The organism is Bifidobacterium cebidarum, assembly GCF_009193305.1.
Lineage (GTDB): Bacteria > Actinomycetota > Actinomycetes > Actinomycetales > Bifidobacteriaceae > Bifidobacterium > Bifidobacterium cebidarum.
Genome location: NZ_WBVS01000007.1, coordinates 1 through 57,671, shown reverse-complemented (window position 1 = coordinate 57,671; position 57,671 = coordinate 1). Strand labels below are relative to the sequence as shown.

At 58.4% G+C, this 57,671-nt stretch carries 50 protein-coding genes, 1 tRNA gene and 1 pseudogene (1 of these 52 running past the window's edge); 35 read left to right on the top strand and 17 right to left on the bottom strand.

Annotation, left to right across the window (positions count from 1 at the left end; translation table 11 throughout):
- The 3 genes from F7D08_RS07445 to purT all read right to left on the bottom strand — a co-directional run.
- Positions 1 to 1,561, bottom strand: the 5' portion of a protein-coding gene (locus F7D08_RS07445) for a phosphoribosylformylglycinamidine synthase (RefSeq protein WP_152210019.1). It extends 2,192 nt beyond the left edge of the window; the window shows 1,561 of its 3,753 coding nt (coding positions 1-1,561); it begins with the start codon at positions 1,559 to 1,561; its stop codon lies beyond the left edge, outside the window.
- Positions 1,562 to 1,633: 72 nt separating this feature from the next.
- On the bottom strand, positions 1,634 to 2,383 hold the full coding sequence (gene purC / locus F7D08_RS07440) for a phosphoribosylaminoimidazolesuccinocarboxamide synthase (RefSeq protein WP_152210018.1): 750 nt from the start codon (positions 2,381 to 2,383) through the stop codon (positions 1,634 to 1,636).
- 77 nt (positions 2,384 to 2,460) lie between these two features.
- Positions 2,461 to 3,756, bottom strand: coding sequence for a formate-dependent phosphoribosylglycinamide formyltransferase (gene purT, locus F7D08_RS07435; protein ID WP_152210017.1), 1,296 nt, complete (start codon positions 3,754 to 3,756; stop codon positions 2,461 to 2,463).
- A gap of 217 nt (positions 3,757 to 3,973) precedes the next feature.
- Here purT and F7D08_RS07430 point away from each other — a divergent pair, with 217 nt between their 5' ends.
- Together F7D08_RS07430 and F7D08_RS07425 are read left to right on the top strand one after the other, a co-directional pair.
- Complete coding sequence (locus tag F7D08_RS07430) at positions 3,974 to 5,149, top strand: pyridoxal phosphate-dependent aminotransferase (protein ID WP_404979664.1); 1,176 nt, start codon at positions 3,974 to 3,976, stop codon at positions 5,147 to 5,149.
- A gap of 100 nt (positions 5,150 to 5,249) precedes the next feature.
- A complete protein-coding gene (locus F7D08_RS07425; RefSeq protein ID WP_152210015.1) occupies positions 5,250 to 6,410 on the top strand; it encodes a glycosyltransferase in 1,161 nt (386 codons plus the stop codon).
- A gap of 147 nt (positions 6,411 to 6,557) precedes the next feature.
- On the opposite strand, the gene F7D08_RS07420 is transcribed toward F7D08_RS07425, so the two are convergent.
- Both F7D08_RS07420 and F7D08_RS07415 read right to left on the bottom strand, forming a co-directional pair.
- Complete coding sequence (locus tag F7D08_RS07420; RefSeq protein ID WP_152210014.1) at positions 6,558 to 7,583, bottom strand: threonine aldolase family protein; 1,026 nt, start codon at positions 7,581 to 7,583, stop codon at positions 6,558 to 6,560.
- Between the two features lie 224 nt (positions 7,584 to 7,807).
- A tRNA-His gene (locus tag F7D08_RS07415) sits at positions 7,808 to 7,883 on the bottom strand.
- A 60-nt stretch (positions 7,884 to 7,943) separates the two neighbouring features.
- On the opposite strand from F7D08_RS07415, the gene F7D08_RS09740 reads away from it, so the two are divergent.
- The 19 genes and pseudogenes from F7D08_RS09740 to F7D08_RS07320 all read left to right on the top strand — a co-directional run bounded on the left by F7D08_RS09740 (position 7,944) and on the right by F7D08_RS07320 (position 32,520).
- Positions 7,944 to 8,117, top strand: a complete 174-nt coding sequence (locus tag F7D08_RS09740; RefSeq protein ID WP_193316240.1) for a hypothetical protein — start codon at positions 7,944 to 7,946, stop codon at positions 8,115 to 8,117.
- A 119-nt stretch (positions 8,118 to 8,236) separates the two neighbouring features.
- A complete protein-coding gene (locus F7D08_RS07410; RefSeq protein ID WP_152210013.1) occupies positions 8,237 to 9,298 on the top strand; it encodes a bile acid:sodium symporter family protein in 1,062 nt (353 codons plus the stop codon).
- Between the two features lie 598 nt (positions 9,299 to 9,896).
- A complete protein-coding gene (gene rpsL, locus F7D08_RS07400; RefSeq protein ID WP_003813881.1) occupies positions 9,897 to 10,268 on the top strand; it encodes a 30S ribosomal protein S12 in 372 nt (123 codons plus the stop codon).
- 5 nt (positions 10,269 to 10,273) lie between these two features.
- Positions 10,274 to 10,744, top strand: coding sequence for a 30S ribosomal protein S7 (gene rpsG / locus F7D08_RS07395; RefSeq protein ID WP_003828652.1), 471 nt, complete (start codon positions 10,274 to 10,276; stop codon positions 10,742 to 10,744).
- A gap of 27 nt (positions 10,745 to 10,771) precedes the next feature.
- Positions 10,772 to 12,895 carry an elongation factor G gene (gene fusA / locus F7D08_RS07390; RefSeq protein ID WP_100494427.1) on the top strand — a complete coding sequence of 708 codons (2,124 nt, stop codon included), beginning with the start codon at positions 10,772 to 10,774 and terminating at the stop codon, positions 12,893 to 12,895.
- A 174-nt stretch (positions 12,896 to 13,069) separates the two neighbouring features.
- The gene (gene tuf / locus F7D08_RS07385) at positions 13,070 to 14,269 is read left to right on the top strand and encodes an elongation factor Tu (protein WP_100494426.1); all 1,200 of its coding nucleotides are present in this window, start codon (positions 13,070 to 13,072) and stop codon (positions 14,267 to 14,269) included.
- Between the two features lie 186 nt (positions 14,270 to 14,455).
- Positions 14,456 to 15,139, top strand: coding sequence for a haloacid dehalogenase-like hydrolase (locus F7D08_RS07380; protein ID WP_152210012.1), 684 nt, complete (start codon positions 14,456 to 14,458; stop codon positions 15,137 to 15,139).
- A gap of 114 nt (positions 15,140 to 15,253) precedes the next feature.
- Positions 15,254 to 16,297 carry a zinc-dependent alcohol dehydrogenase family protein gene (locus F7D08_RS07375; RefSeq protein WP_152210011.1) on the top strand — a complete coding sequence of 348 codons (1,044 nt, stop codon included), beginning with the start codon at positions 15,254 to 15,256 and terminating at the stop codon, positions 16,295 to 16,297.
- Between the two features lie 268 nt (positions 16,298 to 16,565).
- Positions 16,566 to 17,549 (top strand): hypothetical protein, encoded by a 984-nt coding sequence (locus F7D08_RS07370; RefSeq protein ID WP_152210010.1) that lies wholly within the window; start codon positions 16,566 to 16,568, stop codon positions 17,547 to 17,549.
- Positions 17,546 to 17,920 (top strand): GntR family transcriptional regulator, encoded by a 375-nt coding sequence (locus F7D08_RS07365; protein ID WP_152210009.1) that lies wholly within the window; start codon positions 17,546 to 17,548, stop codon positions 17,918 to 17,920. Before F7D08_RS07370 ends, F7D08_RS07365 begins: the two co-directional genes overlap by 4 nt.
- A 332-nt stretch (positions 17,921 to 18,252) precedes the next feature.
- A complete protein-coding gene (locus F7D08_RS07360; protein WP_226803429.1) occupies positions 18,253 to 20,844 on the top strand; it encodes an excinuclease ABC subunit UvrA in 2,592 nt (863 codons plus the stop codon).
- Between the two features lie 177 nt (positions 20,845 to 21,021).
- The gene (locus tag F7D08_RS07355) at positions 21,022 to 22,341 is read left to right on the top strand and encodes an MATE family efflux transporter (RefSeq protein WP_404979663.1); all 1,320 of its coding nucleotides are present in this window, start codon (positions 21,022 to 21,024) and stop codon (positions 22,339 to 22,341) included.
- Positions 22,342 to 22,497: 156 nt separating this feature from the next.
- On the top strand, positions 22,498 to 23,511 hold the full coding sequence (locus F7D08_RS07350) for an AEC family transporter (protein ID WP_152210007.1): 1,014 nt from the start codon (positions 22,498 to 22,500) through the stop codon (positions 23,509 to 23,511).
- Between the two features lie 142 nt (positions 23,512 to 23,653).
- Positions 23,654 to 24,664 carry a LacI family DNA-binding transcriptional regulator gene (locus F7D08_RS07345; protein WP_152210006.1) on the top strand — a complete coding sequence of 337 codons (1,011 nt, stop codon included), beginning with the start codon at positions 23,654 to 23,656 and terminating at the stop codon, positions 24,662 to 24,664.
- Between the two features lie 486 nt (positions 24,665 to 25,150).
- Positions 25,151 to 26,457, top strand: a pseudogene (locus F7D08_RS07340) (ABC transporter substrate-binding protein).
- Between the two features lie 184 nt (positions 26,458 to 26,641).
- Positions 26,642 to 27,610: a carbohydrate ABC transporter permease gene (locus tag F7D08_RS07335; RefSeq protein WP_152210005.1), complete on the top strand. Its 969-nt coding sequence runs from the start codon at positions 26,642 to 26,644 to the stop codon at positions 27,608 to 27,610.
- Positions 27,611 to 27,613: 3 nt separating this feature from the next.
- On the top strand, positions 27,614 to 28,483 hold the full coding sequence (locus F7D08_RS07330; protein WP_152210004.1) for a carbohydrate ABC transporter permease: 870 nt from the start codon (positions 27,614 to 27,616) through the stop codon (positions 28,481 to 28,483).
- Positions 28,484 to 28,638: 155 nt separating this feature from the next.
- Positions 28,639 to 31,050: an alpha-xylosidase gene (gene yicI / locus F7D08_RS07325; RefSeq protein WP_152210003.1), complete on the top strand. Its 2,412-nt coding sequence runs from the start codon at positions 28,639 to 28,641 to the stop codon at positions 31,048 to 31,050.
- A 72-nt stretch (positions 31,051 to 31,122) separates the two neighbouring features.
- On the top strand, positions 31,123 to 32,520 hold the full coding sequence (locus F7D08_RS07320) for a GH1 family beta-glucosidase (protein WP_152210002.1): 1,398 nt from the start codon (positions 31,123 to 31,125) through the stop codon (positions 32,518 to 32,520).
- Positions 32,521 to 32,766: 246 nt separating this feature from the next.
- Here F7D08_RS07320 and F7D08_RS07315 read toward each other — a convergent pair whose 3' ends face one another.
- Entirely contained in the window at positions 32,767 to 33,387 is a 621-nt protein-coding gene (locus tag F7D08_RS07315) for an NADPH-dependent F420 reductase (protein ID WP_152210001.1), read from the bottom strand.
- A gap of 241 nt (positions 33,388 to 33,628) precedes the next feature.
- Between F7D08_RS07315 and F7D08_RS07310 the strand changes: the two genes are divergently transcribed.
- The 4 genes from F7D08_RS07310 to F7D08_RS07295 all read left to right on the top strand — a co-directional run bounded on the left by F7D08_RS07310 (position 33,629) and on the right by F7D08_RS07295 (position 38,422).
- Positions 33,629 to 34,156, top strand: a complete 528-nt coding sequence (locus F7D08_RS07310; protein WP_226803428.1) for a PadR family transcriptional regulator — start codon at positions 33,629 to 33,631, stop codon at positions 34,154 to 34,156.
- Positions 34,157 to 34,267: 111 nt separating this feature from the next.
- Positions 34,268 to 34,972, top strand: coding sequence for an ABC transporter ATP-binding protein (locus F7D08_RS07305; RefSeq protein ID WP_152210000.1), 705 nt, complete (start codon positions 34,268 to 34,270; stop codon positions 34,970 to 34,972).
- 6 nt (positions 34,973 to 34,978) lie between these two features.
- Positions 34,979 to 37,726: an ABC transporter permease gene (locus tag F7D08_RS07300; RefSeq protein ID WP_152209999.1), complete on the top strand. Its 2,748-nt coding sequence runs from the start codon at positions 34,979 to 34,981 to the stop codon at positions 37,724 to 37,726.
- 84 nt (positions 37,727 to 37,810) lie between these two features.
- Entirely contained in the window at positions 37,811 to 38,422 is a 612-nt protein-coding gene (locus tag F7D08_RS07295; RefSeq protein WP_152210066.1) for an endonuclease III domain-containing protein, read from the top strand.
- On the opposite strand, the gene F7D08_RS07290 is transcribed toward F7D08_RS07295, so the two are convergent.
- Positions 38,396 to 39,061, bottom strand: a complete 666-nt coding sequence (locus F7D08_RS07290) for a DedA family protein (protein WP_152209998.1) — start codon at positions 39,059 to 39,061, stop codon at positions 38,396 to 38,398. The two genes, F7D08_RS07295 and F7D08_RS07290, sit on opposite strands and share 27 nt — an antisense overlap.
- A gap of 169 nt (positions 39,062 to 39,230) precedes the next feature.
- On the opposite strand from F7D08_RS07290, the gene F7D08_RS07285 reads away from it, so the two are divergent.
- Both F7D08_RS07285 and F7D08_RS07280 read left to right on the top strand, forming a co-directional pair.
- Positions 39,231 to 39,710: a flavodoxin gene (locus tag F7D08_RS07285; protein ID WP_152209997.1), complete on the top strand. Its 480-nt coding sequence runs from the start codon at positions 39,231 to 39,233 to the stop codon at positions 39,708 to 39,710.
- A 30-nt stretch (positions 39,711 to 39,740) separates the two neighbouring features.
- On the top strand, positions 39,741 to 40,139 hold the full coding sequence (locus F7D08_RS07280; RefSeq protein ID WP_100496688.1) for a cupin domain-containing protein: 399 nt from the start codon (positions 39,741 to 39,743) through the stop codon (positions 40,137 to 40,139).
- Between the two features lie 12 nt (positions 40,140 to 40,151).
- On the opposite strand, the gene F7D08_RS07275 is transcribed toward F7D08_RS07280, so the two are convergent.
- A complete protein-coding gene (locus F7D08_RS07275; RefSeq protein WP_152209996.1) occupies positions 40,152 to 40,943 on the bottom strand; it encodes an ABC transporter permease in 792 nt (263 codons plus the stop codon).
- On the bottom strand, positions 40,940 to 41,800 hold the full coding sequence (locus F7D08_RS07270) for an ABC transporter ATP-binding protein (protein WP_152209995.1): 861 nt from the start codon (positions 41,798 to 41,800) through the stop codon (positions 40,940 to 40,942). The genes F7D08_RS07275 and F7D08_RS07270 overlap by 4 nt, the downstream gene beginning before the upstream one ends.
- A gap of 116 nt (positions 41,801 to 41,916) precedes the next feature.
- On the opposite strand from F7D08_RS07270, the gene F7D08_RS07265 reads away from it, so the two are divergent.
- Together F7D08_RS07265 and F7D08_RS07260 are read left to right on the top strand one after the other, a co-directional pair.
- Entirely contained in the window at positions 41,917 to 42,624 is a 708-nt protein-coding gene (locus tag F7D08_RS07265) for a response regulator transcription factor (protein WP_152209994.1), read from the top strand.
- Positions 42,625 to 42,666: 42 nt separating this feature from the next.
- The gene (locus F7D08_RS07260; RefSeq protein ID WP_152209993.1) at positions 42,667 to 43,677 is read left to right on the top strand and encodes a sensor histidine kinase; all 1,011 of its coding nucleotides are present in this window, start codon (positions 42,667 to 42,669) and stop codon (positions 43,675 to 43,677) included.
- On the opposite strand, the gene F7D08_RS07255 is transcribed toward F7D08_RS07260, so the two are convergent.
- Entirely contained in the window at positions 43,655 to 44,590 is a 936-nt protein-coding gene (locus tag F7D08_RS07255) for a LysR family transcriptional regulator (protein ID WP_152209992.1), read from the bottom strand. The two genes, F7D08_RS07260 and F7D08_RS07255, sit on opposite strands and share 23 nt — an antisense overlap.
- A 130-nt stretch (positions 44,591 to 44,720) precedes the next feature.
- Here F7D08_RS07255 and F7D08_RS07250 point away from each other — a divergent pair, with 130 nt between their 5' ends.
- Together F7D08_RS07250 and F7D08_RS07245 are read left to right on the top strand one after the other, a co-directional pair.
- Entirely contained in the window at positions 44,721 to 46,103 is a 1,383-nt protein-coding gene (locus F7D08_RS07250; protein WP_152209991.1) for an MFS transporter, read from the top strand.
- 48 nt (positions 46,104 to 46,151) lie between these two features.
- The gene (locus tag F7D08_RS07245; protein ID WP_152209990.1) at positions 46,152 to 47,147 is read left to right on the top strand and encodes a 3-hydroxyacyl-CoA dehydrogenase family protein; all 996 of its coding nucleotides are present in this window, start codon (positions 46,152 to 46,154) and stop codon (positions 47,145 to 47,147) included.
- Between the two features lies 1 nt (position 47,148).
- Here F7D08_RS07245 and F7D08_RS07240 read toward each other — a convergent pair whose 3' ends face one another.
- The 4 genes from F7D08_RS07240 to F7D08_RS07225 form a co-directional block, all read right to left on the bottom strand.
- Complete coding sequence (locus tag F7D08_RS07240; protein WP_152209989.1) at positions 47,149 to 48,822, bottom strand: GH39 family glycosyl hydrolase; 1,674 nt, start codon at positions 48,820 to 48,822, stop codon at positions 47,149 to 47,151.
- Positions 48,813 to 49,421, bottom strand: coding sequence for a sugar O-acetyltransferase (locus F7D08_RS07235; protein WP_152209988.1), 609 nt, complete (start codon positions 49,419 to 49,421; stop codon positions 48,813 to 48,815). Before F7D08_RS07235 ends, F7D08_RS07240 begins: the two co-directional genes overlap by 10 nt.
- Positions 49,422 to 49,644: 223 nt before the next feature.
- Positions 49,645 to 50,757, bottom strand: coding sequence for a CTP synthase (locus F7D08_RS07230; protein WP_152209987.1), 1,113 nt, complete (start codon positions 50,755 to 50,757; stop codon positions 49,645 to 49,647).
- A 398-nt stretch (positions 50,758 to 51,155) separates the two neighbouring features.
- Entirely contained in the window at positions 51,156 to 51,677 is a 522-nt protein-coding gene (locus F7D08_RS07225; protein ID WP_152209986.1) for an NAD(P)H-dependent oxidoreductase, read from the bottom strand.
- Positions 51,678 to 51,915: 238 nt separating this feature from the next.
- Here F7D08_RS07225 and F7D08_RS07220 point away from each other — a divergent pair, with 238 nt between their 5' ends.
- Together F7D08_RS07220 and F7D08_RS07215 are read left to right on the top strand one after the other, a co-directional pair.
- The gene (locus tag F7D08_RS07220; protein WP_152209985.1) at positions 51,916 to 52,701 is read left to right on the top strand and encodes a methyltransferase domain-containing protein; all 786 of its coding nucleotides are present in this window, start codon (positions 51,916 to 51,918) and stop codon (positions 52,699 to 52,701) included.
- 56 nt (positions 52,702 to 52,757) lie between these two features.
- Positions 52,758 to 53,729, top strand: coding sequence for an L-lactate dehydrogenase (locus tag F7D08_RS07215; RefSeq protein ID WP_152209984.1), 972 nt, complete (start codon positions 52,758 to 52,760; stop codon positions 53,727 to 53,729).
- 60 nt (positions 53,730 to 53,789) lie between these two features.
- On the opposite strand, the gene F7D08_RS07210 is transcribed toward F7D08_RS07215, so the two are convergent.
- The 3 genes from F7D08_RS07210 to F7D08_RS07200 all read right to left on the bottom strand — a co-directional run bounded on the left by F7D08_RS07210 (position 53,790) and on the right by F7D08_RS07200 (position 56,837).
- On the bottom strand, positions 53,790 to 54,311 hold the full coding sequence (locus tag F7D08_RS07210; RefSeq protein WP_152209983.1) for an NAD(P)H-dependent oxidoreductase: 522 nt from the start codon (positions 54,309 to 54,311) through the stop codon (positions 53,790 to 53,792).
- 208 nt (positions 54,312 to 54,519) lie between these two features.
- Positions 54,520 to 55,176 carry a sugar O-acetyltransferase gene (locus F7D08_RS07205; RefSeq protein ID WP_193316239.1) on the bottom strand — a complete coding sequence of 219 codons (657 nt, stop codon included), beginning with the start codon at positions 55,174 to 55,176 and terminating at the stop codon, positions 54,520 to 54,522.
- A gap of 380 nt (positions 55,177 to 55,556) precedes the next feature.
- A complete protein-coding gene (locus tag F7D08_RS07200) occupies positions 55,557 to 56,837 on the bottom strand; it encodes an MFS transporter (RefSeq protein WP_152209982.1) in 1,281 nt (426 codons plus the stop codon).
- A 384-nt stretch (positions 56,838 to 57,221) separates the two neighbouring features.
- On the opposite strand from F7D08_RS07200, the gene F7D08_RS07195 reads away from it, so the two are divergent.
- Together F7D08_RS07195 and F7D08_RS07190 are read left to right on the top strand one after the other, a co-directional pair.
- Positions 57,222 to 57,482: an HPr family phosphocarrier protein gene (locus F7D08_RS07195; protein WP_152209981.1), complete on the top strand. Its 261-nt coding sequence runs from the start codon at positions 57,222 to 57,224 to the stop codon at positions 57,480 to 57,482.
- On the top strand, positions 57,482 to 57,671 hold a 190-nt coding region (locus F7D08_RS07190), incomplete at its 3' end, for a phosphoenolpyruvate-utilizing N-terminal domain-containing protein (RefSeq protein WP_319624258.1). The genes F7D08_RS07195 and F7D08_RS07190, both read left to right, overlap by 1 nt.

Sequence of the window (57,671 nt, the reverse complement as noted above, 5' to 3'; positions counted from 1 at the left end):
GATCCACGTACAGGCCGTCAGCCAGCTCGCCGACCGCCACGGAAACACCGCCAGCGCCGAAATCGTTGCAGCGCTTGATCAGACGGCAGGCATCGCCGCGGCGGAACAGTCGCTGCAGCTTGCGCTCCACAGGAGCGTTGCCCTTCTGCACCTCAGCGCCGTCGAGTTCCAGCGACTCCACATTGTGGGCCTTGGATGCGCCGGTGGCACCGCCGATGCCGTCACGACCGGTGCGGCCACCCAAAAGGATGATCTTGTCGCCCGGAGCAGGAGTCTCACGGCGCACATGATCGGCCGGAGTGGCGGCGACCACAGCGCCAACCTCCATACGCTTGGCCACGTAACCCGGGTGGTAGATCTCATCGACCTGGCCGGTGGCCAGACCGATCTGGTTGCCGTAGGAGCTGTAGCCGGCGGCAGCGGTGGTCACGAGCTTGCGCTGCGGAAGCTTGCCTTCCAGAGTCTGGGAGACCGGCACGGTCGGGTCGGCGGCACCGGTCACACGCATGGCCTGGTACACGTAGGAGCGGCCGGACAGAGGATCGCGGATGCAGCCGCCGATGCAGGTGGCGGCGCCACCGAATGGTTCGATTTCGGTGGGGTGGTTGTGGGTCTCGTTCTTGAACAGGAACAGCCAGTCCTCGTCGTGGCCGTTCACATCAACCTTGACCTTGACGGTGCAGGCGTTGATTTCCTCGGACTCGTCCAGACCGGTCAGAATGCCGTTCTTCTTCAGCCACTTGGCGCCGATGGTGCCCATGTCCATCAGGCACACCGGCTTGGCGTCGCGTCCGAGCTCGTGGCGCATCTCGAGATAACGGTCGAATGCGGCCTTGACCACGGCGTCATCGATGTTCACTTCGTCCAGCTCGGTGCCGAACGTGGTGTGGCGGCAGTGGTCGGACCAGTAGGTGTCGATTACCTTGATTTCGGTGATGGTAGGCTCGCGGCCTTCCTCGGCGAAGTACTTCTGGCAGAACTCCAGATCGGCGAGATCCATGGCGAGACCGCGCTCGTCGATGAACTTCTGGCCGGCCTCGGCGTCCATCTCATCAAAGCCCTTGATGACCTCCACCTTGCCGGGCACCGGCACCTGGGTCTTCAGGGTTTCCTTAGTTTCCAGGCTGGCTTCACGAGCCTCGACCGGGTTGATGACGTAGTGCTTGATGGTCTCAACGTCCGCGTCGGTCAGATTGCCCTCGAGGGCGTATACCTTGGCGGAACGCACGGTCGGACGCTCGCCCTGGGAGATGAGCTGGATGCATTCGGCGGCGGAATCAGCGCGTTGATCGAACTGGCCGGGCAGGAACTCGGTGGCGAATACCTTGGCATCGCCAAAGTCGGGCAGGTCGTAGGAGACATTGTCCACCTGAGGTTCGCTGAACACGGTGGGCACGGTCTGGTTGAACAGGTCTTCGGAAATGCCCTCGGCATCGTAACGATTCACGATGCGCAGGCCCGTCAGGCCGGTGACGCCCAGAATGGTGCACAGTTCGCCGGCGAGCTGCTGCGCTTCGACATCAAAGCCGGGCTTCTTTTCCACATAAACGCGGAAAACCATGGAAATCCTTTCCTAACAATCGTAAAAAGACAAATTGGCTCCCTTCATCAGAGGGGAGCCAAAAGAAATGAATCAGGCGACTTCGATGCCTTCGGACTTGGCCAGTTCGGCCAGACGGCCTTCGATCTCCTCGTAGGCCGGGATGATGGAGCCCAGACCGCGGCGGAACAGATCCTTGTCCAGGTGCTCGACCTTGCCGGAGTGATCGCGCTGATCCCACAGGCGGCAGGAATCCGGGGTGATCTCGTCGGCCAGCAGCAGCGTACCATCGGAGGCACGGCCCATTTCGATCTTGAAGTCCACGAGCTTGACGTCGATTTTGGCGAAGATGTCAATCAGCGCCTCGTTGATCTTGCGGGCCAGCGGAGCGATTTCGGCCAGGTCCTGGCGGGTGCACACGCCCAGAGCCACCAGATCATCGTCGTTGACGAACGGATCATGCAAATCATCGTTCTTCAGGAAGTACTCGAGCACCGGCTCCTTGAGCGGCAGGCCTTCCTCAACGCCCAGACGGGAGCAGAAGTGGCCGGCGGCGGTGTTGCGCAGCACGATCTCCAGCGGGAACATGTCCATCTTGCGCACCAGCTGAGCGGTGTCGTTCACGCGCTTGACGAGGTGGCTGTCGATGCCGCGAGCCTTGAGCAGGTCGAAGATGATGGTGGTGATGAGGTTGTTCAGACGGCCCTTGCCGGTGAAGTCCTCTTTCTTCTCACCGTCGCCGGCGGTGGCGGTGTTCTTGTATTCGACCCACAGGATGTCGGGATCGTCGGTTGCGTACAGTTGCTTGGCCTTGCCCTCGTAGAGCTTTTCCAGCTTCTCCATAACTCGCCTTTCAGGAGTGGAATTCTGGGTGAACTAACGGTAAAAGGGTATCAACGATAGCTGACACCCCGCGGGGTTTATCGAACGTCGATTTTCAGCGCGTCGGCTACACGCTCTGCCTTGGCTCGCGCGTCGGCCTCGTCGCCGCCGATGGCCAGTGCCACGGCCATACGGCGATGGCCATGCACTTCCGGCTTGGCGAAGATGCGCAGGTCAGTGCCGGGCTCGGCCAAAGCCTCAGCCACATTGGTGAATTCGGCTTCGCCGTCGCCTTCCACCACAATCGCATGGCTGGCGGCAACGGCACCATTCGGCAGGCTCAATGCCACGTGCGCAGGCGTGATCGGCAGGCCCAGGATTGCGCGCGCATGCAGAGCGAACTCGCTCAAACGCTGCGATGCCATGGTCACCATACCCGTGTCGTGCGGGCGGGGGGATACCTCATTGAACAAAATCGAGCCATCGGTCAACACGAAGAGCTCCACGCCGAACACGCCCCAGCCGGTTTCGCCGGCCTTCTGAGCACGGGCCACCAAACCCTCGACCGCAGCGCGTGCGATCTCCTGGGCACGCTCGGCTTCACCATTCGGCTCGGTTGCCGGCTGCCAGGATTCGCGATAATCGCCGGACTCTTGGCGCTGGCCGATCGGAGCGCAAGTCACAATACCGGCCGAAGAGCTCACCGTCAGCACCGTCAACTCGCGCTCCAACGGAGCCAAAGCCTCCACAATCACGCGGGATACATCGCCTTCATCCGCAGCTCGGCGGCCTTCCTGGGCTTCAATCCAAGCGGCATCAATCGCATCGGCCGTACGCACCACAGACTGACCGTGACCGGACGAACTCATCACCGGCTTGACCACGCACGGATAGCCCACCTCGGCGGCGCCGGCGCGCAGCTCCTCCAGAGAACCAGCAAAACGGTACGGCGTGGTCGGCAGGCCCAATTCCTCATGAGCCAGTACACGCAGTCGCTCGCGATCCATGCAAATCGCGGCAATCTCGGCACTCGGCACCACCTGAGCTCCGGCGGCTGCAGCCCCGGCCAACACATCGGTGGCGATAGCCTCAACCTCCGGCACGATGATGTCCGGCTCCACTTCGTCGAACAGTGCCTGCAGCTGGGCGGCGTTCGCCATATCCAGCACTCGATACTCGTGCGCCACCTGCTGTGCCGGGGCCCCTGCGTAAGAGTCGGCGGCGCATACCCAAGCGCCCAGACGCATCAGCTCGATCGTTACTTCCTTGCCCAGCTCGCCGGATCCCAGGAACAACACGCGGGTGGGATGCTTGCCCATCGGCGTGCCGAGCGGACGATTATTGGCAGCAGAGGCAGGAGAATTGGCAACAGTGTTCACATGAGTCTCAGTCATACCCCACATTCTGCCATGCCGCACGAATTTTGCTGTTTGTAACCTGCCATAAATACTGCATATAGACACGCCGTTGCACTGGAGACAAAGCTCCCGTACCTTAGCAATCACCGGCCGATTTGTTCAGCGCGGTCGGGCCAACGTTTGAGGGGAACTGCGGGAGGCTCATCGACAACGCTTCCCGCGTGACGATGGGCGAGGGAGATGCATCATGCCAGTGCACACCGCGGCACTGATTTCCAAGCGAGCGGCCAACCTTCCCGGCAATCCCTTTGCCGAAGCAGATGCACGAGCGGCGGCCGCCATTGCCAATGGTCAAGACATCATCGATTTGAGCAAAGGCAATCCCGACGGGCAACCGCCAGCGTTTGTGCAGGATGCGCTCGCCGCCGCTGCACACGATCCATCCGAATTCCGCTATCCGCCATTTGACGGTTTGCCACAATATCTTGACGCCATTGCCGGTTGGTATGCGCGCCAGCACGGGGTCGAGGTGAGCCCTGCCACCGAGTTGCTCGCTACATCCGGCTCGTCGGTTGGCATCGCGACGGTGATTCAGGCGCTCATCGACCCTGGCGATACCGTCGTGGCCGTGGACCCGTACTATCCGCAGTATGAAGGTTCCACAGCCGTTGCTGGAGGCAAATTCGAAACGATCCCCGCCAGTGAGTCCCATGGTTTCCTACCTGATTTAGGTTCAGTCGATCCGGCATTATGGACTCGCGCAAAGCTGCTCATACTCAATTACCCGAACAATCCCACCGGCGTGGCCGCAAGTGAGGAACTCTATGCGACCGCCGTGCGCCTGGCCAAGCAATACCGCTTCGTAGTGCTCAATGATTTCGCCTACGCAGGGCTGGAGTTTGACGGAACGCGCTCGCTGAGTCTGTTGGAGACGCCGGGCGCACTCGATGTGGCGGTGGAGCTGGGATCGTTTTCCAAGATGTATATGGTGGCCGGATGGCGCGGCGGGTTCATTGCCGGCAACGCCGATGTGTTGGCCGCGGTCAAGGCGGTGCATCGTCAGACCGCAGTACTCGCCTCCAGTGTGATTCAACAGGCTGGTGCTGTGGCGTTGAACTCCGATCAGTCCACGGTAGGGGAGCTGGCCTCGCAGTATCAGCATCGTTACGAAGTGGTGCGCGACGGGCTCAAGGGCAGTGGGTTGGCAGTAGCTGAATCGCATGGCGGATTGTTTGCATGGGCTCGCGTGCCGGAAGGGCATGGCGGTTCAGCTGATTTTGTCGACTGGCTGCTCAATAATGCCGGCGTCGCGCTGATGCCCGGCTCATGTTTCGGCAAGGTTGGGGAAGGCTGGGTGCGCATCAGTTTGCTGAAGCATACCGCCGAGCTGTATCAGGCTGTAGCGCGTATTCGACGAGTATTGGATTAATTAGTCAATTCGTGATGCGCCACACCATTGCCGGCCTCGGGTTGCATGGAAATCCAGTGATTCCGCTGGAATAACGACGACTGATGCATAGAATGAGGCAATGCGCGAAAACGGGAGTGAAGAGAGCGTCGATCGGCCGCTGACCATTGCCTTGGTGGTGGATACGGTGGGCAATCAGGGCAACGGTACTTCGAATTCCGCTCTGCAATGGGCCGCTGAACTGGAGCGCCAAGGGCATCATGTGCGCCTGGTCGGTGTGGGCGCTCCGGAATATCCGGCGCGCATCAATAAGGTGCCTTTGGTTTCTTGGGTGGCTTCCAAACAGCTGATGCAGTTTGCTCAGCCAAGTGATACGCTGTTCCACACCGCATTCCAAGGCGTGGACGTTGTGCATATCTATATGCCGTTCAAATTTGGCCGTCATGCTGCCAAGGTCGCGCGGCAGATGGGTATTCCGGTGACTGCTGGCTTCCACTTGCAGCCTGAGAACGTGCTGTATTCGGCGGGTCCGTTGCGCCATATCCCTGGGGTTTCCGCGTTTCTGTATTGGCTGTTCAAGCACTGGCTGTATAAGCGCATCGATCATATTCATGTGCCGACCGAAATGACTGCGTCGTTGCTGCGCGCACACGGCTATAAGGCGAAACTGCATGTGATTTCCAATGGGTATTCACCGGAGTATAAGCCGGGGAAACCTGTTGATGCGGCATCGCCCGCGCCGGTGCCGTTCCGGATTATCGCATCCGGGCGTCTGGCGCGCGAGAAAGACCAGATCACGCTGATTAAGGCGATTTCCATGTCCCGCCACGCTGCGGATATTCAGCTGGTGATTGCCGGCACCGGTCCACTTAGGCGTTATCTGACGTTCCGCGCTGGGCGTTTATTGGCGCGCAAGGCGGATATCGGCTTCCATAAGCATACGGAAATGCCGCAGTTGTTGCGCTCCGGTGATTTGTTCGTGCACTGTTCGATCGCGGATATCGAATCGGTGAGCGTAATTGAGGCGATGGCATGCGGTCTAGTGCCGGTGATTGCCGCTTCGGAGCTGTCGGCGGCAAGCCAATTCGCGCTGCTAGACGAGTCGCTGTTCCCGGTGCGCGACGCCGCGTTGCTTGCCCGCCGCATCGACTGGTGGATCACGCATCAGAAGGAACGCGCCGAATGGGGCGCCAAGTATGCCGAGAACACCAAGGAACACTATTCCGTGGAGGCTTCGGTCCACAAGTTCGTGGACATGGAGCGTGAGGCTATTGGGGAATAACCTCACGCGATAGTGCTTAGGCCGTGTTGGTTGTGAGGCGCTGTGTGCTGGACACGCTCCGGGCCGCTCAGGCCGAGTCTTTACGGTCCAGCACACAGCACCTCACCCAACACTCCGTTAGCGTCGATGCACTGTTGACGTGCCTGTCTACAGCAGCTCGATGAGCTGATTGACTTCGTTCTCGGTGGTGGCCCAGCTGGTGCAGATGCGCATCACGGTGTGGGCGTCGTCGGCCTTTTCGGTGAAGCCGAGCTTCACATGTTGTGCCAGGCGGTCGATGGTCGGCTGGTCGAGCGTCACGAAAATCTGATTGGTCGGAGCTTCGAACGTGAGCTGGTAGCCTTTGGATTTGAGTGCTTCGCGAATACGGTCGGCGGCGACATTGGCGTTGCGGGCAATCTTGAGGTAGAGGCCATCGGTAAACAACGCATCGAATTGGGCACCCAGCACGAAGCCCTTAGCCAGCAGCGCACCATGCTGCTTGATCTGGGTGAGGAAATGCTTCGGTGTGTTGTTCTTGGTGAACACCACAGCCTCGCCGAAGAGCGCGCCGACCTTGGTGCCTCCGATGTAGAACACGTCGGCAATGCGTGCCAAATCAGGCAAAGTCAGATCACTGCCGGTGGCGGTCAGTGCATAGCCGAGGCGTGCGCCGTCCACGAACAGCGGCATGTCGTATTTGTGTGCAATTTCGGCAAGTGCCTCCAGTTCGGTCTTGGTGTACATGGTGCCGTACTCCGTGCTTTGCGAGACATACACGCAACCGGGGAAGACCATGTGCTCGTAATTGCCGTCCGCATAGAAGGTCTTGCAGAACTCCTCGAATTCATTCGCGTCCATCTTGCCGTTGTGATGGGGGAGCGTGAGTACCTTGTGTCCGCTGAATTCAATGGCGCCGGCCTCATGCACGTTCGGATGACCGGAAGCCACGGTGACCACGCCGGCGTAGGCGGGGGTGATCGTGTCGATGACCACCTGATTGGTTTGCGTGCCGCCAACCAAGAACCAAATGTCGGCATCCGGGCAATCGCAGGCTTCGCGGATTTTGGCCTTGGCCTGAGCGGTCAGTTCGTCTGAGCCATAGCCGGAATACAGGTGTTCATTGGCGCGCACCACGGCATCGAGCACAGCCGGGTGAGCGGCGCGGGAGTAATCATTTTCGAAAGACAGCATTGCGGATCCTTTTTCAAACCTCATCAAGCAATAGCCCCGAGTCTACACGCCGGTCTGTTTGATGCAGCGTTGTATGACGTGCTGGATGGGTTCAAAACGGCGCTATGTATGCGGGGCCTTCGTTCAAGCGCATACATAGCACCGTTTGGGTAATGTGCACGAGGGATGCGCGCGAGTAAAGTGCGATAAAAACGAAAAACCCCTCCGATTTCTCGGAGGGGTAGTGGGGTGGCCAACGCGGCTCGAACGCGCGACCTTCTGAACCACAATCAGATGCTCTACCAACTGAGCTATGGCCACCATCGATGCACAACTGCACACTGCTTTTGCACAACAGATGGATACTATACACGAATCTTCGTGGCTGTGAACATCGGCGTGTCGTATTTGGGCGCATTGATCGACAAGCGCGATATTGCAGTGTTTTTGCTGGCTCCCTTGATGCGTAGGTCAGGTGCGCAATCGGCATTGATGCCGGCAATCATGCGAGATTGCCGGATAGTGGTGGATTGCTTCGCCATGTTTCATGAGTGATACATTCAGGCTTTTCTCACCAATGTGAACTCGCCCACAATGTGAACACTGCGTTTCGTCTACGTCACACCTCGCCTACTTTCGTACCTTGACATTTCCAAACGAGAGAGAGAAACACTATGGAAAAGGTTAAAGCGTTCGCCGATTGGCTGACCAAGTGGTTCACGGTCATCGTGATCGTGTGGGCCGTGTTTAACTACTTCGTGCCGCAGGCCAGCCTGTGGGGCAAGGCCTACACCGGCTACATGCTGGGTATCGTGCTCTTCGGCATGGGTCTGACCCTGTCTCTGGATGACTTCAAGCGCATCCTCACCCAGCCGCTGATGGTTATCGTCGGCACCATCGCCCACTTCGTCATCATGCCGCTTGTCGCCGTGCTGCTGTGCTGGATCTTCCGTCTCGATGGCGCTCTGGCCGTCGGCGTGATCCTGGTCGGCTGCTGCCCGTCCGGCACCTCCTCCAACGTGATGAGCTACCTGTCCCGCGGTGATGTGGCCCTCGACGTCTCCATCGGCATCCTCTCCACCCTGTGCGCTCCGTTCATGATCCCGCTGCTGATGCAGTGGCTGGCTTCCCAGTACGTCACCGTGCCGGTCGAGTCCCTGTTCCTCAACGCCGTCAAGGTGGTGCTCTTCCCGATCGCCCTTGGTGTGATCTGCCACATGATCTTCGGCAAGAAGATCGAAAAGGTCACCGTGGCCCTGCCTATCGTCTCCCAGGTCGCCATCCTCCTGATCATCGGTGTTGTGGTTGCCGCCAACGGCCCGAAGCTGTTCGTCGCCTCCTCCCTGATGGCAATCCCGGTGGTCATGCTGCACAACCTCTCCGGCTATGCTCTGGGCTACGGCTTCTCCAAGCTGATGTACAAGATCTACCCGAAGGGCTTCCGTTACGCTCAGCAGAAGGCCATCACTTTCGAGGTCGGCATGCAGGACTCCGCTCTGGGCGCAACCCTGGCTCTGGCCTCCTTCGCCTCAAACCCGATCGCCGCTGTGCCGTCCACCTTCTTCTCCGTGTGGCACAACATCTCCGGCTCCATCCTCTCCAGCTGGTGGCGCAACCACGATGACAAGCACGAGATCCACTGGGATTCCGATAACGGTGAGAAGGGCTCCGCTAAGGACGCCGATTCCGTGCATGCTTTCGACGCCGACAAGGCCACTGCCAAGGCTGAGGCCTGATTTCGTCGATAGCCTGAAACAACCAATTGCTGCACTCGTTTTAGGCTGACTGATCACAACCGCTCCTGCTTACTCCCGATTGATGTATCGGGCGTTTTGCGGGGGCGGTTTTGCTATACTTGATGATGCGGAAAGCAGTGAAGAGAAACGGCGAAGAGGCCGGTTCCGCAAGAGGTTTCAAAACAGAACAACCAAACAGGCAACAATTCATTAGGTGATAGATAGTCAGGTAATGGTGTTTCCTCCTTGGCGGTGCCCCCGAGTGACATGGACTCCTCGGGGGCACCTGCTGTTTGGCGTCGTGTGATTCAAACGGCGCGTCGTTGTCCGGAGAATTCGTAATATAGATATTCGTGTGTGCCAACGGCATGCCTTATGTAACAGGTGTGCGCGCTGGGATATCCTTCAAGCCGATGATCGCACGCAGCAATGTGCACGCGGGAGGCGGGAAGGCCATCGGGCCGGTGGACTGGGCTAACTTTTGACTTATTTCGTCAGACGCGGATTCAAGACGCGCATGAACGATTCAGTGAAAAGTGTGGGCGCAGTGCGGCGGTCACACGAAAGTAAGAGAAACCACTGAATCGGAGAATTCAAGTTGCCTACTATTGAACAGCTCGTCCGTAAGGGACGTCAGGCAAAGCCGAAGAAGTCCAAGACTTTGGCACTGAAGGGAAGCCCGCTGCGTCGTGGCGTGTGCACCCGTGTCTACACCACCACCCCGAAGAAGCCGAACTCGGCTCTTCGTAAGGTCGCTCGTGTGCGCCTGTCCTCCGGCATCGAAGTCACCGCCTATATTCCGGGCGAAGGCCACAACCTGCAGGAGCACTCCATCGTGCTCGTGCGCGGCGGCCGTGTGAAGGATCTGCCGGGTGTGCGTTACCACATCGTGCGTGGTGCACTCGATACCCAGGGCGTCAAGGACCGTAAGCAGGGTCGTTCCCTGTATGGAGCAAAGAAGGCGAAGTAAGAGATATGTCACGTAAGGGACCTTCCAAGAAGCACGTCGTGCTGCCCGATCCGATCTACGGTTCCACCGTGGTGGCGCAGCTCATCAACAAGATTCTGCTTGACGGCAAGAAGTCGATCGCCGAGGACATCGTGTACTCCGCTCTCGACATGGTCAAGGAGAAGTCCGACCAGGAGCCGGTCGCCGTTCTCAAGCGCGCCCTGGACAACATTCGTCCGTCCCTCGAGGTTCGCTCCCGCCGTGTCGGTGGCGCTACCTACCAGGTGCCGGTCGAGGTCAAGCCGAACCGCGCCAACACCCTGTCTCTGCGCTGGCTGACCGACTTCTCCCGCGCTCGTCGTGAGAAGACCATGGCTGAGCGTCTCGCCAACGAGATTCTGGACGCTTCCAACGGCCTCGGTGCTTCTGTCAAGCGTCGCGAGGATACTCATAAGATGGCAGAGGCCAACAAGGCCTTCGCTCATTACCGCTGGTAATTAATTCCAGGAGAATAAGGAATAACGATGGCTCAAGAGATTTCGGACCTTCACGACGTCCGCAATATCGGCATCATGGCTCACATCGATGCCGGTAAGACCACCACTACCGAGCGAATTCTGTTCTACACCGGTAAGAGCTACAAGATCGGTGAGGTTCACGATGGCGCCGCCACCATGGACTTCATGGCTCAGGAGCAGGAGCGCGGCATCACCATTCAGTCCGCTGCAACCACCTGCTTCTGGAACCGTCAGACTCACGACACCAAGGACAAGTTCCAGATCAACATCATCGATACCCCTGGCCACGTGGACTTCACGGCCGAGGTGGAGCGCTCCCTGCGCGTGCTCGATGGTGCCGTTGCCGTGTTCGACGGCAAGGAAGGTGTGGAGCCGCAGTCTGAGACCGTGTGGCGTCAGGCCGACAAGTACAGCGTTCCGCGTATCTGCTTCATCAACAAGATGGATAAGCTGGGCGCCAACTTCTACTACTCCGTCGACACCATCAAGCAGAAGCTGGGTGCCAACCCGATCGTGATGCAGCTGCCGATCGGCGCTGAGAACGACTTCGCCGGCGTCGTCGACCTGGTTGAGATGCAGGCCTACGTCTGGAACGGCACCGAGGGCCTCGGCGCCAAGTACGACACCACCGAGATCCCGGACGATCTCAAGGACAAGGCTGAGGAATACCACGAGAAGCTCGTGGAAGCCGCTGCCGAAGCCAACGACGACCTCATGAACAAGTTCTTCGAGGAAGGCGAGCTGTCCAAGGAAGAGATCCGCGCCGGCATCCGCCAGCTGACGATCGCCCGCAAGGCCTTCCCTGTCTTCTGCGGCTCCGCCTTCAAGGACAAGGGTGTTCAGCCGATGCTGGACGCCGTCGTCGATTACCTGCCGTCTCCTGAAGACGTGCCGGCCATCAAGGGCTACAAGCCGGGCGACGAGTCCGTTGAGATCGACCGCAAGCCGACCAAGACCGATCCGTTCTCCGCTCTGGTCTTCAAGATCTCCACCCACCCGTTCTACGGCAAGCTCGTGTTCGTGCGTGTCTACTCCGGTTCCGTCAAGCCTGGCGACACCGTACTGGACTCCACCCGCGAGAAGAAGGAACGTATCGGCAAGATCTTCCAGATGCACGCCGATAAGGAGAACCCGATGGATGTGGCCGATGCCGGCAACATCTACACCTTCGTGGGCCTGAAGAACGTCACCACCGGTGACACCCTGTGCGCCATCGACGAGCCGATCACCCTCGACTCCATGACCTTCCCGGATCCGGTGATCCAGGTTGCCGTTGAGCCGAAGACCAAGGCCGACCAGGAGAAGATGGGCATCGCTCTGGCCAAGCTGGCCGAAGAGGATCCGACCTTCCAGGTCACCACCGACGAAGAGTCCGGCCAGACCCTGATCGCAGGTATGGGCGAGCTCCAGCTCGACATCATCGTCGATCGTATGCGTCGCGAGTTCAAGGTGGAGTGCAACCAGGGCAAGCCGCAGGTTGCCTACCGCGAGACCATCCGCAAGGCCGTCATGGACCAGGGCTACACCCACAAGAAGCAGACTGGTGGTTCTGGCCAGTTCGCAAAGGTCCTGATGAACTTCGAGCCGCTCGACACCACCGAAGGCAAGACCTTTGAGTTCGAGAACGCCGTCACCGGTGGCCACATTTCCCAGGAATTCATCCCGTCCATCGAGGCTGGCGTCAAGGAAGCCATGGAATCCGGTATTCTCGCCGGCTTCCCGGTTGTGGGCGTCAAGGCCACCGTCACCGACGGCCAGATGCACCCGGTCGATTCCTCCGAAATGGCCTTCAAGCTCGCAGGCTCCATGTGCTTCAAGGAGGCTGCTCCGAAGGCCAAGCCGGTCATCCTCGAACCGATCATGAAGGTCGAGGTCCGTACTCCGGAAGAGTACATGGGCGAAGTCATCGGCGATCTGAACCAGCGTCGTGGCAACATCCAGTCCATGACCGACGCCATTGGCGTGAAGGTCATCGACGCCAAGGTCCCGCTGTCCGAGATGTTCGGCTACATCGGCGATCTGCGCTCCAAGACCCAGGGTCGCGCCATGTTCACCATGGAGATGGACTCCTACGACGAGGTTCCGAAGAGCGTCGCCGAAGAGATCATCAAGGCCCAGCGCGGCGAGTGACACGCGCCACTAGCTGAAGCTAGCCAGTGTCTCCAGTCAGCGGTAATATCGTGTACCGCTGACTGGGTTCTGGCTCTTCAAAGTGGCACATAACCCAGAAACCCAGTAGAATAGAGCGAGTGCCTACGCGAAAGGGCGTAGGAAACTCACGAGACGTCCAGGAGGACAAGAGTAATGGCAAAGGAAAAGTACGAGCGTACTAAGCCGCACGTTAACATTGGTACCATCGGCCACGTCGATCACGGTAAGACTACCCTGACCGCCGCCATCTCCAAGGTTCTGCACGAGGAGTTCCCGGACATCAACCCGGAGTACGACTTCAACCAGATCGATTCCGCTCCGGAAGAGGCCGCCCGCGGTATCACCATCAACATCGCCCACATCGAGTACCAGACCGCTAAGCGTCACTACGCTCACGTCGACTGCCCGGGCCACGCCGACTTCGTGAAGAACATGATCACCGGTGCTGCCCAGATGGACGGCGCTATCCTCGTTGTGGCCGCCACCGATGGCCCGATGGCTCAGACCCGCGAGCACGTGCTGCTCGCTCGTCAGGTGGGCGTCCCGAAGATCCTCGTCGCTCTGAACAAGTGCGACATGGTCGAGGACGAAGAGCTCATCGAGCTCGTTGAGGAAGAGGTCCGTGACCTCCTCGACGAGAACGGCTTCGATCGCGACTGCCCGATCATCCGCGTCTCCGCTTACGGCGCTCTGCACGACGATGCTCCGAACCACGAGCACTGGGTCGAGCAGATCAAGAAGCTCATGGACGCTGTCGACGAGTACATCCCGACCCCGGTTCACGACCTGGACAAGCCGTTCCTGATGCCGATCGAGGACGTCTTCACCATCTCCGGCCGTGGTACCGTTGTCACCGGTCGTGTCGAGCGTGGCCAGCTGGCCGTCAACACCCCGGTCGAGATCGTTGGTATCCGTCCGACCCAGCAGACCACCGTCACCTCCATCGAGACCTTCCACAAGACCATGGACGCCTGCGAGGCTGGCGACAACACCGGTCTGCTGCTGCGTGGTCTCGGCCGTGACGATGTCGAGCGTGGCCAGGTTGTGGCCAAGCCGGGTTCCGTCACCCCGCACACCAAGTTCGAGGGCGAAGTCTACGTGCTGACCAAGGACGAGGGCGGCCGTCACTCGCCGTTCTTCTCCAACTACCGTCCGCAGTTCTACTTCCGCACCACCGACGTCACCGGCGTCATCGAGCTGCCGGAAGGCGTCGAGATGGTTCAGCCGGGCGACCACGCTACCTTCACCGTTGAGCTGATTCAGCCCATCGCAATGGAGGAAGGCCTGACCTTCGCTGTGCGTGAAGGCGGCCACACCGTTGGCTCCGGTCGTGTGACCAAGATCCTCGCCTGATTCCACTGAATCACGCAAGAATCTACGCTTGAACTAGCGTTATAGGAAATCCCCTTCGAGGAAACTCGGAGGGGATTTCTTGTATGTGCATCGATATGGCATGAGAGCGAAACCTTGCCTCTGAATATGCACAATGGCGAGAGGCGTCTGCCTTATAGTTGTCATGAGAAGCAGGAAGGCAAGCCAATGCGGGTATTCGATTTCGACGGAACAATCTACGACGGGGAAAGCCTGTTCGACCTATACCTGTTCAGCGCCCGCTATGATATGAAAGTTTTCCGCCATATCGCGCCGGTGCTGCGCTACGCCATCAAATACAAGCTCGGCAAGGCCACACTTGAGCAAATGGAACATGGCGTGGGCAAAGTGGCCAGAAAATACCTGCAGGACTTGTCAAAATCAAAATCCATAGATGAATTACGCGTACGGTCACTGAATAATGCTGCCAAAGCCGGACTGGACACAGATATTATGGTCGCGGATGCTTCCATCATCAGCGCAGATGATCTGACCGGAGGATTGAGATCCTTGGTCAGCGCATTCTGGGATCGCAATATGGCGAAAATCAAGCCCTGGTATAAGCCGCAGCCGGATGATGTGATTCTCACCGCTTCGTTCGATGTCACGGTAGGGGAGGCCTGCCGCAGGCTCGGTGTGGAGCATCTGATCGCTTCGACCATCGATCCAAAAACGTTCGAAGTGACGTACCTCAACTTCAATACCAACAAGCCGAAGCGTCTTCGCCAGATTTTGGGCCCGGATGCAGTGATTGACGAGTTCTATACGGATAGTGTGTTCGACCAGCCGATGATTGATATGGCTCGCAGAGGATTCATGGTCAAAGGCAACACCATCACGCAAGTCAAGTAAAGCTCCCGCGGAACCATAAGCACAAGGCATGGCTGCACATGGCCAATGGTTATTGGATATTGCTATCGAATAGTTGTTCAATAGGAACCAATAACAATAACCAAAGGAGCAACAATGAGCGAGACCATGAAAGCTGCCATCTTTGTTAAGCCTGGGCAAATGGCTGTGGAAGAGGTGCCGAAAGCACATCTTGAGCAGGATGATGATGCGGTGGTACGCGTTGTGCGCGCTTGTGTGTGCGGTTCCGATCTGTGGTATTTCCGCGGTTTGAGCCCGCATCCGGAGCATGCGCAGATTGGTCATGAGTCAATTGGCGTGGTCGAGGAAGTAGGTTCGGCGGTCACCTCGGTGAAGCCCGGTGATTTTGTGGTACTGCCTTTCCCTTACAGTTGCGGCAAGTGCCCGGTGTGCAAGGCTGGTTTCGAATCCGTGTGCCCCCACGGCGGCTACTTCGGTGCCAGCCAAGCCGAATATGTGCGCGTGCCGGAAGCTGACGGCACCGTGGTCAAGGTGCCCGGTTCTCCTGATGATTACGACGATGCTACGCTCGCCTCGCTGCTGACCATCGCCGATGTGATGTCCACCGGTTACCATGCGGCGGTGTCCGCCGAAGTGAAGCTCGGTGACACTGCCGTGGTGATGGGCGATGGTGCTGTAGGCCTGTGCGGTGTGCTCTCCGCGCATATGCTCGGTGCCAAGCGCATTATCGCGATGAGCCGTCATGAGGATCGTGCAGCGGTTGCCCGTGAATTTGGTGCCACTGATATCGTGGCCGAGCGTAATCAGACCGCCATCGACAAGGTGTTGGAGATGACCGACGGCTACGGTGCGGATGCCGTGCTCGAATGCGTCGGTTCCAAGCAGTCTTTTGACACGGCCATCGGTCTGATTCGCCGTGGTGGCGTGATTGGGCGCGTCGGTCTGCCTCATGATGTGGAGATCAGCGCCGAGGGCACGTTCTACGGCAACATTGGCATCAAAGGCGGTCCGGCTCCCGTGCGTCACTATGATTTGCAGTCTGGTCTGTTGGATGCCGTGGTGAAGGGCGAAATCAACCCCGGCCGCGTGTTCACCGGCGAGTTCGATCTCGACCACATCCAGGATGCTTATGAGGCGATGGATCAGCGCAAGGTCATCAAGTCCCTGATTCGCTTCTGAGCGTTGTGACACTCAGGCTCCCCTCTCTGAGAGGAGCTGTCGGCGAAGCCGACTGAGGGGTAGTCAGACATGGATTCATGTCAATCTTGGTTTAACAGGGCCTTGCAATATGCCCTTCGTCCACGCAATACACCCATTGAAACTGCACCATACTTCTGATACACTTGAAACTGTATTAGAAGTATGGTGCAGTTTGCGTTGGCAGTCGAAGGCGATCGCCGGACGCGACTGTTCCACAAAGGCGAATGGGGTGGTTGCGATGACAATCATGGCGTCTTATGTAATCGTGGCGATGCTGATCTGGCTGCTCATGCTGGTGCTTACCGTCACCGTGCTGGTGCTGGTGATCAGGGCGTTGCTACGGATGAACCGGGAGCCGTCGCTCTCGATGCGTCCGGAGGCGGGCGGCAATCCGCCGTTCTCCGGTGACGGTCCGATATCGGTGGCCCGGCATCGTGCGCTGGTGGCACTGCTCGCCGGTGCCGTCGTGCTGGTTGCGGGACTCGTGCTGAACGATGTGTTCTCCCGGAACATGGCACTCATCGCCGCGCTCACGCCGGGGCTTGCCGCCTCCGCGGTCATGGCGGTCATCGCATTGCCGTTCCCGGATGTGCCTACGAGGCAGGGCGGCGGCGTGCGCGTGGCGTCTTTGCAATCGCGTGAACCGTGGACCTACGCCAAACGGTACGTGCTCATGCAGCCGTTGCTGACCGCGGGACTGCTCATCGCCTACCTCGGATTCACCATCGCCACGGCGAGTCCCGATGATTACGGCCTGATGCGGAACATCGCGCTGACCGGACCGAACGGCGAATCGCAAGGTTCGGCCGGCCCTTATCCGGGCGCCTACTACGCGGTGCCGCTGATCGTCGTCACCTGCGTGCTGGTGGTGTTGGCCTGTCTGGCACTGTGGCGCATCGCCCATGCACCCAGCTCCCCGGACCCGCGGTACGGCGAGGAGGACAAGGCGTGGCGTGTGCTGCTGACGCGCTTCACGGTATTCCTGTCCGCCGGCTCGATGCTCACCTACGCGGTGGGCGTGCTAGTGGTGGCCGGCACCGCCACCGTGCGCGTCGGTATCAATTATGGTTCGCTGTCCCCGGCCTATGCGGATGACGTGTACCCCACGCTGGGCAATGCGCAGATCGTCATGGGTGGCGTGGTGGCCGTGGTCGCCTGCATCTATCTGATTATGGCGTGTGTCGCAGTCGTACGTCTGTGGACCGGAACGAACCGGGGGAGTCGGCGATGAGCGGCGGGGGAGACGAGCTGCGTCTGGTGATTCGCGAATCGTCGCCGACGCCCGTCTACGAGCAGATTCGCGCGCAGATCGAAGGCATGGTGAAGGTCGGCGCTCTGCGTGACGGCGACAAGCTGCCTTCGGTGCGCCAGCTGGCCGGCGATCTGCGTCTGGCTCCCGGCACCGTGGCCAAGGCATACGCCGAACTCGCCGAGCGGGGTGTCATCGAGACCGCACCCGGCCGCGCCGCACGCATCAGGCGTGTGGCGACGATTCCCGAGCCGCTGCTCCAGGCCGCGCAGACCTATGCGGAACAGTCGCATAGGCTCGGAGCGACGTTCGAGGATGCGCTGAACGCCCTGCGCGCCCAGTGGCGGGGATAATGCCGGGCTGAATGGCCCTTCATGTTCTTGGCTGAAGTGTTTCCACGCCTGGCTGAAGTGTCTTCACGGTTGGCTGAAGTACCTTCTACGGAATTCCGTAGGTACCACTTCAGCCAAACGTCGGGACACTTCAGCCCAATGGGGAAACACTTCAGCCAGGCGTGGAAACGCTTCAATCATGGGGAAAACCGCGAGGCAAGAGGCGACTCGTGTATGCCCGTTACGTCGCAATGCGGGAATCTCCGGCATTCCGACCGTGTTGGCGGTAATCGACATGAATCCGGCGTTTACGTCATACGGCGCAGGAGACGTGCCGGCCGTACAATGGCCGCATGACTGCGGATGGAATCATGACGGCCGCCGGGGAACGGCCCAAGGCGATCGAGGTACGCGGGGCCCGCGTGCACAATCTCAAGAACATCGACGTGGACGTGCCATTGGGCGAGCTGGTGGGCGTGGCCGGCGTCTCCGGCTCGGGCAAGAGCTCGCTGGCGTTGGGCGTGCTGTATGCGGAGGGCTCCCGGCGCTATCTGGAGGCGTTGTCCACGTACACGCGCCGCCGGCTCACCCAGGCCTCTCGTGCGCAGGTGGACGAGGTGCTGCATGTGCCCGCTGCGCTCGCTCTGCATCAACGGCCTGCCGTACCGGGCATCCGCTCCACATTCGGCACGATGACCGAACTGCTCAACAGCCTGCGACTATTGTTCTCCCGTTGTGCCTCGCACGTGTGCCCCCACTGCGGTGCGCGGCAGCAGCCCACGATGAACGTGGCCGCCGAACTGCCCACCGTGTGCGCGCACTGCGGCCGGGAATTCCAGGCGCCTGGTGCGGAATCACTGGCGTTCAATTCGGCCGGCGCATGCCCGACCTGCTCCGGCACCGGCATCGTGCGCGAAGTGAATCGTGCAGCGTTGGTGCCGGATGAGTCGAAAAGCATTGATGATGGTGCCGTGCTGCCATGGGGTTCCCTGATGTGGGACCTGATGAAGCAGGTATGTGGCGCGATGGGGGTGCGCACCAATGTGCCGTTCCGGGAATTGACGCCTGAAGAGCGGGATATCGTCTTCAGTGGGCCGGCAGTCAAGAAGCACATTCTGTACCGGCCGAAGAAGGGCGACGACTTCGCCGAACTTGACTTCACCTACTACAACGCCGTCTACACCGTCGAGAACGCGCTCGCCAAGGCCAAGGATGAGCAAGGACTCAAGCGTGTGGCCCGGTTCTTAGAGGAGAAGCCATGCCCGGACTGCGGCGGCACCAGACTGAGCAAAGCCGCACGAGCGCCTGAAATCGAAGGGCTGAACCTGGCCGGGGCCACCGCCATGACCCTCGACGACGCCGTGGCGTGGATGCGCGGCGTGCCAGGCTCGCTTCCGCCCGAAATGCAGTCGATGACCACGAACATCTGCGAATCGTTCCTCGATGTGGCCCGTCGTCTGCTGGAACTCGGCCTGGGATACCTCTCGCTCGACCGTGCTGGAGCGACCCTGTCCACCGGCGAACGCCAGCGTGTGCAGTTGGCACGAGCCGTGCGCAACCGCACCACCGGCGTGCTCTATGTGTTGGACGAGCCATCCATCGGTTTGCATCCCTCGAATGTGGATGGCCTGCTCGGCGTGATGCATGATCTGGTGGCGGACGGCAACTCCGTGGTCGTGGTCGATCATGATGTGCGCGTGCTTAAAGCCACGGATCATCTCATCGAAATGGGGCCGGTTGCCGGAGCCGAAGGCGGCCACGTGATTGCACAAGGTACGGTGAGCGAGGTCGCGCGCAATGCGAGCAGCCGCATCGCGCCATTCCTGAGTGAGGACGGGCAGCAACGGATCCGCTCGCGAGTTGCTGAAGACATGTTCGCACATGGGTGCATCCATATGGAAACCGGCCCGCTGCATACGGTCAAACCACTGACCGTGGATATTCCACGTGGTCGGCTCGTGGCCGTCACCGGTGTTTCCGGTTCCGGCAAAACCACGATGGTGTTGGAGTCATTGATTCCAGCATTGAAAGCCGCGGCTGCCGGCGAATCATTGCCGAAACATGTGCATGCATTGCAGGCGGATGGCATCAGCCGCGTCAATCTCATCGACGCCACGCCCATCGGCGCCAATGTGCGCTCCACCGTGGCCACCTATGCCGGCATCCACGATGAGCTGCGCCGTGCTTTCGCCCGCTGCGAGGAAGCCAAAGCTGCCGGCTATAAGGCCGGTGACTTCTCCTACAACACCGGCCGACTGCGTTGCCCGACCTGCGACGGCACCGGTTCGATTTCATTGGATGTGCAGTTCCTGCCGGACGTGACCATCGCTTGCCCGGATTGCCGGGGATCACGGTACTCTACAGACGCCGATCGCATCCATCGCCCGGTGAAAACCGCAAAAGCCAAGACCGATCGCATAGCCGCAGATAGCGAGTCGAACGGCAGCGCTGATGCTGTTGATCAGCTGCGCTCGCTGACATTGCCGCAGCTGATGGCAATGAGCGTGGACGAGGCGCTGGCCGTGACTGACGATATGCGAAAAGTGCATGCGCGACTGAACACGTTGCATGATCTGGGACTCGGGTATCTCACCCTTGGAGAACCGACGCCGGCGCTTTCCGGTGGGGAAGCGCAGCGATTGAAACTCGCCAGCGAAATGGGCCGCGCACAATCCGAGGCGGTATTCGTTTTTGACGAGCCGACCATCGGCCTGCATCCGTTCGACGTGCAGGTGTTGCTCGGCGTATTCGACCGTCTGGTGGCCAGCGGCGCCACGGTGGTGGTCATCGAACATGATCTGGACGTCATCGCCAATGCCGACTGGGTGATTGATCTGGGACCGGGCGGCGGGGAAGCTGGCGGACGCATCGTGGCCACCGGCACCCCGGAGCAGATCGCGGCGAATCACGCGAGCATCACCGGCAGATATCTCAACGTGCACTGAGCCGCGGAAGCACTATGTTCAAAGTGCTTTTCGCGCGAAAAGTTGCGGTGCAGGCGCAGCGCATGCCTCGCATGGCGGGCGAATGACGGAGTTTAGGTGCGGCAGGGGAGTAGGATAACCGGCGTGAATCAGGTACATGGCATCAAACGCGCAAGTGCGGACGCAAAGTACCATCAGATGACCGAACAGCCGATTCCCTCGCTGATCCTGACCTTAAGCGTGCCGGCGGTCGTCTCGAACCTGGTGACTACCGCATACAACCTGACCGATACGTTCTTCATCGGCCAGCTGGGCACCTCGCAGTCCGGTGCCATCGGCATCGCCTTCTCCATCATGACCGTGCTGCAGGCGTTGGGCTTCTTCTGCGGCCAGGGGGCCGGCAATTCGCTCAGCCGTGAGCTCGGCAAACGCAATAACGAGCGGGCCTCCAAGCTGTTGGCCATCGGCGCCGTGGCCGCATTCAGCTTTGGCCTGATCGTAGCCATCATCTGCCTAGCGACATTGCATCCTCTGGTCATAGCATTGGGCTCCACACAGACCATCGCCCCATATGCGGTGCAGTATCTGACGCCGATTCTGGTGGCCGCACCCTGCGTCTGCGGATCGTTCGCACTGAACGGATTGCTGCGGTACCAAGGGCAATCCGCGTTCGGCATGATCGGGCTTGTTTCTGGTTCGCTGTTGAACTTCCTGCTCGCTCCACTGTTCATTTTCGTGCTCGACATGGGCATCTTCGGTGCGGGACTCGCCACCGGCATATGCCAGACCGTCAGCTTCATCATCCTCGTGGTGATGAGCGCCAAATTCGGCGTGCTGAAACTATCCCTGCGCAATTTCAAGCCGGATCCGCTGCTGTTGCGCGAGATTCTGGGCGGCGGCCTGCCGTCGCTGATCCGCCAGAGCGCGGGCTCGATAGCCACCACATGCGTGAACATCGCCGCCAATCCGTTCGGCGACGCGGCCATCGCCGGCATGGCCATCGTGATGCGCATCATGCTGGGCGTCAACTCGGTGATTGTTGGTCTCGGCCAAGGTTTCCAGCCGGTGTGCGGCTACAACTATGGTGCCGGCAAATTCGCGCGTGTGCGTGAGGGCTTCTGGTTCTGCGTCAAATTGTCCACCATGGTGCTGATAGTGCTTGGCACGGTGATTTGGGTGACCGCTCCGCAGCTGGTGGAGATCTTCCGTTCCGATCCGGCCGTGGTGGCGGTTGGCGTCGCCGCCCTGCATTTCCAGTGCTTGTCGGTGGCGCTGAACGGCGTGAACATGATGGGCAATATGATCAGCCAGACACTCGGCAAAACCGGTATCGCCTCATTCCTGGCGGTATGCCGCACGGGCCTGTATCTGGCGCCGGTGGTGTTGATCCTGCCGCAATTCATGGGCATTACCGGTGTGGAAGTGGCGCAGACGGTTTCCGATGTGCTGACTTTCATTACCACCGTGCCGTTTATGAGGTATATCTTGCATAAGTTCCTCGCGCAGAATCGCGCTTAGCGGCAAGTGTGCGAGGAAAGCGAACAATCTTGCACAGTCGTACATATGATGATTGGCGGAATGCCTCCGTTTGCGGTATCGACATGTTCGTCTGAGCTGAGACAATCCCCACATGTTTCTTGTTGAGCATGATTCGCTGCGGGGTAGGAGAGGGCAATGGGACAATTCGGCGTAATGATCGGCCAGCTGGTCGGTTTCTTCATCATGCTTTTGGTGGGTTACGGCTGCGTGCGCCTGAGGTTTTACGGCAAAGTGGCGTTGGATGGCATGTGCTCGCTGCTGCTCAACGTATTGATTCCTGTACTGGTGTTCTCCAACGCCGTGGACGGCACCGACCGCTCGCATCTGGAAGCCAACTGGGGCGTGATGCTGCTGACGGCAGTCATGTACGGTCTGCTGATTGTGACGTTCTGGGCGTTCGCGCATCTACTGCGACTCAAAGGCTCACGAAGCCATGTATTCCAAGCCTCTCTTATCTTCGGCAATGCTGGATTCATCGGCATACCGCTGATTATGGCGCTGTTCCCGAAGGAAGGTGCGATTTATGTGGCGCTGATGTCCATCATCGACCAGGCATTACTTTGGACCTATGGTGTGTGGCTGTGCGAGCCGGTGCAATCCCAAGGCGGCAGTGATTCACAGGCGAAGACCGATGGAATCACCGGCGGGTTGCACGCGCTGGGCGTCCGCGTACTGAATCTATTGCGTCGCTTCGTCAACCCGGCGTTCATCGGTGTGATGATTGCGTTGGCATTGATTCTGCTCGGAGCCAAGGTGCCACAGATGATTCTGAAGCCGCTGCATACCATCGGCAATATGGCCACACCGATGTCGTTGATTTACCTTGGCGGCCTGTTCGCATTGACGAAATGGTGGAACGTGCTGCGCCGCTACGAACTGTATGTGGGACTCGTAGCCAAGATGGTTGTGTTCCCACTCGCGCTGTATGCGTTGCTGACCCAAGTGGTATCCATCTCTCCGGTACCATTGCCGATTACTCATGACATGATTCTGGTCATCACAGTGATTGCGGGCCTGCCCACCATGACCACCATCGCGATGTTCACCGGGCGAAAGGACAATATGCCCGAATATGCAGTGGGCTTTGTGCTGGTCAGCACATTGTTCTCCCTGTGTTCGCTGGCGCTGGTTTCCGCAATCGTGTTCTGATCGTGCAGGCTGCTATTCGGTGGATTTCCGATTGGATTCAATCGATAGTCCGCGCATAGGGTGCTTTCTCACGTTGACGAAACATGAGTTAAGTGACTAGACTTGTAGAAACGTTTCGACTACATATCGAAAGGGGTGCGCGATGGCGGGCATCAAGGATGTAGCGGCGCTGGCAGGGGTTTCGATCAGCACGGTCTCCTATGTGATGAGCGGCAAGCGCTCGATTGGCGAGGCTACCAAAGCCAAAGTGATGGCGGCGGCAAGAAAACTCAATTACATGCCTAACGCGCAGGCCCGCAATCTGCGTGGTGAACCCACCAAAGTGCTGGCGTTGAGCTCGCCGATCCATGAGTACACCGATTACTCCAATTACGCGGTGTTCTTCTTTGCGCTCGCCATGCGAGCCAAACGCTATGGGTATGACATTTTGCTGCTTATGCATGAATATGGCGATCAGGAACTCACGCGCATAGCCTCGAGCGGCATGGTCGACGGTATTCTGATGCTGGACGTGGTGATGTGCGACGCCCGCGCCGATGTGGCCAAAACCTTGGATTTGCCGGTGGTTGCGGTAGGCTATCCGAGCAATTCGGATGGCATCTATTCGGTGGACCTCGACTTTGAACGCATGGGGCGCGAGGCCATAGAAAAGGCATATGCGTTGGGGCATCGCCATGTGCTGATCGCGGGAACGAATCAAAGCGCCTATGAGGATGGCTCGAACTACTTGGTTCGCTTCCGGGACGCAGCCGCGAAGAAAGGCGATGATCTTGACGTCTCAGTGCTGTTCAAGCCTTCCACCGGTTATGGGCGAGATGATGTGAACCTGATGCTGGACGAGGCGCTTTCCGAAGACCCAGATATTTCGTTGATCATCTGCCAGACCAATGCCGTGCACATCACGAACGTGCTCAATGCGTTGCATACGCGTGGATTGCGGGTGCCTGAAGACGTTTCGGTGCTTGCCGCCTGTACCTATGGTCTTGGATCGTTGCCTCGCAGGGTTGATGAGATGCCGATGCTCCCGAATGAGACCTGTTCGCGTGCGGTGGACCTCATGATGGAGGTGTTGCAAGGCAAGCGCAATGACGTGGGGCATGTGGAATTGCTGCCTTCTCGCTATCAAGCTCGAGGCAGTGTGGCCGCGCATTGACGTTCGTGTGTTGATTGCTTCGGGAAGTCATGCTGGTTGAGTGATTGGCGTTCTTTCCATCCCTCTCATCCTTGGTGAGGGACGGAAGGAACGCCTTTGTTGTGTGCGCGGAGTGTTATGAGTACTGATGCTTCGTGATGTTTTCGATGCGTGATATCTCGTCGGTGTATTTCGAATCGTTTCGATTATTGATGAGCAGAATTGATTGTAAGTGGAGAAGTGCTATTCGCGTCGCTTCGTGTTCATATATGTTCGACACTGTGGTGATGCTCGGAAAGCCTTATTTTGTATAGGTTATAGACAATTGTGAGGTGAGCGCTCACAACGCCCTGTTATCGTTCACATTGTTTATTCGCTGAATTAAGTTATCGAAATCAATCGAAATGATTTGCGGGCGCTGTTATCAATCCGTTATCTTAATAACTGAAAACATTCGAATCGTTTCGAAGCTTTTCAATCAGTAATGGCGCTGAATAAGGAGAAAAGATGAAAGCTACTCGCAAATTTGTCGCTGCAGCTCTCGCGGTAGCCACCATGATCGGCATGGCCGGCTGCGGTGGCGGCGAAACGGCTCAGGAGGAGAACCCCACCTCCATCAAGATCTGGCACTATGAGGAAGACAACGGCGCTCAGGGCAAGGCCTGGGCCAAGGCCATGGAGATCTTCGAAAAGGAGACCGGCGTCAAGGTCGAATTCGAGAAGAAGTCCTTCGAGCAGATTCGCCAGAACGCCTCCCAGATCCTGAACTCCGACGAGGCCCCGGACGTCATGGAATACAACAAGGGCAACGCCACCGCCGGCCTGCTCGCCAGCCAGGGCCTGCTGAGCAACCTCAACGACTACGTTTCCAAGTACAACTGGGACAAGAAGGTCTCCGGTTCCCTCGCCGACACCGGCAAGTATAACGAACAGGGCATCATGGGCTCCGGCGATTGGTATGGCATCACCAACTACGGTGAAGACATCGTCATGTACTACAACAAGGACATGTTCGACAAGTACGGCATCGCCATCCCGACCACCATGGACGAGCTCGAGGACGCATGCAGAAGTTCGTGGACGCCGGCGTGACCCCGCTGTCCGAAGGCGTTGCCGAATACCCGCTGCAGCACCTGTGGTGGCAGCTGGTCCTGCAGAAGGCCTCCGACAAGTTCCTCAAGGCCTACGAGATGTACGACGGTGACGTCGACTGGCAGGGCGAGGCGACCACCTACGCCACCAAGACCATCAAGGACTGGGTCGACAAGGGCTACATCTCCAAGGATTCCACCGGTCTGAAGGCCGAGGACGCCGGCCAGAACTTCATCAAGGGCAGCTACCCGATGTTCTTCTCCGGCACCTGGTGGTTCGGCCGCTTCCAGTCCGACATGGCCAACACCAACTGGACCTTCTCCCTGTTCCCCGAAACCAAGAAGGTCGTCGGCTCCTCCGGCAACATCTGGGTCATTCCTGAGAACTCCAAGCGCAAGGACCTCGCCGCCAAGTTCATCGACATCACGCTGAGCGAAGAAGTCCAGAACCTCATGGGCAACTCCGGTGGCCTGCCGATCGCAGCCGATCCCGACAAGATCACCGACGAGAAGACCAAGGAACTCATCACCTCCTTCAACGGAGTGCTGAAGGACAACGCCCTCGGCTTCTACCCGGATTGGCCGACCTCCACCTTCTATGATGAGCTCAACTCCTCGCTGCAGGAGCTGGTCAACGGCACCTCCGATGTCAAGACCGTGCTCGGTCAGATGGAAGACAACTACAACAAGGGTGTCGAAGCCGCTGGCGTGAAGCAGCAGTAAGACTTACCTTCCTCCTCCGAATAAAACCAGGGTTTGCCGGTTTTCCTCCAAATTCCTAAACCGGCAAACCCGCCTTTTTCTTGTGATTTTTCTCAGGCCCGGCGTGAGCCTGCTCACAATCAAGCCAATCGCACATCGCAGTGCCAAATTCCAATACCAATGACGTTAACGGAAGTGAGCCGTTATGAGCGCAACAGCGAACACCAAGAAGCATGTGCAGGATGCCACTGCGCGTGAGAAGGGAATGTCCCGCATCCCGGGCAGCCCCTCAAGCCGATTCTGGCTGTATCTGATTCCAGGTTTCGTCATGCTGCTGTGGATCATCGTGATCCCGGCCGTGTGGAACATCTACCTGAGCTTCACCAATTACCGCGGCATCAAGCCGCCGACCTTCGCAGGCCTGACCAACTGGGCCCGACTGATGAGGGACACCACCTTCTGGACCTCCTTCCGCAACTCCATCTGGATGATCATCGCCATGGTGGTTATCCCGATTTTGCTCGGCCTGATTCTCTCCTCCCTCGTCTTTGACGTGGTACAGAAGAAATTCGGCCCGAAGGCCGCATCCACGATGCGCGCCATCTACTACTTCCCGCAGCTGCTGCCTATTGCAGTCGCCTCCCTGGTCATGGGCTGGATCTTCCGCCCAGAGAACGGCGCGCTGAACGCCCTGCTGGAAGCCATAGGCCTCGGTAATCTCCAACATGACTGGCTCGGCAAACCGGATACGGCATTGATCTTCCTGATGCTCATCATGATCTGGATTCAGGTGGGCTACCCGCTGGTCATCTTCATGTCTGGCCTGCAGCGCGTCGATCCGGAACTCTACGAGGCCGCAAGCCTCGACGGCGCCAACTGGTGGCAGCGCTTCCTGGCCATCACCCTGCCGGCCATCAAGCCTGAGATCTTCGTGGTGGCGCTGACCTGCACCATCGCAGCCCTCAAGGTGTTCGGCCCGGTCTACATGCTGACCAAGGGCGGCCCGGGCACCAGCACCATCGTGCCGTCCTACTACTCATACGTGCAGTTCTTCCAGTCGCAGCAGGTTGGCTACGGTGCCGCGATCGCTACTGCCCTGACCATCGTCATCATCATTGTGGCCGTTGTATTCACCAACCTTCAGGAGAAGGTCGCGAAGGAAGATGAGGAGTAGACCATGACTTCTGCAACCGCACGCAAAATGAATATCCCCAGGGCCCACAAGAACCGCACAGTCGGCGACTGGACGATCATGGTGCTGCTGATCATCGGCGGCCTGGTCATGCTCTTCCCGTTCATCGTCCTGCTGCTCAACGCCTTCAAGACCACGGCCGACTACAACGCCTCCGGTCCTCTGGCCTGGCCGCATGAGTTCAGCCTCGACGGCCTGATCAAGTTCTGGACTCGCGTCAACTACCCCGAAAAGCTCTGGAACTCCATCTGGACCTCCGGCCTGGTGGCAGTCCTCGCAGTGATCCTCTCCATGTTCAACGCCTTCGCACTCGGCATCGGCCGTGTCAAGGGCCGCCGCTGGATCGTGCTGCTCATCATGCTCGCCAACATGCTGCCGCAGGAAGCCATGCTGTACCCGCTGTACATCATGTTCAAGGAGATCGGCCTGTACAACAGCCCGTGGGCCATCGTCATCATCTTCACGGTGATCCAGTCCGCATTCGGCACCTACCTGCTCTCCTCCGTGTACGGCACCTTCCCGAAGGCAATCCTCGAAGCCGCGACCATCGATGGCGCAAGCCGTTGGACCATCTTCAAGGACATCGTGTTCCCGATCTCCAAGCCCACCCTGAGCGTCATGCTCGTGTTCTTCTTCATCTGGACCTGGAACGAGTACATGATCCCGATGGCCTTCCTCATCGACAACTCCACCCAGACCATCCCGATCGCGGTCAGCTCGCTGACCGGCGACCGTCTGATGGATGTGACCACCACCGCTGCCGCATCCCTCATCAGCATCGTGCCTACCCTGATCTTCTACTTGATCTTCCAGCGCACGCTGTCCCGCGGCATCACCTCCGGTGCCGTCAAGTAATAATGCGGCATTGACCTACGGTCGGGCTCACAGCCAGCCCAAGGTAAAGACCTAAGGCCATAATGCAAATCAAATAATCCAAGAAAAACAAGGTTCCGGCCGGTCCGATTCCCTGCCGACCGGAACCGCCCCCTCCCACAAGGAGCACAGCAACAATGAAGTTCACCAACGGTTACTGGATGATTCGCGACGGCGTCGAAGCCCTCTATGCGCGAGAAGCCTATGAACTGAGCGCCGACGCCGCAGCCGAGCGCCTGAACGTGCTCGCCCCGACCTCAGTGGTGCGTGGCCGCTACGATACCTTGAACCTGCCCACCTTCGACGTGGATATCACTTCGCCGGCAGAAGGCGTGATTCGCGTACGTGCTGAGCATTGGCTGGGCGCCACCGAATACCCCGGGTTCCCGCTCAATACCGATAAGCCCGGCGATCGCGATTACGTGAGCGTGGCCGCCCACGGCAACGGTGACGGCGAAGTCGGCGTCAATGGTGCCGACGTCACCCTGACCACCGGTGGACTGACCGCCAAGGTCGTCAAGGGCTCCCCGTGGAACCTGACCTTCATTGGCGAGGACGGCAAGGTGCTGACCAAGTCCGAAGGCAAGTCCCTGGCCCGATTCAAGCTCGGTGCCGAGTCGAACGTCACCGCACAGCCGGTGGGTGAATTCGGCGTGACGATGGATGGCTCGGCCCGCGATGAATCCGACGTGTTCACCGCCATCCAGCTGCACCTCGGCGTGGGCGAGAACGTCTACGGCCTCGGCGAACGCTTCGGCGCCTACGTGAAGAACGGCCAGACCGTCGACATCTGGAACGAGGACGGCGGCACCGCATCCGAGCAGGGGTACAAGGATGTGCCGTTCTACATGACCTCCAACGGCTACGGCATCCTGGTCAACAACCGCGGCCACGTCTCCTTCGAGATCGGTTCCGAAAACACCGAAGCCGTGCAGTTCTCCGTGCCCGGCGAAGGCCTTGACTTCTGCGTGATCTACGGCCCGACCCCGAAGCAGATTCTCGACCGCTACACCAAGCTTGTGGGGCGCCCGGCCAATGTGCCGGCATGGAGCTACGGTCTGTGGCTGACCACCTCGTTCACCACGAAGTACGATGAGCAGACCATCAACTCCTTCATCGACGGCATGGCCGAGCGCGATATCCCACTGGCCGCCTTCCACTATGACTGCTACTGGATGCGTGAATTCCACTGGTGCGACTTCGAATGGGACAAGCGATTCTTCGGCGACATCGAATCCACACTGAACCGTCTGCACGAAGACAAGGGTCTGCACATCTGCGCATGGATCAACCCGTACATCGGCCAGCGCGGCGATATGTTCAAGGAAGGCCGCGACAAGGGCTATCTCGTCAAGAAGGCCAACGGCGAAGTCTGGCAGACCGACTTCTGGCAAGCAGGCATGGGCCTGGTGGACTTCACCAACCCTGAGGCCCGCGAATGGTTCAAGGGCAAGGTCAAGAAGCTCCTGCACCAAGGCGTCGACGCCATCAAGACCGACTTCGGCGAGCGTATTCCTCGCGACGTGGTCTGGTATGACGGTTCTCCGAAGCTCTCCATGCACAACTGGTACACCCAGCTCTACAACCAGACTGTGTTCGAAGCAATCGAGGAGACCTACGGCAAGGGCAACGCCTGCCTGTACGCCCGTTCGGCAACCGTGGGCGGCCAGCAGCAGCCCGTGCACTGGGGTGGCGACTGCGAATCCACCTTCAACGGCATGGCACAGTCCCTGCGTGCAGGCCTGTCCCTGACCTCCTCCGGTTTTGGCTTCTGGAGCCACGACATCGGCGGCTTCGAAGGCGCTTACCCGGATCCGGCGGTCTATAAGCGTTGGGTGGCGTTCGGTCTGCTGGGCTCCCACTCCCGTCTGCATGGCTCCACCGTGTACCGTGTGCCGTGGCTGTTCGACGAGGAGGATCAGAAGAACGGTGTGGAGCTGGTTCCCGGCCAGACCGCTGTGGATGTGGCTCGCAAGTTCACCAAGCTCAAGCTCGAACTTATGCCATACGTCTACGAGACCGGTCTGAAGCCGCACATCAACGGCACCCCGGTGATGCGTTCCATGTTCGTTGAATTCCCGGATGATCAGACCTGCCGTACGCTGGACCGCCAGTACATGTTCGGCCCGAACTTCCTGGTCGCACCCGTGTTCACCTACTCCGGTGAAGTCTCCTACTACCTGCCCGAAGGTGTGTGGACCAATTGGCTCACCGGCGAGAAGGCCCAGGGTGGTGTGTGGCGCAACGAGGTCCATGGCTACGATTCCATCCCGCTGTGGGTGCGCGACGGTTCCGTCATCGTCACCAACCCGGGTGAAACCAAGCCGGATCGCGTCTACGGCACCGATGCATTGATCTCCGTGTTCCTGACCGACGTCGAATCCGCAGAAGCCGTGGTCACCGAGATCGATGGCTCCTCCGTGACCTTCACCGCCCGCCGTACCGAGACCGGCGTGGAAGTCACCAGCTCCGATGGACGCGCATTCAGCGCGCGCCTCGGTGCGGACGGCGAAATCGTCAAGGCCGAATCCGGCACCGTGGTGCTGTAAAAAACATAGGTAATGGCAGCTCCTTCCTTTTGCAGGGGGAGCTGCCGCTTTGCTATCAATGGAGATACTGCTATGACCTTCGTATTCCCGAAAGATTTCACTTGGGGCACCGCCACCGCCTCCTATCAGGTGGAAGGCGCAATCCACGAGGGCGGTCGCGCCGCCTCTATCTGGGACACCTATTGTGCGGTACCGGGCAATATCCTGGATGGGTCCAGTGGTGAATACGCCTGCGACCAATACCATCGTTATCCGGAAGACATCAAGCTCATGCAGGAGCTTGGCGTGGAATCCTACCGCCTCTCCGTGGCATGGCCGCGCATTGTGGCGCAATATGATGGCCCTGTCAATCAGGCCGGCGTCGACTACTACAAGCGTGTGCTTGAAGCATTGCGCGAAGCCGGCATCAAGCCTGCCGTAACGCTTTACCACTGGGATCTACCGCAGTATTTGGAGGATCGCGGCGGGTGGGCCAACCGCGAAACCGCGCTGCGCTTCGCGGATTACGTCGCCGTGCTGGCCCATGAATTCGGTGATCTGGTGGATACCTGGATCACGCTGAACGAGCCGTGGTGCGTCGCCTACCTCGGCTATGGCAATGGTGCGCATGCGCCCGGCCTGCACGACCATGCCAAGGCTCTCGCCGCCGTACATCATCTCAACCTGGCACACGGCTTGGCGGTCAAGGCGATTCGAGCCGAACTGGGGGAGCAGGCCAAGGTCGCAGTCACCCTGAATCTGGCCGCGAACATCGCCGAAACCGATGCGCCGGAAGATCTTGCCGCCAAGCGTCGTGCCGACCTCATTGCCAATGAGGTATTCCTGGGACCAATGCTCGATGGGGCCTATGATCCCGAGATCTTCGAAGCCACCAAGCATGTGACCGACTGGTCGTTCGTCAAAGATGGCGATGCCGAAATCGCCCATCAGCCGATTGACGTGCTGGGCTTCAATTACTACTCCACGAACCATGTGCGCGGATGCGCCGCTGCCGCCACCTTCGAAGGGGACCGTCACGCCAATGCCATGCCTGCGCAGGAATGCGTGGAAACGTTGCCTCCCGCCGGCGAGTTGACGGCGATGGGTTGGAATCAGGAGCCGGAAGCGTTGACCGCCATGCTGCTCGAGCTCAGCGAACGTTGGCCGGACCTGCCGGTGATGATCACCGAAAACGGTTCGGCTTGGGAGGACGAAGTCAGTGAAGATTCGGCCGCGCCAGGTGGGGTCATCGTGCATGATCCCAAGCGCGTGGCCTATCTGAATGCCCATGTGAAGGCGGTGGCCGCCGCCATTGAAGCCGGAGCGAACGTGACCGGTTACTATGCGTGGAGTCTACTCGACAACTTCGAGTGGGCGTTGGGTTACACCAAGCGATTCGGCATCATCCGCGTGGATTACGACACCCAGGCGCGCATTTGGAAGGATTCGGCGTTCCGGTTTAGGGACATCGTACGGGCGAATGCCATCTAAGCCCCGCACGGAATTGCCGTGACTGGATCTTGTGCGGCGAAAGCGCTCATTGCCGCACAATGCAACAAGTGGGTGGAACCTTAGAATATTGAGGTTCCACCCACTTATTGCTATGAGTTTGCGCAGTTACTGCCTGTTTGGTGACGAATACAGGCAGTCACTGCGCGGGCATTTCGTTCAGATGCGCAGTTACCGCCTGTTTCAACCTCTATACAGGCAGTAACTACGCGAGAGGAAAGGAATAGCTTACTTCACGACCTTGAAGCCGCCGGTCCACGGGGTCTGCTCGGTGACGCCGAGGATGATCTGCAGAGCGCCGTAGCCCTCGAGGTACTGGGCGCGCTTGAGTGCTCCGGCGTCCACGGTCTTGAGACCGGCACCCTCGATGAAGGCGGCGACGGACTTCTTGGCATCCTCATCGTCGGAGGCCAGCTGCACGACGGTCGGAGCGCCATCGTTCTCGCCGGTGGCGAGGGTGGCGGCGAAGGTGGTGTTGAAGCCCTTGACCACCTTGGAGTTCGGCAGCTTGGCGGCCACGTACTCGGCGGCGGACTTGAAGCCTTCCGGCAGAGCCAGGTCGAAGGTGGTGAAATCGATCGGGTTGGCCACATCCACCACGGTCTTGCCAGCCAGCTGGTCGGCGTAGGTGGCGAGCACTTCGTCGTAGGCCGGGAACGGGAGGGCCAGCACCACGATGTCGCCGGAGATGGCGGCCTCGCCGAACTTGGCGCCGGTGACGCCTTCGGCGGCTGCGGCGGCCTTGTCCGGGTTGCGGTCGATGACCTGCACGGAAGTGCCGGACTTGACGGCGATGCCTGCCACTGCGGAACCGATGTTGCCTGCGCCGAAGATGGTGATGTTGCTCATGATGAGTCCTTTCGATGATTAGGTTCTTCGTACTGCTCTGCGATTGCCTCGGTTGGTGTTCCGTTGCGTTCGCGTTGATGCCAGTATGCACCTCGAAAAGAAATATTTCAAACTGAGATATATCAGAAAGGTTTATATCGGATTGAAAACTGTTGAAATTGCAAGGTTCTCAAGCTGCGAAGATGATTTCACTTCGGGCGTGTCGTTCTGAGATATCTCGACTTGAGATATCATGGAAGGCATGATGAACACGATAGAACTAATGACACTGGGCTTCCTTTCCGAGGAGCCCCTCTGTGGCTACCGTCTTCGCAAGAAGATGGAACAGCTGCAGGGCTACATGCAGGCGGTCTCCGACGGCACATTGCACTCGGTGACGAACAAATTCGTCAAAGCCGGTTATATCGGCGAGACCTTCAATGTGGTGAACGGCCGCAGACTGCGCGAATTCCATCTTGAAGAGGCTGGACGAGAGAAGCTGATTGACGAGCTCAAAAACACGAGCGGATACAATCTCACCAATATCACCAAATGGGCTGTGGTCATGTCGTTCCTTTCGGTGATTCCCGACGAAGCCGACCGCAAAGCCGTGCTGCAGCGCCGTCTCGACAATCTCGAATCCGATGTTCGCCGTCTGTACAGCGACGGCGAAGGCCCCATCGACAACGACAAGGTGGAAGACAAATACCGTCGTGCCGTTCTCATGATCCATGACGCCGAGATCGATGCCGAACGCCAATGGCTGAGGGAGGAACTCGGCGTTGCATGATGGCGAAAGCCGGGATGACACGGCACAATAGGAAGTGAAGGCTTCAACAAACATCATGAGGGTTGTTCAATGTTGAACAACCCTCAGTGCTATGTGGTGGAAGGAGATGCGATGGCATATATCGAATTCGACCATGTGGTCAAGGAATATCCGACCGGTGGCGGAACACCGATTCGGGCCCTCGATGAAGCCGGCTTCACCGCCGACCGAGGTGAGCTGACGGTGATTCTCGGTCAATCCGGGGCCGGCAAAACCACGGCGTTGAACATTCTGGGCGGTATGGATGTGGCCACTTCAGGACGTGTGGTGGTCGGCGGCAAAGACATCACTGGTTTAAGGAAACGTGACCTCATCACCTACCGGCGCAACGATATCGGTTTCGTATTCCAGTTCTACAATCTGGTGCCCAACCTGACTGCGCTTGAAAACGTGGAACTGGCCAGCCAAATTTGCCCTGATCATTTCGATCCGGCTGAAACATTGCGCAAAGTCGGCCTTGGCGACCGGCTGAATAATTTCCCGGCGCAGCTCTCCGGCGGTGAACAGCAGCGCGTATCCATCGCCCGTGCCATCGCCAAGAAACCGAAGCTGCTGCTGTGTGATGAGCCGACCGGCGCATTGGATTACGAAACCGGCAAAGAAGTGCTCGAACTGTTGCAGGATATCTGCCGCATTCAAGGCATGACGGTGATGATCATCACCCATAATTCCGCGCTCGCGCCCATGGCGCATAAGGTGATTCGGTTCCGTTCCGGCAAAGTGACCAGTGAGGAAGTTAATCCTGATCCCACACCGATAGCGGACATTGAATGGTAGGCTGTGATGGCTCGGGCAAGGCATGCGCATCGGCGGACGGCGAAGCTCTCCGGAGCGTTCGTCAAAGATATGCTGCGCGCATGGAGGCGCAACTGGAAGCGGTTCGTCTCTCTTGCCGTGATCTCCATGCTTGGCGTGGCCGTGCTCACCGGTATTTACGCCGGCTGTCGCGATATGTTCCAAGGTGCCGACCGCTTCTTTGATGCGCAGCGGCTGTATGACATTCAAGTCGTGTCCACACTGGGGCTCACCGATGATGATGTGGCGGCGTTGAAGGCCGTGGATGGTGTGCTATCGGTGCAAGCCGAACGCAGTGCATCCGCTACGGTGAAGGTCGACGGTTCGGATGAGTCGGTGACATTAAGCGAAATCGGTGTGGATGGCATGAATCAGCCGTATCTGCAGCAGGGGCGATTGCCTAAGCGATTCGGCGAGGCGGCGGTGACGCGCAAATTCGTGCGAGACAGCGGCCTGAGCATCGGTGATACGCTGACCGTCGCGCCGAAATCCTCGGGAACGTCGAGTAAATCCGCTGACGATACCGCCGATGGCACCGCCAGCACGAACGGGACCGAATCGGAGAACGATGCTCCGCAGTTCCCAACCAAACTCACCATCACCGGCATCGTGCTTGACCCGCTCGATCTGCAAAATCCGGACGGGTATTCGCAGGGCGCATTCCGCAGTTCGGCAACTGCCGAATATACGTTCTTCCTGCCATCCGATGGCATAACCGGCAGCACATACACAGCCATTTCCCTTGAGCTTGACGATACGGCCGCGCTGGATACCTTCAGTGATTCCTATGATGCCGCCGTGCGCACAGTACGCGACCGCATCGAGCACCACGTGCAATCCAAGCGGCAAAAAGCACGCCGCCAGCAGCTCATTGACGATGCCAAACAACACATCGAGGACGCTCGGCGGCAAGCGAACACGCAATTCACCGATGTGCAACGTGTGCAAATCAATGCGCAGTTTGACGAACAGGAATCGAAAATCGAATCCGATATTCCGCAAGTCCGCTGGTATGTGAACACGCGTTCCTCGGCCGGTACATTCTCCTCGCTGAAATCCGATTTGAGCTCGATCGAATCCATTGGCCGCGCATTTCCCATTGTGTTCCTCCTCGTCGCCGTGTTCATGAGCCTGACCGCCATGACCCGCATGGTGGAAGAGGAACGTGGGCTCATCGGCACCTATATGGGCTTGGGCTTTGGTCCCGCAACCATCGCGTCCAGATACGTGCTGTTCGCGATTCTCGCATGTCTGATTGGCGGTGGACTCGGCGATCTCATCGGATTCCTTGGTATTCCGGCGTTCCTGTTGATTGTGCTGGAAGGCATGTATGTGGTGCCGAACGTCACCATGCTGTACGACTGGGTCTATGGTTCAGCCGGCGTGGCCTTGTTCGTGCTCGGCATCGGAGCCGCGACCATCGCCGCATGCTGGGGTGAAGTGCGGCAAACTCCCGCCGCGCTGATGCGGCCCAAAGCGCCGAAAGCCGGGTCGCGCGTACTGTTGGAATACATCGGCCCGGTGTGGCGACGTATGAAATTCCTCAACAAAGTCACCGCCAGGAATCTGTTTCGTTTCAAAGGCCGCCTCTTCATGACCATCGGCGGTGTGGCCGGATGCACCGCGCTGATCGTATGCGGACTGGTCATCAACGACACGGTAGACGCGCTGCCGTCCACCCAATATCAGGACATCTATCGCTATCAGCTGATGGTGGTCACTGATCATGATCAGCTTGACTCGGTGCGGCAGAAGCTCGAGGATAACGCGCAGGTCGACCTTGCCGGCAATGCCGGAACCTTGGCCAAAGTCGAAAGCGGCGAACTGACGAATGCTGCCGAAGAATCGGAAACGGTACAGCTGATCACCGTGCCCAAGGCTGACAATCTGAGCGCCATCGCCGACCTGCGCAACGTGGATGGCGGCAAGCCCATCGATCTTGGCAAGCTTGCCGGCAGTAACGGGGGAGTGGTGGTTTCGCAGAGTGCGGCCAACGCGCTCAACGTACATGCCGGAGACGCCATCACGTTGGAAAACGGTGACGCTGAGCGTGAAAGCGTGCGCGTGGTCGCAGTCAGTGAGTCGGTCATCGGCTCGGATGTGTACCTGACCGCCGATTACTACAGTCATGTGTTTGGCGCCGATACCAAGGCCGGTAGCGATGATGCGTCAACTGATACCGTGACCAACGGCGTCGATATGAACACCATATTCGCGCAATATCAAGGTTCCGATGACAACCAGATCGACTATGCGGACCAGCTTGCCAACGATGCCGACGTGCTGAACGTGGTCAGCACAGCGGATATGCAACGCAGCTTCAGCTTCGACCTGATGGGCGCGGTGGTGGCGCTGATCGTGGCGCTCGCCGGTGCGCTCGCATTGGTGGTGCTGTTCACGTTGGCGAACACCAACGTTTCCGAACGCGTGCGCGAAATGGCCACGCTCAAGGTGTTGGGCTTCTACGATGGGGAAGTGCACAAGTATGTCAATCGCGAAATGCTGTTGCTGACATTGATGGGCATCGCCGTGGGACTGCCGCTTGGCCGATGGATTGGAGGCCTGCTGACCTCGGCGCTCAATATGCCGGGCCTGTATTTCGCGGTGACCGTGCGCTGGACCAGTTACGCGATTGCAGCCGCGGTGACACTCGTGTTCGCACTGCTGGTGCAATTGTTCACGAATCCGGTGCTTGACCGTATTGATCCGGTATCGTCGTTGAAGTCTGTGGAATGAAGCCGCAAGAGGAAGGGACATACTGTGGCGAAGCGTGCGCTGAAGCTACCATCGCCTCATGCCATTGAATCACTGTACGCCGTGATGGAGCACGAGCTCGGGCCGACCAACTGGTGGCCGGCGGAAACGGTATTCGAGATTATGGTCGGTGCGGTGCTCACGCAGAACACCGCATGGGGAAACGTGGACCGTTCGCTTGGCGCATTGAAAGCCGCTCGTGCTCTTGAACCGCATGCGTTGGCGGCGTTGGAGCCGGAGCAGCTGCAGGATTTGATTCGGCCTTCCGGGTTCTACCGGAATAAAGCGAAGACATTGCAGTCGTTGAGTCGGTGGTATATCGAACGATGTGATGCGCGGCCGGACGGCGCGGCAGGCATTGCGGATGATGAATTACGCGCCGAACTGTTGGGATTGTTCGGCATCGGCGGGGAGACCGCGGACGATTTGGTGCTGTATGTATTCGCCCGCCGTGCATTCGTGGCTGATACGTATGCACGGCGGCTGTTTACTTTTCTGGGATTCACCGTGCCGACTGGATACCCGGCCTTCCATAAGGCGTTTGCGCCGGCCGTATTGGCGTCAGGCTTGGATGTGGTGCAATTACAGGAGTTCCATGGCCTCATTGACGAATACGGGAAGGCGTATCGTACTGATGAGGCCAAAGCGGAATCATTCCTGAACGGCTTCAAGATGTGAGCGAACCTTCACCACGACATACCAGACGAGTAATGCCACGACGATGGCGGCCACCGCGTATTGGAATTTATCGAGGAAGCCGAGGATCGAGCACCAGCTCGAACCCAGCACATAGCCGGCCATCACCAAGATCGTGTTCCATACCGCGGAGCCCAGCGTGGTCAGCAATGTGAACTGCGGCAGATTCGTGCGGGCGATGCCTGCCGGAATCGAAATCAGCGAACGCACAATCGGAATCACTCGGCCGATCAGCACTGAAGCCAAACCGTATTTCGCAAACCAACCATTGGCCTTGTCAATGTCGGACGCATCGGTGAGCGGCATCAGATCGAACAGTTTGCGCATGCGCTCGGCGCCGATCGCATAGGCGATGCCATACAGTGCAAGAGCGCCGACCACGGAACCAATGGTCGCGCCGGCGATGGCTTCAAATAGGGTCATGCGGCCTTGGACCGCGGTGAAGCCAGCCAGCGGCAGGATGACTTCGCTGGGAATCGGCGGAAAGAGATTTTCGAGGAATACGGCGATACCGGTGCCAAGCCAGCCCATCACGGACATGAGACCGACGAGCCAGTCGGTGATGGCGCCGATGAATCCGCCCGTGGAAACCGGGCACTGTGTAATCGTTGCAATATTCATGATGCATACGCTATGGCATGCGTGCTTATAGGGCGCTAAGACACTTGCAGCGGTTGGCTGTATCGGTAATCATGCATTTTGCGCATAGCAAATCATCGATGTTTTCTATTGGACATGCGGCGGACCTCGCGATTCAATGAGGTTGAACATTGTGATGGAAGGAATCGATATGAGTAAGAGGATTCTGGTTACATACTTCTCCGCCACCGGTACCACTGAGGCTGTGGCGGAACGTCTGGCGAAGGCGATCGGCGCTGATCTGACTGAGATCGAACCGGCCGAGCCGTATACTGCCGCGGATGTGAACTGGCGTGATACCGCGAGCCGTTCATCCGTGGAGCATAAGCACCGCGAGATGCGCCCGGCATTGGCCAAGCCGATTGATGTTCAGCCGTACGACGTGGTGTTCGTCGGCTACCCGTTGTGGTGGGAGACCGCGCCGCGCGTGGTGCGTACGTTCCTCGAAAGCGAGGATTGGACGGGCAAGACCATCGTGACGTTCGCCACCTCAGGTTCCAGCACGCGTGGCGCCGATGGCGTGCAGTTACACGATTCCGCGCCGGCCGCCCATTGGGTCGCCGGTCGCCGTCTGGCGGCGAACGTCAAGGAATCCGAACTCGCCAAGTGGGTCGCCAGCCTCAATCTGTAAAACTCAGCCTGCTAATTCGAAAGGAAACTCATGGAAAATCCGAGCGCATTCCCGATGGGCAAACCGAACGACGCATACGCCCAGTATTTCGAAGGCCAAAGCTACTTGGCGCCGCTTGCCGGCGACGATCAGGTGAACGTGGCCAACGTGACCTTCGAGCCCGGCTGCACGAACCACTGGCACATCCACCACGGTGTCTGCCAGATTCTGCTGGCCGTGGGCGGTCGCGGCTACTACCAGATCGAAGGTCAGGAGCCGGTCGAGTTGAAGCCCGGTGACGTGGCCTATATTCCGCCGGAGACCAAGCATTGGCATGGTGCCGCGCCCACCGAGGCGTTCGCCCATGTGGCGATCATGCCGAAGAAGGAAGGCGCCTCCAACGAATGGCTCGAGCCGGTGGACGAGGAAGCCTACAAGAAGCTGGCGTGACGGTTCGTCGCGCTATCGCATTTCCGGCGGCTTGTATTGGTCGTCGGCGGTGAAGCAGGTGCGGTAGACCATCGCCATGATGAGGCTGTCGGCCACCAGCGTCAGCGCGGCGATGGCGGCGAACACCACGAACTGGTACTTGGCGGCCTCAAGCGGGTCGCCGCCGGCGATCACCTGACCGGCCATCATGCCCGGAATCGTCACAATGCCGCAGGACGCCAAGGTTGCCGTAGTGGGCAAGAGCCCCAGTCGAATCGAAGAGACGATCGACGGGCGCGCAGCCTCCCAAGCGGTGGAGCCCAAAGCCAAAAGCGTATCGATTTCATCGCGACGCTCGTTCATGCTCTCGTAGAACCGGCTCAATCCCACTGCCAATGCGGACACCGTGTTGCCGAGCAGCATGCCGGTCAGCGGCACCACCAGCTGCGGCGCATACCACGGGTGCGGGCGCACCACGAGTTCGGTGACCAACGAGATCATCAGCAGCATTGTGATGGTCAGGCTTAGCAGCACTGGCCCAGCCAATCCCTTCGGCACGCCTTTGGCGCGCGAAAGAGTGATTTGCACGGCAGCCACCAGCATCACCGCGATCACGGCGAACACCAGAAACACATTGTTTGCACGAATCACATAGCCGATGATGAAGCCCATCGCACACAACTGCAGCAGCGCGCGGCAGGCGGACCACAGCAACGTCTTGCCGATGTTGATGCGCATGAGCTCGCTGATGCCGGCCGCGATGGCCACCATCGCAAGGGCTACCAGCAAACCCCAGATATCAATGTCATATGCATTACCGCTCATGCCTGTTCACCAGCTTTTTCGCTCAATGTTCCGTTGGCCAACGTGACGATGTGTGACGCGCGACCGTCCGGTGGACGGTGACGGATGCGGATGATTGCCATACCCTTGGCTGCCGCGGTGGCCATAATATCCGCTACCTTTTCGGCGTTCTCATCGTCCAAACCGGCGTCCACCTCATCGGCCAACAGCACTTTTGGCTCAGTCAACAGCGTGCGTGCCAAAGAGACTCGTGCCGCCTGGCCGCCGGACAGATCATGCGGTGGTCGGGCGAGGTCGATATCCTCGCAGCCCATCGCATCCAAGGTCATGCGAATCTTCTGGTCGGTGAGCAGCTTGCGCGCCTGCTGATCGTTATTACGAAACAGTGCTATGAACTTGCGGCCTAAGCCGACTTTGCCGATGCGATGCGGAGCGCTGGCGGTGTGAGCGGAATCAGCATCGGCTGATGTGGCGGCTGTAGTCGCGGCAGCGGCATTCGTGGCATCATTCTGATCGCCAAGCCCGCTCGCTCCCGCGCGAATCACCAACGTAAACGGCAGACGAATCGCATCGGCCACGGTATCGCCTGGAAGAATCGGTTTCTGCGGCAGATACGCCACCTCATGCCGCCACTGCTGTGGTGTGAACTCGCCGGAATCGTGACCGTTCAACGTAAACGAACCGGTGGCGTGTGGGTTCAGGCGGGCGAACGCGGTCAGCAGGCTGCTTTTGCCGGAGCCGGACGGTCCGACCAAGTCCACAATCTCACCGGGGGCTATGGCAAACCCAAGATTCTCGAAAATCGTGCGGCTCTCACCTTGCGCCGGCACGATACACGTCACCCCATTCGCGGTGAACACACTCTCCGTACTGCTCATAGTGCGCACGTTACTTCGCTGGCGGTGCTGAGCCAATCCTTGAGCGTTTCTTAGCGGACTCTTAGACGTTTGGCGGTCTGATATAACCGTAAGAGAAGCTTATCTTTATCAGGGTAATGATGATGACTGCAAATGACTATGCGACTGATCCGCAGCGACTGCTGCTGCCAGCCGTGCTGTTTATCGAGGACGATCCAAACTTGGGATCGATGACTTCGGAAATGCTCGGGCTTGATTATCGCGTCGATTGGGTGCAGACGATCACCGATGCGCGGTCGCGTCTTGCTGCGAACACCTATGATGCGCTGATCGTGGACCGCCGTCTGCCTGACGGTGATGGATTGGATCTGATCCGCGGTCTGCGCAAAGGCGGTGTCGCGACGCCTGCGCTGATGCTGACCGCGCTCGCCGAAGTGGACGATATCGTGGACGGGCTCGACGCCGGCGCCAATGATTACCTCACCAAACCATTCCATGTAGTGGAGCTTGAAGCCAGGCTGCGCGCGTTGCTGCGCGGGTTCCATGCACAGGCGGCAAGCGTCATGATCGGTGATTGGTTGCTCAAACCCAGCGCCAACATCATTGAAGATCCGGATGGGCGTACCGTGCCGCTGACCGATGTGGAGGCGAAAATGCTGGCCACGCTCGCCGCCGCTCCTGACCATGTGTTCAGCCGCGAAGAGCTGCTGAAGAATGCGTTCTCGGCGGGCAGTGACATCGGTGCCGTGGACGTATATGTATCCTACGTGCGCGGCAAAACCACGCGCGGCATTATCGCCACCGTGCGTGGCAAGGGCTATCGTATCGGTCAGCCGCAGGATTAAGCGTATATAAACCTTGCGCATGATTGATAAAGGAGCGTGGATATGGTGAGCGATAAGCAAGCGCAGCGCAAACATAACCATCATGCCAGCAGCGTTGCCGGCCTGATCAGTCTGCGCATGACCATTGCGATGACCATTATCACCGTGATTGGTGGGCTGGTGTTCGTGGCTGGCGTATTGCTCGGCTCCCGTCATGAATTCACTGAGCGGGGCCTCAATCCCAATGCCATGTCCGTCACCGAACAATTCGGCTCCGGCATGATGGTGATCGACACCAAAAAAGCCGTGGGTTTCACCGTGCTGTTCGTGCTCGGCGTGATTGCCGCCGTGGCGCTGATCGGGCGATATTATTCACGCAAGGAAGTCGCTCCGCTGGAGCATGCCTTCGAATTGCAGAAGGATTTCGTGGCGGATGCCAGCCACGAGTTGAAGACGCCGTTGGCGGTCATCTCCACACGCATCGATCTGATTGAGTTCCGCCGTGCGCACGGCCAGCCAATCGACAGCGCCATCGCTGATTTGCGGGGTGACGTGGACCGCATGAACGCCATCATCACCGATCTGCTGGTGGCCGCACGCGGTGCCGTGGATGCCGAACCCGTGGCGCTTGCCGGCGTGATTGGTCAGTCCGTGGACTCGGTCAGGCCGTTGGCGGACAAGCGCAGCGTGGCATTGCATACCCACGTCGATGGCGACCCCGCGCGATTCGTGGTGCGCGGCAATGCCGTGGGACTGTCGCGCTGTTTGGTGGCGGTGCTCGACAATGCCATCGCCCATTCGCCATCTGAATCGGCGGTCACGGTGTCGCTCGGCTACCATCATCACGGTGATGTGGCTATCCGCGTCGCTGATTGTGGCAGCGGCATCGGCTCGGATCCGGAGCGCCTGTTCCGCCGATTCGCGCGTGACGATGATGGCACTGAACATCAGGGCTATGGCTTGGGATTGGCGCTCGCGCGCGATGTTGCCAACCGGTATAGCGGCACGTTGAGCGTGGAATCCACGTCTTCGCATGGCACCACGATGCTGATCACGCTGCCGTTGGCGGAGTAGCGCGACAGTCAGGCTGCGGTTGAGTGGCTGCAGTGAGCTCCTGAATGCGCGTGATGAATGCGGCGAGCGCAGGGGAGGGGCTGCGCGCGTACAGTAGGCCATAGGACATGCCGACCGGCTGCGGCCAATCCACCGGTATGGTTGCGAATTGCGGGTGTACGTCGGACCAAATCGGTTTGGACATCAGCAAATCACCGTGGTCGGCGCAATCGTTGAAGGTGTCGAGGTCGTAGTGGTCAATGTCGATCAGTTCTATGGCTGGATGGCTTGCCAGCAGATCATAGGCGGTGTCGTTGCCGCCATGATGCTGCTTCAGGATGCGGATGCGGGTGCCTTCAAGATCGTCGAGCGACACATGCGTGCGCTTGGCCAACGCATGACTGCGTGGTATGGCGATCCAGGACGGCTCGAATCCCAATGTCAAGGTATTGCAGACGGCGCTCCAATATGTTTCATCGAACGCAGTGGACACCATATCGATGTCTTCGCCGAGATGCGTGATGATGTCGTTGATCGATTGGGTGTCATCCGGCATGGAAACCAGCTCGAGTCGAATGCCGGGATGTTTGCTGGCATCACGTTGCCACAGGTCGAGGATGCCACGGCCCGGACGAAGCAGTGATATGCCGAGACGGACGGGAACGTCGCGTTCTGATGAGCTTTGCTGCGTGCGATAGATGAGGTTTCGGCATTGGCGCATGATGGGGCGTGCCTCGTCCACAAATGTTCGGCCGGCCGGCGTCAACGTCACGCCGCTGCGCGAACGGATGAACAGCGTGAGCCCATATTCCTTTTCGAACGTGTTGACTTGCTTGGCCAATGCCGGTGTGGAGATATGCAGTATGCGGCCGGCCTGCGCGAAGCTGCCGGTTTCGGCCGCGGCGATGATCGCATCCAGTCGTTTGTCATACATGGTGAAACCTCTTGCATAAACTTATGGTTTATAGCTTGTAAACCATAATCATTGGCAAACCAATACTTTACAGTGCGCGGCGAGCGTACACTGGCTCACGCAATAACCAAAAGTATATATCAGAAGGATTATGGTGAGCTTGGTTCCCAAACATTCCGCGAATATCACTACTGCTGCGGCTGCCATCGCCTCATTCCTGGCCGGCATGGATGTGCTCATCGTCAACGTGGCGTTGCCGACCATCGCCAAAGACCTCGGCGGCAATATGGCTGTGCAACAGTGGGTGGTGGACGGCTATGCACTGCTGTTCGCCGCCTTGCTGCTGCTCGCCGGCAGTCTAGCCGACCAATTCGGCGCCAAACGAATCTTTCTCATCGGTGCGGCATCGTTCGGCGCGGCTTCGTTGTTCTGCATGTTCGCCTGGTCGATGGCGGCATTGGTCGTTGGACGTTGCATACTCGGCGTGGCCTCGGCGTTGCTGCTGCCGGCTTCGATGTCGCTGATCAACGAGGCAAGTCCGAATCCCCGCTACCGCGCATGGGCGCTCGCGCTCTGGGGCGCGGGCGGCGCCTCCGCATCGGCGGTCGGTCCATTGCTGGGCGGCCTGCTCACGCCGATCCACTGGAGTCTGGTGTTCGCCATCAACGTGCCGTTCTGCCTGATGATTCTCGCCGCCGCACCACGCATCGCGCCATCGCCACAGCGTGCGACCAAATTCGACTGGATTGGCCAGGTCTTGGCGTTGGTCGGCTTGAGCACGTTGGTGGCGGGCATCATCGAGGTTGGTGATACAGGTCTGTCTGCGCCTTCGACCTTGATATTGCTCGCCGTTGGTGTGGCCGCAATCGGGGCATTCGGACTGTCGCAGACCAAGGTCGACTCGCCGATGATGCCGCTCGGGCTATTTCGTGTGCGCGGTATGCAGGTGGCGTTGCAAATCGGATTCATCATGATCTTCAACTGGTATGGCATGGCGTTCATCTGCACCATGTACTTGCAGCAGGAGCTCCATATGGATCCGTTCGCGGCCGGTCTGGTGTTCGTGCCTGCATCCTTCGTGACCATTATGGGAAACCTGACGGGCGGACGTATCGTCACCGCACGAGGCTCGAAATTCTCGATTACGTTGGGGCTCGCCATCATGATCGCCGGCTTCCTGTTCGAATTCTTTTCGCCGCGCCCGGTGGCGGTGTGGGTGGTGGCCGCCGGCATGAGCATTGTGGGATTCGGTGCGGCCATCACTACGCCTGCAGCGGCTGGAGTGGTGCTGAAAAGCGTCGTCTCTTCACAAGCCGGCATCGCATCCGCCATGTTCAACACATTCCGCCAAGTCGGTGGAGCGATTGGCGTAGCCGTGTTCGGTGTCGCCGCCACATTCCTGCCGTCATTGGACCTCGCCTTGCGTGTGGTGTTCCTTGCCTCCGCACTGTTGCTTGTGTACGCGCTCGGCTTCGAATTGCTGCGCTGGAAGGACACTGCCATTACTGCCGCAACGCTCGATTCAGTGGCATAATCAGGAATTGCTGATCGTTAACGGTAACGATGGATGGAGATGGCGGCGATGGCACAGCAGCAGGATGGCGTAACGGTACCGGGTGCAAAGAGCGCTGAAGATATCAAGGTGATCGCCAATGTAGGCACGGGCACGATGGGTCATGCCATTGCGCTGCAGTTTGCGCTTGCCGGATATGAGACGCGTTTGGTTGGGCGTAGCGAGGCTTCGCTCGACCGTTCAATGGGCCGCATTCGCGCGGACGCGGAAACCTTCGCCGGTGCTGGACTGTTGCACGCAAATGAGACAGTGGATGATGTGCTTGCCCGCATCACGCCGATTGTGGGTTATGAACAGGGTGTGGGCGGCGCTGATTTCGTCATCGAATCAGTGGCGGAGAATCTGGAAATCAAGCAGTCGGTATGGCGTAAGATTGAACGGTTCGCGCCCAAGGACGCAATTTTCGCCACCAATACTTCAGGACTGAGCCCCACGGCGATCCAGTCGGTGCTTGAGCACCCTGAGCGATTCGTGGTAGCGCATTTCTGGAATCCGGCGCAGTTGATGCCGCTGGTGGAAGTGGTGCCCGGCGCCCACACCGACCCACATGTGATGGATGTGACCTTTGACCTCATGAATCTCATTGGCAAGAAGCCGGCGAAGATCAAGAAGGAATCCTTGGGATTCGTGGGCAACCGACTGCAGATGGCCGTGCTGCGCGAGGAATTCCATATCATTCAGGAAGGCATCGCGGATGCCGCCACCGTGGACGATGTGATGAAATACAGTCTCGGCCGCCGCTGGAATCTGGTCGGTCCGGTGGCAAGCATCGATCTTGGCGGACTCGACGTGTTCTACAACATCAGTACCTACCTGTTCGACGACATGGACAACGGCACCGGCCCATCGCCGCTGCTTGCCGAAAAAGTCAAGGAAGGCAACCTTGGCGCGAAAACCGGGCGTGGTTTCTTCTCCTGGCAGGGCGAAGACGGCAAACGCGTCATCGAACAGCGCGATAAAGCATTGCTGCGCGCACTGAAGGAAGATGCGGCTGACGGCGAATGACCTACTGAAGTTCGAACGTCAATAACGACACCGCATGAGTGGGCATGGTGAACCGCAAGGTTGCCGTGCCCTTGTTGTCGGCGGCTATGGTTTCCTCGGGTCCTAACGATTCCAGTGCATCCGCGGCTTTGATGCGATGGTACTGCTCACCTGCGGGATATTTCGGCTTGCCCTCCTCAACCCATTGCGTATGCGCATTCGAATGGTCATGGTCGATGCGCCAGTGCTGCATCCGATACTGCCGTTCCGGTTGCAGTCCGGTGATTCGCAGCTCGACGGAACGCTTTTCGTGCACGTCGATATCATCGCAGTGGGAATAGAGCAATACCTGCACTTGTCCAGCATCATCGCGCGCAGCCCAGCCGGAGACGATGGTTGGTGCGCCGAATCCTGAGTAATGATGCGGTGTGGCTATGCCATAGTCACGGTCAAGCTCACGTTCCCGAGCAGGATTTGCTGCGCAGTCGCTGGTGAGCTCAAGTGCATGTGAGCCAAGCCGGCTCAACATATCGAATGCGCGGAACACCGGTTTGACGATATCCTGCGTGGCGAACGTGCGAGTTGCCGGGAAACATTCCTCCTGCGGGAAGACGAACGCCCATGCCAACGGATGAATCGGAGCGCCATAGCGCAGCGCGATCTCGGCGATGCGCTGATACGCGCAGGCGACGAACGATGCATAATATTCGGTGTCGCGGAAACGCATGTTGGCGTTGTCGTTGATGCCGCCGGCGGCCCACGTATCCGGATCGGCTTCGGATAATACGATTTCGAGGTTGCCGAAGCCCGCCGCTTCAATCAGTTCCACGCCGGATTCGACTTGATACACCAGATTGCCCACGCTGGGCACTGCTTTGGAGGCGTTGGCGTCACGGGGGAATTCGGCGCCTTTCACGTGGAAGGTGATGAAATCAAGACGAGTGCCTGTTGCGTTGGTCGCGGCGTTGGTCCCGGTTTTGCAATGTTCCAGGAATGTTTGCATGAGATCTCGCCCGCCGCCCTGGTCGAAGATGCCCGTGCAGGTCGGGCCGCCCAGTCGAGCATTCGGCAGCACGGCATGCAGCGCCTGTTCGGTGAAGTCGAACAGTGTGCAGTAATCCTCGCCGGTACCGGACCAGTAGAAGATATCCGGTTCGTTCCAGAGCTCGAAATACCAGGTATCGGCCTCCTCGCTGCCGTACCGTTCGGCTAGATGCTGGGCGACCGTGCGGATGAAGTCGTGCCAACGGTGATAATCCTTCGGCGGATACGTCCAGCCGGATTCGCGATACGGGTCCAGGCCGCCGAGCCAAGGATTATTGCGGAAACTCGGGTCTGCCAAATCCTCGGGCATGAATCCAAGTTCCACATACGGTTTGTTGCCGGAGTTGAGAATCGTATCGAGAATCAGATCGATATAGGTGAAATCATACATAGGATCACCATGCGCATCCTCATGGTAGAGGTTCGTGGAACCGAACTTCTGCGTGCCGGTACAGCTGCCGTTGCAGAACATGAAGTGCGTGCGCACATAGTATGGCGCATCGCCAAGCTTGCTGAAGCGCTCCAGCATGCGCCGGCCTTCGGGCGTGTAGGTGTAGTTGCATTCATCGTAGCCGAAGAAGCGCCAGTCGTGGGGCAGAGGACCTGTTTCGTTGCCGGCATTGACGGTGATATGTGTAGTTGCTAATCCCATACGTCGAGCTTGCGATTCTTGAAGTAGTATTCCTTATCCTTCTCGCCAATCGGGCGAGCGACCTTGCAGGGCACGCCATAGGCCACGGAGTTTGCCGGAATGTCATGGCTGACCACCGAGCCCGCGCCGATGACGCAGTTATCGCCGATGGTAGTGCCCGGCAGAATCGTCACATTCGCGCCGACCCATACGTTGCGGCCGATCGTCACCGGAATCGCATACACATAATGGTGTTCGCGCAGCACCGGCAGCACCGGGTGGCCTGCGGTGGCGATGACGACGTTCGGGCCGAACATGCACCAGTCCCCAATGGTGATGTCCGCGTCATCCACGCAGGTGAAGTTCACATTGCAGTAGACGCCTTTGCCCATATGCACATGATGGAAGCCCCAATTCGCGTGCGCCGGCGTCTCCACATGGCATCCCTCGCCGATTTCGGCGAACATTTCCTTCAGCAGTTTCTGTTTGCCGGCTTGGTCCGTGGGGTGCGTCTGGTTGAATTCCCAGAGCTTCTCCTGGTATTCAAGCTGCCCGCCCATGATGCTCGGGTCGTCGTAGTGATAGGGGAGCTGCTCCTCGCGCCGCTTCGCATTATCCATGATTGCCGCCTCATAATCCCTGTCGTCGCAATGATGTTTGCGTTATCATTATAGGCCTGCTGTATGTTGAAGCGGTTATCGCGCAGTTACTGCCTCTCTGCGTCTGATAATAGGCAGTAACTGCGCAGATAAACGTAGCGCACGCGCAGTTACTGCCGTTTTATGGCGGTGAATAGGCATTAGCTGCGCGTCAACTGTGTCCCACTGCGCAGTTACTGTCGCTTCAAGACAGCGAACAGGCAGTAACTGCGCGTTGCGTGTTTGATGGAATCACGAATGTCGGCACCGATCCGGCCGTGGGAACTCCGGCTTTGGCGAGTTTCTGGATAAGGGGCGTCTGGACCAACACTTCGTCGAAAGTCGTTCTAATAATTGCAGTTACTCCGGCTTTGCGTAATACATCTTCGCGTTCTTTTTCCTTATGAATCACATCTTGAATGCTGCGCCGATTTGTCATCTCAGGATTGACGTACTTCTGCGCACCGTCATATTCCAACACTATTAGCCGACCGTCAAATGTATGCCAACAGAAATCAACACGATATTGTTTCCGGGGAGCATCCGGGTCGATGAATACGCGTTGCAGTTTGGGAACCACAAAACCTGCTTCTATGATTACCGCTCTGCAGAGCGATTCCCCTCCGTTTTCGCTAAGCGGATTCATGTAGTGCATCAGTCTGAATATTGGTCCGCAATCGATTTGCATGTCGTCGCAAATATCGATTATTTGTTCGGCCGTAGTGAGTTCTTGCCTCATAGCGGAATCAAATAATGGAAGGGATTGCGCAAACGGGTATTTCAAGCCGCAGTCCACTAATGTTCTTGCTGGAGAAGTGATTTGTACGATATCGGTGCCATAAGATGTATTGTTGACGATATTGGACGTGGTGGCCCCCTCGACTAGGGTCATGCCTATCCCGTTGTTGTTTTGGTGGAATACCAAAGTCGATATGGGCGGATGTGGCATTATTATTCGCTTAAGTTTTCGGTATGCCTGCTTTGAGTTTCCTGTTTTGCTGGCAATAAACACACAGCCATCGGCGTGCAGACTCCAACTGTAATCCAGATGCAGCATAGAGGCTGCGCTGATGCCGGCGAATATGCGGTTGGGGAATTGTTGCGAAAGTGTGCGAGTGATGTGTCGCATCTGTTCGGCGGGATTGAGCGTCGACCAATACGCTGTTCTGGCATAGACGTTACGGAATGGCCGAACGATATACCCGTTCTGCAGGCGAACGTGAGTTGCCCGACGAATAGCGTTCGTAGCTGGGTAGAAACATCGTAAATTACGCTCGGCTTCGTTGCAGAGATGTTCAAGTTCGGTATGCGTCCTCATGACTTCATGGTCGCGGATATATAAAAGGTGGCGCAAGCTCAAACGGGGTATGTGGTTCTAGCTTCGAAAAATGTGGATAACTCTGATGGGATTTAAGCGAATACTTGTCTTTGTGATCCTATTACTTGTTGTTGAGGGACTTATGGGCTGCGAAGGAGACAGTAACTGCGCGCTGTAACGAGAGACATGCGCAGATATTGTCTGTTCTGACGTTGTAACAGGCAGTAACTGCGCAGGTGGATGTGACATGCGCGCAGTTACTGCCTCTTTATGCCTGAAAACAGGCAGTAACTGCGCGAGGCGTGCCATGGCTGCTGCGCAATAAGCATATGCTCGAGTGGTACGGGGCGAGTAACTGGGTGGCCGGCTGCCTTCCGCTGCCTGATTCACATGCTGTGTCAGTCCGTGAGGAACGCCTGGTATTGCTTGGCGGTTTCGGCCAGTGCCTTGTCGGAGAGTTCCATCGAATCGAACACCACGAACGGCTTCAGCCATGTGGCGTGCACGTAGCGGGCCATCATGCGGTAGGGCGAGAGCACCTCACTCATCGTGGCGCCGTTATCTTCCGGTTGATACTCGCTTTCCGGGCCGCCCGCCGTGGTGGCCACAGTGATCTCCTTACCTTCCAGCGCTTTACCGTCCGGCCCATATGCCCAGCCGAACGCCAGCACCTGATCCTCCCATTCTTTCAGCAGCGCAGGGGACGAGTACCAGTAGAGCGGGAACTGCAGCACGATGCGATCATGTGCTTCGATGAGCTGTTGTTCGGCGGCGACGTCGATGTTGCCATTCGGATAGAGCGCGTATTCCTCGCGCACGGTGACGGTGTCGGCTGGCAACTTCTGTGCCGCTTCCATCAGTGCTGCATTGGCGCGGGACTTCGCCATGTTCGGATGGAACACCAGTACCAGAGTCTTCATCGTGACTGCTCCTTTGTCAGTAATCTATTGGTGCTTTATGACTCTATGGTACGTTCGGAGGCTTTCGGTTGCGAATAAGGCGATGCGCAACGGAGCTACATGGTGCGGTTGCCGCGGCTGGACTGCCTGCTGCGATTGTCGACTGTGCCGGATGGTGGTCGCGTGTCGATTATGCCGATAGGATCAGTATGTGGTCAATAATGTGGACACTGCCCATGTGGGGATTAGCGTGAGCCGCATGGTTGTATGGGATTCCGAACAGTATCTTCGCTTCAAGAACGAACGCACGCAGCCTTCACGTGATTTGGCGATGCAGTTGCCGCCCGATGACGGCACTGTCAAGCGAGTATTGGATATCGGCTGCGGACCGGGCAATAGCACGGCGGTATTGCGTGAGCGCTATCCGCAGGCGAAGATTCTTGGTGTTGATAATTCGCCGGAGATGATTGAAGCCGCGCGCAAAGCTCACCCTGATATCGACTTCGCGCTGTGCGATGTTTCGAACCCGGAAGAGCTCGGTGGCCTACCGAGTGATTTTGATGTGGTGTTTTCCAATGCTTGCATCCAATGGGTGCCGGATCATATGCGATTGATTCCTGAACTGCTCGCGCGGCTCAAGCGAGGCGGTGTGCTCGCCGTGCAGACGCCGATGAACTACGAGGAGCCGATTCACCGCATTATTGCCGAGATTGTGCACTCGCCGGAGTATGCGGATCGGCTGCCACAGCAGCGGGAGTTCTATAATCTGACGCCACCCGAATATTGGGAGTTGCTGCATGCGAACGCCGCAAGCTTCCGCATGTGGAAGACCTCGTATATGCATACGTTGCCTTCGCATGAGGCGATTATGGATTGGTATCGCGGCACGGGGCTACGTCCGTATCTGCAGGCGCTACCGGATGATGAGTCGCGCGCGAACTTCGAGGCCAAGATATTCGCCCAAGTGCGTGAGGCGTACCCCACCCAGTCGGATGGCAGTGTTATCTTCCCGTTCCCGCGATTCTTCTTCACCGCGGTGAAATGAAGGAGTCAGGTCTCAGCGTCGGGGGCGGGAAAGTTCTCGCGGAGAAAGGAAGATCGGTGATTGCATCGCATCATAATCGAGTGGTAATTGTCGGCACTGGCAGCGTGGGCTCAGCGGTGGCAAGCGCCATTGTGGAACAAGGCTTATGTAACGAACTGGTGCTCATTAACCATAATCCGAGTAGGGCAAAAGGCCTGGCTATGGATTTGGCCGACGGGTCCGAATTCCTCGGTCGATTCATCACCATTCGTCAGGGCGATTGGGCGGATTGCGCCAGTGCTGATGTGGTGGTTGTGGCCGCCGGTCCGAAGCCGAAGCCTGGTGAGACGCGTATGCAGGAGCTTGATGCGGCCATCGACATTGTGGACCCTATATTGAAGAACGTTGCAAGTTCAGCCTTTGATGGCATCTTGATTATGGTGTCGAATCCGGTTGATGTGCTGAGCTGGTTCGCATGGCGACGGACCGGTTTGCCGCGTGCGCAGGTGTTCGGTTCGGGTGCCGCACTCGATACCTCTCGTATGAAAGCGATTATCGGCACAACCACGCATCTCGATCCGCGACTAGTGTCGGGGTATGTGATTGGCGAACATGGTGATTCACAATTTGTGCCGTGGTCCACGGTTTCGTTCATCGGTAAGTCGTTCGCGCAGTATTTGGAGGACAACCGTACCCGATATCCGGATGTCACGCTTGCCGGCATCGAAGAGCAGACCCGCAGACGAGGTCTTGACATCAAAGGATTGCGCGGCGGCACCAGCTATGGTATTGCTGCCACTGTCGCCGGTCTGATTCGAACGATCCTATGGAACGAGCGCAGCGTCGTGTCCGTATCCACATTGATAAGCGGCGAATACGAGTATGGGGAATGGGATGTATTCCTCTCGCTCCCGGTTGCGCTCGACGGTAGTGGCGTAGGCGATTTCGTCGATCTTCATTTGAACGATGAAGAATTGGCGAAATTCCATGCTTCGGCTGCTGTGGTGCGGGAGCATTGCGCGTTGATAGCCGACCGATTGGTAGCTTAAATATGAAAATGGCTCCTTCGCAATCGAAGGAGCCATTGACTATGCAAGGAAAACCTGAAGTTACTTGGTCAGGTAGTCCTTGTAGTTCTTGACGGACTCGGCCAGAGCCTCATCGGAGATGCCGAAGGAGCCGAAGGTCACGAACGGCTTGATCCAAGTGGCGTTGATGTGGTTGGCAGTGCCCTGGAACGGCACGAGCACCTGCTCGATCTTGAACTTGTTGTCGCCTTCCGGCTGGTACTTGGACTCCGGGGAGCCGGTGGAAACGGCAACGCCGAACTCCTTGCCTTCGAAGGCGTGGCCTTCGGAGCCGTAGGCCCAGCCGTGCTCCAGCACGTCATCTTCCCAGGTCTTCAGCAGAGCCGGGGAGGAGAACCAGTACAGCGGGAACTGGAACACCACACGGTCGGCGGCCTCGACGGCGGCCTGCTCGGCCTTGACATCGATCTTGCCGTCCGGGTACAGCGCGTACTCGTCGCGCACGGTCACGTTCTCCAGACCCTCGGCGGCCTCGGCCAGAGCGGCGTTGACGTGGGACTGGCCCTTCAGGGACGGGTGGAATACGAGCACCAGAGTCTTCATGATATTTCTCCTTCGGTTTAACGTTCGCATGGCTCACTCAGTAATATCGCAAGCCGGGATATCTCGAAATGAACTATATAGGTAACTGTGTAGCAAATGATGGATGGCGTGTCTTATTCATCTCAAAGCTGAGTGATTGCAATGCACAGAGCGTTCGGCGCAATGCCGGGCTAGGTTGGGCGGCTCTCGGCATTGCGAGAGAATGGGGTCAGCGCGCGGCGTTGTGTGCGGCGATGCGCTCGCAGAAACCGGTTTTGTCCGCCTCGGTAATCGGGCGAATCACTCGGGCCGGGTTGCCAACGGCGACCACGCCGGCCGGGATGTCCTTGGTGACCACGCTGCCGGCGCCAATCACCGAACCGCGGCCGATGGTCACGCCGCCAAGCACCGTGACATGGCCGCCAAGCCAGACGCCATCCTCAATCACAATCGGCTTGGCTTGGCAGGCTCCATTCTTGCGTTCCTCGAAATCAAGCGCATGATTGGTGGCGAATAGGCCCACCATCGGCGCGATCCACACGTAATCGCCTAAGGTGATGGGCGCGTTGTCGAGCATCACGCAGTCGAAGTTGATGTAGGCGTGCGACCCGATGGTGATGTTGCGTCCCATCTCGCAGCGGAAATTCGGCTCGATGAATACGTCTTCGCCGACCGAGGCGAATAGTTGCTCCATGATGGCGCGACGCTCGGCCTCCTGGTCATAGTCAAGCTGGTTGTAGGCGCGGAACAGCTTCTTCGCCTCCACGCGTTTGCGCTCGATTTCCGGATGCGAATCCTCGTAGACTTCGCCGGCCACCATGCGTTTCCACTCTTCCAGCCCCTCCGGGGTGAGGTCGGCAGTGACGTCGTACGTGTTTACGGTCATTATTGCTCCTTTGCTTAAGATTGTTCTGCAGCCGAACATCTGATGCGCTGCGGCTTGCTACCATCATAGTTTCCCGCTGACGTGCGCAGTGGATGTGAGCTTGCCGCCACAATTTTACTGATTTGTTATAGAAAAAGGTCGCTGTGCGACGTACCGGGATCGGCGTATCGCACAGCGACCTATGCAAGAACTCTTGCTCTTGACCTCACAGGCGGCAAAGTGCTGCTGCGGCAAGGGTGGTGATAGTTGCGATAGTAATGGCGGCCATAAGAACTTCCTTCCTCTCTTTTCCAATAGCCGGAACTGGATAGTAGTGGCAGGGGTCGAAAAAGCAAGCGGAAAATGTTCGCTTTTTGGACGGTCATATATCGGAAGTGGTCTTATGAACGATGGGTGCTCCGCGAGGATCCAATGTGATTCGTCAGTAGATAGATGCCGATGGCGATAGGCATGGTGAGCATCAATATCGGATAGAACCATGCCAAATCAACATTGGCATAGAGTGTTCCGCCGATGATCGGCCCCAGCGCCATGCCCAAGTCAAGGCCGATGTAATACGTGGCATTGCCGCGCCCGCCGTGCCCGGTACCGGCCAGGCGCACGGCGTCGGATTGGCTGACCGAGCTCATGATGCCGTACGATGCAGCCATGAACATGGCGGCGACGAGCAATACGGCATTGTTGTTGAGCGCGGCTAGTGCGCCGAGCGCAACAATCATGCATGCGGAGCAGAACCATAGGAACCAGCGGAATGATCGTCGGTCGAACATGTTGCGCATTGCTACGCGCAGAATCAACAGTGCCACGGCATAGAGCGGGAAGAACAAGCTGACATTGACAGGCAGGTGGCGAGCTTGTGTATACGTGACGATATAGGACTGCGTGGCGCAGTAGGGGATGGCGAACAGCATGAACACCGCTGCGACTGGAATCACGCGTATGGAAATCACCTGTTCTATGCGATTGTGGAGGGTGGGTCGTTGCCGCTGTTGCGTTGGCGTAGGCGTGGGAGCGGGTTGTTCGTCGTGCGCTCGCTGTGTGGATCGTGAACCGCCCTTACGAACCAGCGCAACCATGATGAGTGCAGCAATCAGCGCTGCTGTGGTCACTGTGAAAGCGGCGCGATATCCCGAGGAGGAACAGATGCGAATGCCAACAGCTGGGCCGAGCGCCATGGCTAGGGCATTGGCCAAACCGTAATAGCCCATGGCTTTACCGATGTGCGCCAGTGGAATGAGCGACGACATCCAAGCCGCAAGGCAAACGGATAGGCCGGAGAATCCGATGCCATTGATGATGCGGGCGGCGAAGAGCGTTGTTGCATTGGGGGATGCCATATAGCCGGCATTGGCGGCAATCATCAATACGAGCGCAACCGCAGAGAACCGTTTCATTGAAATACGGTCGCTCAATCGGCCCGCCCAAGGCCTGCAAAACAGGGAGACAATGTTCATCGTGCCGGCAATGATGCCGGCAAACTCTCCGCTCGCTCCCAAAGTGTGCGAATAGCCGACGATGAGCGTGGTGCCCATCATCGTGGCGGACATATAGAAGAACGCAGCCGCCATGATCAGTATGATGCTGCCGTTCATGAACTTATCGTCGTCTGCAGGTTCGTTGACGGGGATGAAGCCTTGTGCCCTCGCTGATAATGCCGCCATATGTGATGCTCTCCTTGTACTGCGCTGCAACCTCAATCAACCTATGGCAGCGCTTCCAAGCAATGCATTGTAGAGAATTTCGCAAGGGTATGGGGCGAGTCTGTTGCCTCTATTCTGGTGAAAGTGCACTCTTTTGATGTTCACCAACGTACGCTGGCTGGAGATGAAAGAAGGCGGCGAGCATGTATGACCGACGGCTGGATGCCATCATCGCGGCTGCAGGATGCGGCAGTTTCAGTCAAGCGATGCGACGATTCGTGGAAGCGATTGCCACTGTACGTTTGGTGTAAACGCAGTTTAATGTTGCTCCGCAATAAGAATTCGTCATTATCGTCGTTAATGATGAACGAATATATGCGTATATCGCGCATAAGGAGGGTTATCATGTCTCAGGAATTCAAGTTCACCGTATCTGACCCCGAGGGCATGCACGCCCGTCCGGCTGGTCTGCTGGTTGCCAAGGCATTGGAATACGATTCGAGCATCATCGTCGACTATGAAGGCAAGGCTGTGGACGCCAAGCGTATTTTCGGCGTCATGGGACTTGGCGTCAAGCAGGGCGACGAGGTCACTGTCAAGGTTGAGGGCAGTGACGAGGCCAAGGCCGCCGCTGAGTTCGAGCGGTTCCTCAAGGGGAACCTGTGATGAGAACCATGCAAGGTACCGGTGCATCCGCCGGCATCGCCGTCGGCGCGATCCGAGTGCTCGACACCGCCGACCACGCTGTGGAACGCCGCGTGGTCGACGACCCGAAGGCCGAAGTGGAACGCTTCCGCACTGCCCGTGACACGACCGTAGCCCAGCTCAAGCAGCTGCGCGACAAAACGGCGGCTG

What these genes read in the sequence shown, in the direction of transcription:
- purC (WP_152210018.1), bottom strand. Translation starts at nt 2,383, where the DNA reads ATGGAGAAGCTGGAAAAGCTCTACGAGGGCAAGGCCAAGCAACTGTAC.
- purT (WP_152210017.1), bottom strand. Translation starts at nt 3,756, where the DNA reads ATGACTGAGACTCATGTGAACACTGTTGCCAATTCTCCTGCCTCTGCT.
- F7D08_RS07425 (WP_152210015.1), top strand. Translation starts at nt 5,250, where the DNA reads ATGCGCGAAAACGGGAGTGAAGAGAGCGTCGATCGGCCGCTGACCATT.
- F7D08_RS07420 (WP_152210014.1), bottom strand. Translation starts at nt 7,583, where the DNA reads ATGCTGTCTTTCGAAAATGATTACTCCCGCGCCGCTCACCCGGCTGTG.
- F7D08_RS07410 (WP_152210013.1), top strand. Translation starts at nt 8,237, where the DNA reads ATGGAAAAGGTTAAAGCGTTCGCCGATTGGCTGACCAAGTGGTTCACG.
- rpsG (WP_003828652.1), top strand. Translation starts at nt 10,274, where the DNA reads ATGTCACGTAAGGGACCTTCCAAGAAGCACGTCGTGCTGCCCGATCCG.
- fusA (WP_100494427.1), top strand. Translation starts at nt 10,772, where the DNA reads ATGGCTCAAGAGATTTCGGACCTTCACGACGTCCGCAATATCGGCATC.
- tuf (WP_100494426.1), top strand. Translation starts at nt 13,070, where the DNA reads ATGGCAAAGGAAAAGTACGAGCGTACTAAGCCGCACGTTAACATTGGT.
- F7D08_RS07380 (WP_152210012.1), top strand. Translation starts at nt 14,456, where the DNA reads ATGCGGGTATTCGATTTCGACGGAACAATCTACGACGGGGAAAGCCTG.
- F7D08_RS07375 (WP_152210011.1), top strand. Translation starts at nt 15,254, where the DNA reads ATGAGCGAGACCATGAAAGCTGCCATCTTTGTTAAGCCTGGGCAAATG.
- F7D08_RS07370 (WP_152210010.1), top strand. Translation starts at nt 16,566, where the DNA reads ATGGCGTCTTATGTAATCGTGGCGATGCTGATCTGGCTGCTCATGCTG.
- F7D08_RS07365 (WP_152210009.1), top strand. Translation starts at nt 17,546, where the DNA reads ATGAGCGGCGGGGGAGACGAGCTGCGTCTGGTGATTCGCGAATCGTCG.
- F7D08_RS07360 (WP_226803429.1), top strand. Translation starts at nt 18,253, where the DNA reads ATGACTGCGGATGGAATCATGACGGCCGCCGGGGAACGGCCCAAGGCG.
- F7D08_RS07355 (WP_404979663.1), top strand. Translation starts at nt 21,022, where the DNA reads ATGACCGAACAGCCGATTCCCTCGCTGATCCTGACCTTAAGCGTGCCG.
- F7D08_RS07350 (WP_152210007.1), top strand. Translation starts at nt 22,498, where the DNA reads ATGGGACAATTCGGCGTAATGATCGGCCAGCTGGTCGGTTTCTTCATC.
- F7D08_RS07345 (WP_152210006.1), top strand. Translation starts at nt 23,654, where the DNA reads ATGGCGGGCATCAAGGATGTAGCGGCGCTGGCAGGGGTTTCGATCAGC.
- F7D08_RS07335 (WP_152210005.1), top strand. Translation starts at nt 26,642, where the DNA reads ATGAGCGCAACAGCGAACACCAAGAAGCATGTGCAGGATGCCACTGCG.
- F7D08_RS07330 (WP_152210004.1), top strand. Translation starts at nt 27,614, where the DNA reads ATGACTTCTGCAACCGCACGCAAAATGAATATCCCCAGGGCCCACAAG.
- yicI (WP_152210003.1), top strand. Translation starts at nt 28,639, where the DNA reads ATGAAGTTCACCAACGGTTACTGGATGATTCGCGACGGCGTCGAAGCC.
- F7D08_RS07320 (WP_152210002.1), top strand. Translation starts at nt 31,123, where the DNA reads ATGACCTTCGTATTCCCGAAAGATTTCACTTGGGGCACCGCCACCGCC.
- F7D08_RS07315 (WP_152210001.1), bottom strand. Translation starts at nt 33,387, where the DNA reads ATGAGCAACATCACCATCTTCGGCGCAGGCAACATCGGTTCCGCAGTG.
- F7D08_RS07310 (WP_226803428.1), top strand. Translation starts at nt 33,629, where the DNA reads ATGATGAACACGATAGAACTAATGACACTGGGCTTCCTTTCCGAGGAG.
- F7D08_RS07305 (WP_152210000.1), top strand. Translation starts at nt 34,268, where the DNA reads ATGGCATATATCGAATTCGACCATGTGGTCAAGGAATATCCGACCGGT.
- F7D08_RS07300 (WP_152209999.1), top strand. Translation starts at nt 34,979, where the DNA reads ATGGCTCGGGCAAGGCATGCGCATCGGCGGACGGCGAAGCTCTCCGGA.
- F7D08_RS07295 (WP_152210066.1), top strand. Translation starts at nt 37,811, where the DNA reads ATGGAGCACGAGCTCGGGCCGACCAACTGGTGGCCGGCGGAAACGGTA.
- F7D08_RS07290 (WP_152209998.1), bottom strand. Translation starts at nt 39,061, where the DNA reads ATGAATATTGCAACGATTACACAGTGCCCGGTTTCCACGGGCGGATTC.
- F7D08_RS07285 (WP_152209997.1), top strand. Translation starts at nt 39,231, where the DNA reads ATGAGTAAGAGGATTCTGGTTACATACTTCTCCGCCACCGGTACCACT.
- F7D08_RS07280 (WP_100496688.1), top strand. Translation starts at nt 39,741, where the DNA reads ATGGAAAATCCGAGCGCATTCCCGATGGGCAAACCGAACGACGCATAC.
- F7D08_RS07275 (WP_152209996.1), bottom strand. Translation starts at nt 40,943, where the DNA reads ATGAGCGGTAATGCATATGACATTGATATCTGGGGTTTGCTGGTAGCC.
- F7D08_RS07270 (WP_152209995.1), bottom strand. Translation starts at nt 41,800, where the DNA reads ATGAGCAGTACGGAGAGTGTGTTCACCGCGAATGGGGTGACGTGTATC.
- F7D08_RS07265 (WP_152209994.1), top strand. Translation starts at nt 41,917, where the DNA reads ATGATGATGACTGCAAATGACTATGCGACTGATCCGCAGCGACTGCTG.
- F7D08_RS07260 (WP_152209993.1), top strand. Translation starts at nt 42,667, where the DNA reads ATGGTGAGCGATAAGCAAGCGCAGCGCAAACATAACCATCATGCCAGC.
- F7D08_RS07255 (WP_152209992.1), bottom strand. Translation starts at nt 44,590, where the DNA reads ATGTATGACAAACGACTGGATGCGATCATCGCCGCGGCCGAAACCGGC.
- F7D08_RS07250 (WP_152209991.1), top strand. Translation starts at nt 44,721, where the DNA reads ATGGTGAGCTTGGTTCCCAAACATTCCGCGAATATCACTACTGCTGCG.
- F7D08_RS07245 (WP_152209990.1), top strand. Translation starts at nt 46,152, where the DNA reads ATGGCACAGCAGCAGGATGGCGTAACGGTACCGGGTGCAAAGAGCGCT.
- F7D08_RS07240 (WP_152209989.1), bottom strand. Translation starts at nt 48,822, where the DNA reads ATGGGATTAGCAACTACACATATCACCGTCAATGCCGGCAACGAAACA.
- F7D08_RS07235 (WP_152209988.1), bottom strand. Translation starts at nt 49,421, where the DNA reads ATGGATAATGCGAAGCGGCGCGAGGAGCAGCTCCCCTATCACTACGAC.
- F7D08_RS07230 (WP_152209987.1), bottom strand. Translation starts at nt 50,757, where the DNA reads ATGAGGACGCATACCGAACTTGAACATCTCTGCAACGAAGCCGAGCGT.
- F7D08_RS07225 (WP_152209986.1), bottom strand. Translation starts at nt 51,677, where the DNA reads ATGAAGACTCTGGTACTGGTGTTCCATCCGAACATGGCGAAGTCCCGC.
- F7D08_RS07220 (WP_152209985.1), top strand. Translation starts at nt 51,916, where the DNA reads ATGGTTGTATGGGATTCCGAACAGTATCTTCGCTTCAAGAACGAACGC.
- F7D08_RS07210 (WP_152209983.1), bottom strand. Translation starts at nt 54,311, where the DNA reads ATGAAGACTCTGGTGCTCGTATTCCACCCGTCCCTGAAGGGCCAGTCC.
- F7D08_RS07205 (WP_193316239.1), bottom strand. Translation starts at nt 55,176, where the DNA reads ATGACCGTAAACACGTACGACGTCACTGCCGACCTCACCCCGGAGGGG.
- F7D08_RS07200 (WP_152209982.1), bottom strand. Translation starts at nt 56,837, where the DNA reads ATGGCGGCATTATCAGCGAGGGCACAAGGCTTCATCCCCGTCAACGAA.
- F7D08_RS07195 (WP_152209981.1), top strand. Translation starts at nt 57,222, where the DNA reads ATGTCTCAGGAATTCAAGTTCACCGTATCTGACCCCGAGGGCATGCAC.